Source organism: Pedobacter cryophilus, assembly GCF_005116455.1.
GTDB lineage: Bacteria > Bacteroidota > Bacteroidia > Sphingobacteriales > Sphingobacteriaceae > Pseudopedobacter > Pseudopedobacter cryophilum.
Window position 1 is genome coordinate 173,015 of sequence record NZ_SWBP01000006.1, and the last position, 44,520, is coordinate 217,534.

Consider the following 44,520-nt stretch of genomic DNA (forward strand, 5'->3'; position numbering starts at 1 on the left):
TAGAACCTGGATATTTCCAAATACTTTTGACAACCTCGACATTAAAATTGCACCTAAAATAGCTACCAACTGAATAATAAGAATGGTTGCAATAAGTTTTGATGTCCCTAAATGCAATATTTTTTCTCCAAAATTAGCGGCAACCAACATAATAGTTTGCACTCCCATAGCATAGAAAAAATATGCCGTTAAATACTTTTTAAGAACCGGCATTTGCTTTACCTGCACCCATACTTTTTTTAATTCTTGCAAACCACTATGTACTTTAGATTTATCTAATTTATTGTAATTAGGGCTTCCTTTTGGTAAAACCGAAAATGGAATTTGAGAAAAGCCTATCCACCATAATCCTACTAAAAGAAAGGATAATCTGGCTGGTAAAGAAGCATCTGTGATTCCAAAAAATTCTGGTTTTAGAACAAATACAAAACAAATGATTTGAAGAATTACACTTCCTACATATCCATAAGAAAAACCTTTTGCACTCACTTTATCTTGCTCTTCTTTTGTGGCAATTTCTGGTAAATAAGAATTACTAAATACAATTCCACCGTTATAACCAATAGCGGCTACAGCAAATAAAATGATGCTAAATTCTAAGGTATTTATTTTAAAGAAAAACAAACCAGCGCAGGCTATAGCTCCAATCCAGGTAAATACTTTCATAAATACCTTTTTATTACCATGATAATCTGCTGTTGCTGTTAAAAATGGAGTGATGATGGCAATAATTAAGTAAGCTACAGCTAAAGCGTAATTAGATAACGCTGTGTTTACAAATTTCATCCCAAAGAAAAACACTTTATCCCCATTTTCACTTGTAGTAGTAATTGCGGTATAATAAGCTGGAAAAATAGTAGAAGTGATCACCAAGTTATAAGCAGAGTTTGACCAGTCAAACATGGCCCATGCTCTGATGGTCTTTTTATTATTTTTGATAGACAGCATTATATTACGATTGAGGTTTTACATTTGCGAGTTTAAAAATCATGTCTTTAATTTTGAGATTTACTAGCGAAATAAAAGTATATAAAAACAAGTAACCACAAGAATAAATTTTAATTGAGCGTAAAAAGAGAAATCAAATGTTTGCATTGTAAAGAATGGACTTTGTGGCGTGGAGAAATTTACGACCGATGTTTGTATTGTGGTGAGTTTTTACAGAATGAAGATTTTATCAAAAAAGTAGAAACTGATATCAGAACTCAGGTTAAGGAAGAAAATGACCTTTTTCATATTAAACCTACTGATAAAGAATTCACTAAGAAAAGCAAAAAATTTTTAAGAAGATTTAGAAAGGTTTTTGTGGTAGCACAAGCCGCTTTAATTGCTTTTATGAGCTTACTTTTGTGGCTTATTGGATTGATGAGTACTTAATAATGGCAACATTAACTAATAAATGGTTTTTAGTTTTCAGCCTAATTTGGCTCATTATTTTTACTTGTACTAAGTTTGGAATTTACTTTTACTGGCCTATTCAATTTTACCTGATTGATTTAATTGCAGTTCCAATTATTGGGAATTTAAGCTTGGCTTTTTACCGTTTTATATTAAAAAATCAGTTAGCTAGGCTCTCTTTTTGGCATATTGCTTTTATAGTTTTAAGCTTAATTGTAGTTTTTGAATGGTATATGCCTAAATCTAACAGTCGTTACTCTGCAGATATTTTTGATGTGGTGATGTATATTTTGGGTGGTTTATTTTTTGGATTGGTGATGAATTGCAAAAAGTCTAAAGTCCGCTGAAAGCAGTTGTAGGTTATCAGTTCTAAGTTTTCTGTGGAGGCTATCGGTTAGTTTAATTTCACTATCAAGTTTCTATTACTTTTTTTGCGTTAGGGACTGAAACGGCAGCTTTTTTGGCTTTTTTGGGCCAAAAAACTACAGTGTAAGGCCCGCCCGAACGCCCAAATAAAAACCTTTTTAAAACAAAAAAGCCCCAATAAATTGAGGCTTTCTGTAAAATATGTTGCTAATTAATTATTGTAAACCTTTACTACAAAAATAAAATCTTGCATCTTTTTTATACGTTGTGTTCTGCTTAATCCTGCCAATGTATTTTTCTTATTGATAGTGATTTTCTCTTTTAAAGAATCTTGAGGAATATTGTCTATCGCTTTTAACAAAAAGTTAGATTTTATAGCAAATGTTGCTCCATCTGCCTGAGTTTGCTTGCCACTCACAATACCAATAATGTTTCCTTTGCTATCTAATAAAGGCCCACCAGAATTACCTGGATTAACCGGAATAGAAACTTGATAAGCAATAGAATCGCCACCAAAACCATTAGCCGAACTTAAGTAACCTTCTCCGTAAACTACATCATCTTTTGGGAAACCAAAAGTGTAAACGTCTTCTCCTAAATCAGAAGCTTTTCTTTTAAAGGTATAAGGTAAGGCCGAAAGATTTTTGAATGTTGGATCTATAATTTGTAATACAGCAATATCAGAAGCCGGATCTATGTAAATGGTTTCCACTTTAAAAGACTCGCCTTTATTATTTTGAACATAAATAGAATCGGCACCTTCTACCACATGGTAATTGGTCACCAAATATCCGTTAGATGTTAATGCAAATCCTGTTCCGCCAAACTGACTTGGTGTAGCATCTTGATTTTTACTGTTAATATTTCTGATTAAAGCATTTTGAGAACGCTTTATATTTTCCATATCTCTTTTTAAAGCGCTGTAACTTGGGTTGGTTTCCTTTTTAAACTGACCTGTTGATAAAAGCGTAACCAAAGTAACCAAAATAGCTACAGAAGCTGCCACCGCTAAATTTTTCTTATGCTTTCTCCAAATAGAAACAATTTTAGTTGGCTTCTCTAGGTATTGTTCTTTTAAAGCTTCCACATCTAATTCTGCATGAATTTCATTCATTGCATTTCTAAGATTTCTTTCTTCTCCAAAACTTTTTAAAGTTTTTAGAAAATCTAAATGTGCAATTACCTTATGATCTAAAGCTGAATTTGCTTTTCTTTCTAAATCAAAAGCAGCCAATTCCTCAGCGCTCATCTCATTAAAAAGATAAGATTCAATTTTTTTAATCAAATCAATTTCACTTTTCATATTTCTTATTTTTGACTAAAAAACAATTTCTTTAGCCTTTGAAGACACTTATATTTTTGAGTCTTGGCATTATCTGCATTGGTATAACCAAATTTCTCGCAAATGTCTTGCATAGAACTATTATGAATGTAAAAATCTTCAATAATAGTTTTGCAAGGTTCACCTAACTCTTGTAAAGCACTATTCATTAATAAAAACTGCTGATCTTTTTCTTCACGCTGCTCTACATCTTGCTCTACCTGAAAATGATCTTCGTAATCTTTAATATCTCCACCACTAAATCTACTTTTATGATTTAGCTTCTTTAACCACAACCTTCTACATACCGAGTATAAAAATGTTTTAAGCTTACTACTTAATTCAAAATCTCCACTTTTTATTTTATCATGAAGAACTAAAACTCCTTCCTGAAAAACATCTTTAGCATCATCTTCATTTCCGTTGTTATTAATGATCAATTGTAAGACCATTGGAAAATAAGTTTTATAAAGATATTTAAGTGTAGCAGATGAATTATTCAGGATGCCTAAAATGATTTCCTTATCTGTTGGCTTAGAATCGTTTATCTTGTTACTCACTTCTTAATACTATTTCCGCTAAATTGTAACCCTTTCTCCGTAAAAAAAAATTTAAACTGCATTATTATCTAAATAATTTCAAATTATTATCCAAAATTCAATCCAAAAAATAAAATTTCACCTTTTTTAAAAAAAATTCAAGTATTGAGGGTTACCTTTTTAAATTTTAGGTATTAACCAGTAATTAATCACAAAATAAAAAAGAAATTAACATGAAAAATTTATTAAAATTCGGATTTTTTGCTTTAGCTATCTCATTATCAGTAGTTGCTTGTAACTCTAACAAACCAGCTGAAGAAACTGCTGATTCAGCTGCTATGGATTCTATAACAGTTGATACTTCTGCAATTGATTCAGTTGCTCCAGATTCAGTTGCTGTTGATACTACTGCTGCAATGTAATTTTAAATCCCAAAAAGATTTAAGGCCACTATCTTTTGATAGTGGTTTTTTTTTGATCTATATTTTTTTTTTAGAAAAGCAAATTCCTTCATTCAAAACAACAACAGTCCCACTGTTTGTTCATACTGCACAAAGCCTTAGCCACAAAAGGCCGGTATCCACTTCCATCAGGTTTAGATAACCAAACCTTTGCTGCTATTAACGTTTCCAACCTATAAAATTTCGCAAAAGAGGCATCTAAATTCTTTCTGCTTTAAGCAAAAATCCTTACTTTAAGCGCTCTATTGTTGATGTATAAATGCAGCTAGATAAGCTTGAAATAAAAGGTTTTAAAAGTTTTGGAGACAAAATCACCATCAATTTTAATGAGGGTGTTACCGCTATTGTAGGTCCAAATGGCTGCGGGAAATCAAATGTGGTTGATGCCATACGCTGGGTGCTTGGCGAGCAAAGTACTAGGATGTTACGGTCAGAGAAAATGGAAAACATCATTTTTAATGGTACAAAAACTAGAAAACCAGCCAACCTTGCCGAAGTCTCCCTTACTTTTGACAATACCAAAAACATTTTACCTACTGCATTTTCTAGCGTTACGGTTACTCGTAAACTGTACAGAACCGGGGAATCTGAATACAGATTAAACGATGTATTGTGCCGTTTAAAAGACATTACAGATTTATTTTTAGATACCGGAATTGGTGCCGACTCCTACTCTATCATTGAATTAAAAATGATAGATGAAATTATTGCAAATAAAGAAGGCTCCAGAAGAAACTTATTTGAAGAAGCATCGGGTATTTCTAAATATAAACTCCGCAAAAAACAAACTTTTAGCAAACTAAAAGACACCGAAACAGATTTAAGTCGGGTAGAAGATTTATTGTTTGAAATTGAGAAAAACCTTAAAACACTAGAAAATCAAGCAAAAAAAGCAGAAAAATATTACCGGTTAAAAGAGCAATACAAAATATTGAGTTTGGTGTTGGCATCATTCAAAATATCAAATTTTAGAACCGCTTTAAATAGTTTAGAAAAGCAAGAAGTAGCACAAAATACCGCTAGGCACACCGTGAGTGTGAAGTTAGATGGCTTAGATGCCGAAATTCAAAAACACAAATTCAATAGTTTAACCAAAGAAAAAAATCTATCTAATCAGCAAAAAGCCACCAATGATTTTGTTTCTAAAATTAGGGCTTATGAAAGTGAGAAAAAGATTAAAAATGAGCAATTACGATTTTTACAGGATAAAGAAAACAGATTAAGCGAAGAATTAGAAAAAGATAAAAATCAATTGCAGCATGTTCATTACAACATTAAAAGGTTAAATGAAGATCATTTACAAGAAGAGCAATTGCTGCACAGGCTTAACTTAAGTTTACAAGATTTAAAAGAAGAAGTTGATGAACTTCGTTTGCAGCAACAATCGGTGAAAGCCAATTTAGATGCTCAACAAAAACAAAACACGCTATTACAAACTCAATTATATCAATCTGAAAAGGAAATTGACATCCTCTCTATCCAAAAAGAAGCCCTCACACAAGAAAGTCGCCGAAATATTGAAGATACCGTAAACAGGGAAACCGAATTAAATGAATTTAACATTGCTGTTATTAAATTAGAAACTCAAATAGAAACTAAAAAACACGTTTTAACACATTTACAAAGCCAGGAAGAAGATTTAAAACAGCAAATAATAGATACCGAAGAAACGCTTGCCGCAAACAAAGATGAATTAAATCAATCTATAAGAAAAGTTGATGCTAAGCAAAATGAATTTAACTTAACCAAAAGTTTAGTAGATAATTTGGAAGGTTTCCCCGAGTCGATCCGTTTTTTAAAGAAAAATGCACAATGGAATAAAAATGCTCCACTCCTTTCTGATATTCTTTTTTGCAAGGAAGATTTTAGAATAGCTATAGAGAATTTTTTAGAGCCTTTAATGAATCATTATGTGGTAGAAACCTATCAAGACGCTATTGATGCCATTAAATTATTAAGCAATGCATCAAGAGGGAAAGCCAATTTCTTTATTTTAGATAGAATTAACACAGAAACATTTACCGAACCTTTAAAAATAGATTACGGCATTCCTGCTTTAGAGGTGGTAGAAACCGAAAAGAAATATCAGTTATTAAGCAGACATCTTTTACAAAATGTTTTTTTAGTGAATGATGAACAAGAAAAAAACTTAAATACAGAAGATTTACCTAATGGTTTGGTTTTAATAGGTAATTCGGGTAAGTTTTATAAAACTAATTATACTTTATCTGGTGGTTCGGTAGGTTTATTTGAAGGAAAGCGTATTGGAAGAGCTAAAAACTTAGATAATCTCACAAAATCTATAAAAACGCTTGAAACAGGAATTAAAAGTTTAAAAGCTCAAATTGAAGAGCAAACCATTAAAGTTGCATCCTTAAAAGCAGCTTCAAAAAATCAGGAGATACAGCTTTTGGAGAAAGACACCACACTTTTACAAAACGAATTTATATCGGTTAAAACTAAACAAGAGCAATATTTGGCTTTTATACAAAACAGTCAGAATCGTAAACAAGATATTGAAAACAAACTCAACAGCATTAGTAATTCATTAATTGACCTTACGCCTAAAATAATGGAGTTGAAGCTTCAAAAACAAAATTTAGATGTTCAATTATTAAATCAACAGCAATCTTATACCGAATTAAGTGAGTTTTTAACTGTTAAATCATCCGCTTACAATACCGAAAATCTAAAATTTCATCAGCAACAAAACAAAGTCAGCGGTATAGATAAAGATTTAGAATACAGAGAAAGTCAGCAAGAAAGTCTGGAAATTAGGGTACTAAAAAATCAGTCGGAATTAGAGAAAACTAAAGCTGATATTTTAGGAATTGTGCAACATGTAGATCATAATGATGATGATTTATTAGCCATGTATGCTCAAAAAGAAGAAATGGAAAAGGCAGTTCTGGAAGCTGAAAAAGACTATTATGAAAGCAAAAATATCATTAACGATTTAGAAAGCAGCTTAAGTGAACTTAGAAAAGCCAGAGAACTTTTTGATTTACAGAGCACCGAATTAAAAGACAAAAAGAATCAGCTTAAATTAGAATTGAGCTCCTTAAAAGAGCGACTTTCTGTAGAATTCAGTATCAATATTGAAGATTTGTTAGATGACGAGCCTTCTGAAGAAGATAACGAAGAAGAGGTAAAAGAAAAAATAGAGAAAATTAAACGAAATCTGGATGATTTTGGAGCGATTAACCCCATGGCAATGGAGGCTTACAAAGAAATGGAAGATCGTTACACTTTTATTCAAAATCAAAAGAAAGACCTTACCGAGGCCAAGCTTTCGCTGATGCAAACCATTAAAGAAATAGACGATACTGCTAAAGAAAAGTTTATGACTGCTTTTGTGATGGTGAGAGAAAATTTCATGAAAGTTTTTCGTTCCTTATTTAATGATGAAGACAGCTGCGATTTAATATTAACCAATCCTAATGAACCATTAGAATCTGATATTGATATTATTGCCCGTCCAAAAGGAAAAAGACCTTTGTCTATCAATCAGTTATCTGGAGGTGAAAAAACCTTAACAGCTACGGCTTTGCTTTTCTCCCTTTATCTTTTAAAACCTGCACCATTCTGTATTTTTGATGAGGTTGATGCACCTTTAGATGACACCAATATTGATAAGTTTAATAATATTATCAGAACTTTTTCTGGTCAATCTCAATTCATTGTGGTTTCTCATAATAAAAAAACTATAGCCAGCACAGATATTATTTATGGCGTAACCATGGTAGAACAAGGCGTTTCTAGAGTGGTAGCTGTAGATTTAAGAGAAGTTGCTTAAGAAATAGCGCATCATATTAAAGATTTAAATGTAATATCGTTAACAATAAATAGTTTATAAGAAATACTCATCTCTAAATTTAAAAACATGTTTAAAAAACTCATTCCATATTTAATAGCAGTTTTATTTATCTCCAGTTGTTCTCAAAAAATAAATCAAACTAATGTGTTAAATGATTTAAAAGAACTTTCTGACGATAAGTACGAAGGCAGAAAAACAGGGACAAAAGGTGCTGACATGGCAGCTGAAATGATTATTAAAAGATTTAAGGAATTGGGTTTAAAATCATATCATCCAAATTACAAGCAGGTTTTCTCTGTAACCAATAGAAATAAAGAAACACTTGTTGGGAATAATATTGTAGGCTATATTGAAGGTAAAACAAATAAAGTTATGGTGATTTCTGCTCATTATGACCATTTAGGAATTATTAACGGGAAAATTTATAATGGTGCTGATGATGATGCTTCTGGAGTGTGTGCTGTTTTGGCTTACGCCGAATATTTCTCAAAACATCAACCAAATCATACGCTTATTTTTGTAGCTTTTGATTCGGAAGAAATGGGTTTGCAAGGTTCTAAACATTTTGTTGCCAACCCTCCAGTTGATTTAAAAAACATAGAAATTAACATCAATATGGACATGATTGCACATAATGATAAAAATGAATTGTATGCCGCTGGAACTTTTCATTTTCCCGAACTTAAAAAATACATTTTTACCAAAACCAGCCAACCAAAAATATTGCTTGGCCATGATGACCCCAAATTAGGAAATGATGATTGGACTTATCAAAGCGATCAAGGGTCATTTTTTGCTAAAAAAATCCCTTTTATTTATTTTGGTGTAGAAGATCATTCAGATTATCACAAAGAAACAGACGAATTCAAGAATATTAACCAAGAATTTTATGTGGGTGCCGTAAAATCTATTCTAGAAATTATTAAAAATATAGACGCTAATTATTCTCTGCAAAAAATAATGAGGGATAACCAGATTATGAATTAGTAGAAATTATTTTAGCAACAAAAAAGGAGAGCAATTGCTCTCCTTTTTTGTTAACACTCTCTTAAAAAACAAAATCTATCTTGATCTTCTTGGAGAGTGAATCATCCCTTTAAAACTGTAAGGATTATAAATTTCTTTAATTGTTAAGGCTGTTGGCGAAGTGCTTTTTCCATTAATACTCATGGTTTGAGAAGTAGAACTTGAAGTAAACATACCTGTGTTAATGTAAGATAAAGCTGCTGAAAGACTAATTTCGGCAGGATTACCAAAATCTCTGGTGATATCATCAGCTTTTGCTGAATTAGGTGTGAAGCCTGCAAAATAATCTCCTTGCCCTAAAGAATTTGTGGTAGAAAACATAGACATGTAAACATCATACTTATCAATTCTAATTGGGAAAAACCCAACTGGTTTACCATAAGTAGTAGAGCCTACAATTTTCACATCAACATAAGGCTTTAAACTATTGATTACCAATTCACTGGCTGATGCTGTTCTGTCTGTAGTGATAAAAACAACTTTACTCACGTTGGTTAAACTTCCTTTTTTTGCAAAATTGAATGTATTACTGGCAATGGTATAAGATTCATCTGCATAAGTTGCTATTCTTCCATTAAAATACACGTAATCTCCATTTTGATCTCTTATGGGCTGATTTTTAAGAATGCCTGTTTTTCCTGCTTGTAAAGAAGAATTAAAAGCCTCTGAAAACATCACTTTTCCGTTTACACTTGATGGTGCAATTAAATTAATCAAATGTTCTGCAGTACTTACATAACCGCCACCGTTGTATCTTAAATCTATCACTAAATCACTAACTCCTGCTGTGGCAAATTTAGAAAACACGTTATTTAAAGCTGCTTCAGAATTGTCTGAATCAGAAAATCTGGCGTAAGCCAAATAACCAACTTTCTTATTACCTACCGTTAAAATTGCATCTTTATATATAGGACTACTGGTATATTTTGTTTGATTTAAAGTTACGCTATACCTTGATCCGTTGGTTTTTAAACCCGCAATTGAAATTGTATTTGCGTTAATAGCGTTATTGATAAAAGTTTGATCTGCAGAGAAATTAGTTCCAATTTTTCTACCGTTAATTTCATCAATATCATCTCCTCTGCCTAAGCCCGCCAAAGCAGATGGAGAACCTGGAGAGGTATATTCAAAATAAATTTTGTAGCTGGCGTTAGTTCCAACTAAATCTAATGAATAGCCAAAATCATCACCTTCCCCGTCTAAACCAACCGAACTTTCGCTACTGTTATTGTAAATTAATTTACCACTAGCAACTAAATCTTCTATGTAAGAGTATTTTGGAGAAGTTGGATCATCAAATGAATATTCGTATGGTTTATTTGTTACCGGATTAATTTTTATCTGCGAAATGGCAAATAATTCGGCGTTAAAATTAGCTAGATTAGAAGATAAAGAATTAAACTTTCTTGGATTAAATGCTTCATAAGTTGGTAAAGCATCATTCCATAAATAAACGTCTTTAGCGTATACAAATATGGAGTCTTTGGTGAGATCGCTTCTGCTGCCTGATGCTATTACAGGTGTTGCTATTTTATCTTTTTTACAAGAAGAAAATATAATGGAAGATAAAGAAAGAGCTATGGTTAATTTTAATAATATATTCTTCATAAAGTGCTTTTAAACAGTAACGTAAAACGGTAAATTGGAGTTTTTATTTCAGCTATTTCTTTAACTTACGGCTATATAATCTATTCCGTAACGAAGCGCCATAACCCTATCATTTTCTGTTTTAGAAACAATTAAAACATCCTCTTTGTTTAAATTGTTTTCCTTCAAAATATATTCCAGACTTTCTATTGATGGTTTAGGATTAAATTCATCGGCAAAATAAACTTTAAGATATTTCTCTAAGCCATTCCACTCGGTTTGAGTAATTTTATTGAGTTGCTGTTTAGGATTTCCGGCTGTAAGTATAAAAATTTGTTTCCTTTCTACTACCAATTCCTGTAATAACAATAAAGCTTCTTTAAATAATAACAGCTTTAAAGGCAATTTGGCATTGCTAAAAAGAAGTTCTAAATTTTCTTGATATTTTTGATCAATTCCAAAGGTTACAGCAACCTCTTTAAACATGTTTTCATTACCGTAAACTTCATATCGTTTACTCATAAAATCAATTACATCTTTACTCTCAGGAAAAGCTTCTAGGTATTCTATAAAATTTGCAAATAAATAATAAACCTGTAAATCATAATCTTTTTGAGGAATGAGAACATTGTCTAATTCAAAAATAATTGCCTTTTTATGAGATGGGATATTGGTAATTGATAACATTTTAGTGAGCAACGTTTTTAATTCTTAAAATTTTATCTCCTGATAAGTAAACTTGATAGAAGCCATTTGCTTCATGATGAAGTTTGGTTTTAACTGTTTCCATAATTTTAGAAGGTAATGATGCTGTGAAACGTAGCTGACTATTTAAAATCAGAACATTTATAAGTTGTAGATTTTCTTGTAGGGTATAAATACTTAAAATCTCAAAATTAGGCTGATTAAACAATTTACCTAATTGAGTAAAAGAAAGCTCATTCAATTTACTCCAAACCCAATTAAAATCTTTTTGCTCATCATTTATAACTATTAAATCTCCATTAAAATTAGTTTGCCCTATGGCTAACTTCTGATTTGGATATCCTGAAGCCAATAATTTAGAAGAAAAGTTAGCATAGCTTTCGCTTTGTGCGTCAGCATCATCATAAATAAAATTAGAACCTATAATTTCTATTCCAAACTCAGCAAAAAGAATTTTTGCTTCTAATAAAGATTTTAATTCTCCTGCTCTAACAGCATAAACTTGCTCAATTTCAAAATCAAGACAAAAACTCAATAACTCATGAGCCAATGATGGGCTGTTTACAGATGGGAATTTAGGCGAAGGATAATGGTTTTCACCAAATAAAATTTCTTCGTCTTTTAATAGGTAAGCTAGCTCAAAGCTACAAGCTTGTTTTGCGGAAGTAATTAAAACTTTCAAAATCTAGGATTAAAATATTAAACCATCTTTCATTGTAATTTTCCTATCAGCCATATCTGCTAACTCTTCATTATGAGTCACAATTACAAAAGTATGGTTAAACCTTACTCTTAAATCAAAAAATAATTGATGCAATTCTCTGGCATGGTAAGAATCTAAATTTCCTGATGGTTCATCAGCTAAAATCAAATCTGGTTGATTAATTAATGCTCTGGCAACAGCCACTCTTTGCTGCTCGCCACCAGAAAGTGCCGATGGCTTATGGTGGGCTCTATCTTTTAATCCTAAAATATCTAATAATTCTAATGCTTTATACTCTGCTTCACTTTTACTTTTTTTAGCGATATAAGCTGGAATACAAATGTTTTCTAAAGCGGTAAACTCGGGTAATAAATGATGAAATTGGAATATAAAACCAATATGTTTGTTTCTAAAAGCACTTAAACTTTTAGAACTTAATGCTGTAACATCGATATCGTTAATAAATACTTTTCCTTCGTTTGGTTGATCTAAAGTACCTATGATGTGTAATAAAGTGCTTTTTCCAGCCCCAGATGCTCCTACAATACTCACTACTTCGCCCCTTTTAACTTCTAAATCAACTCCTTTAAGGATTTGTAAGTCGCCATAATTTTTTTTGATGTTTTTTGCTGTTAGCATGTCCCAAAAATAAGAAAAGAATTAGCTTAAGTTTATAGCTTATGAGCCCAAATCATCATCATCACAAAAAATGAATAAATTATTTAGCAATAAGGTTTCATTTATAGTTGTGTATTTGTAATTTCACGACAAATTTTTACGACATGAACATTCACGAATATCAAGGTAAACAAATTCTAAAAAGTTTTGGTGTACGCATACAGGAAGGTATTGTAGCCGATACCCCAGAACAAGCTGTAGAAGCGGCAAAAAAACTTAAAGAAGATTATAATTCTGACTGGGTTGTGATTAAAGCACAAATTCATGCTGGTGGAAGAGGAAAAGGTGGTGGTGTTAAATTGGCTAAAAACTTAGATGAAGTAAAACAAAGAGCAACTGATATTATTGGTATGCAATTGATTACTCCACAAACCGGTCCCGAAGGTAAAAAAGTGAGTAAAGTTTTAGTAGCTCAGGATGTATATTATCCAGGTGCTTCAGAAACTAAAGAATTTTATGTTTCTGTGTTGTTAAACCGTTCTTCGGGTAAAAATATCATTATGTACTCTACCGAAGGTGGAATGGATATTGAAGAAGTTGCAGAACACACACCTCATTTAATTTTTAAAGAAGAAATTGATCCTAAAGTAGGTTTACAAGGTTTTCAAACCCGTAAAATTGCTTTCAATTTAGGTTTATCTGGTAATGCTTTTAAAGACATGACTAAATTTATAGCTGCGCTTTATAAAGCTTATGAAGCTACAGATTCTGCCATGTTTGAGATCAATCCTGTTTTAAAAACATCTGATGATAAAATTTTAGCTGTTGATGCCAAAGTAAGTCTAGATGATAACGCATTGTTCCGTCATCCTGATTATGCTGCTATGAGAGACACCAACGAAGAAGACCCAACTGAAGTTGAAGCTTCTGCATCTAACCTTAACTACGTTAAGCTTGATGGTAACGTTGGCTGTATGGTTAACGGAGCTGGCTTAGCAATGGCAACTATGGATATCATTAAAATTGCTGGTGGTGAGCCTGCAAACTTTTTAGATGTTGGTGGTACTGCAAATGCAACAACTGTTAAAGCGGCTTTTAACATCATCTTAAAAGATCCAAATGTTAAAGCTATTTTAATTAATATTTTTGGTGGAATTGTACGTTGCGACAGAGTTGCACAAGGTGTAATTGATGCTTACAAAGAAATTGGAGACATTAGAGTACCAATTATTGTTCGTTTACAAGGAACAAATGCTGAAGAAGCTAAAAAATTAATTGACGAATCTGGATTAAAAGTATTCTCGGCAATTTTATTGAAAGAAGCTGCTGATTTAGTTTCAGAAGTTTTAGCTTAAGATTTTTATTTAAATCGAAATATCAAACCTAAGTCTTAACGGCTTAGGTTTTTTTGTGACCTTTTTTTGCCACGAATGCACAAATTTTCACGAATGACTAGAGGAAGGTTTTTGTAGGGATAATCCTCGGATTATCCGATTTGAAATTAATTTATTGCCACTAACGCACCAATTTTTGCGAATTAAAAATTGATAAATAAATAAATCTCCTTCAATTTTATTAGTATTCATTCGTGAATTCGTAGCTGAAAACCTCACAAAACAAAAAAATCGTTCAGTTTTCACTGAACGATTTAAAAGGGCGGACGATGGGGCTCGAACCCACGACCCCCGGCACCACAAACCAGTGCTCTAACCAACTGAGCTACGACCGCCATTTGTTATTGTGGATTGCAAAATTAATTTAATTAGCTGATTTATCAAATATTTTAAAAAAATACTCGCAATACTTTTGTAGTACCCTGATTCTATGCGCAATAAAATTTTATACTTTCCCTAATAATCTAAATTTATATCTTCGCAAATGATCCAAATCTTCACTGATGGTGCTTGTAGCGGAAATCCAGGTCCTGGTGGCTATGCTGTAATTTTAAAATCAGGAAATCATTATAAAGAATTATCAGCAGGTTTTAGACTAACTACCAACAATAGAATGGAACTGATGGCGGTTTGTGTGGGCTTAGAAAGCTTAAAGAATATTAACCAGGCCGTCACCATTTTTTCCGATTCTAAATATGTAATAGATTCTATTGAAAAAAAATGGGTTTTTGGTTGGGTAAAAAAAGGTTTTGCCGGAAAAAAGAATAAAGATTTATGGCTTCGCTTTTTACAAGCTTATAAATTACATCAGGTTAAATTTGTTTGGGTAAAAGGTCATGCTGGTCACCCTGAGAATGAAAGATGTGATGAAATGGCTGTAATGGCCGCCAAAAGCAAAACGTTAGAAATAGACAGTGTGTTTGAAGTAGAAAACAAAAAAGGCCAGAATTTATTGTAATTCTGGCCTTGATAATTAATCAATAATAAAAAAAAGATCTTAACTCACCTTTAAAATTTCTTTAGGAGAGTATTGCGCCATATATTCTTCGGCCAATAAAACCATTTTGGTAGAGCCAATAAAAATAGATTCTCTTTGGTGTATTTCGGTTACGTCAATATCTAAAATTCTTTCATAACCGTTAGTTGCTCTACCGCCAGCTTGTTCAATAATAAAGGCTAGTGGATTACACTCATAAACTAATCTTAATTTCCCCTTTGGTGCACTAGCTGTACTTGGATAAATATAAATCCCACCTTTAATTAAATTACGATGTAAATCTGCAACCATAGAACCAATGTATCTTGAAGTATAAGGTCTTTGTGTAGCATCATCTTCTACCTGGCAATATTTAATATATTTTTTTACCCCTTCTGGAAAATGAACATAATTTCCCTCATTAATGCTGTAGATAGTTCCGGTTTCAGGAATTTTTATATCCGCATGAGAAAGACAAAACTCACCAATTGAAGGATCTAAGGTAAACCCGTTTACGCCCTTACCCGTAGTATAAACCAACATAGTTGATGAACCATAAATTACATAACCAGCTGCAACTTGCTCCGTACCTTTTTGCAAAATGTCTTCTAAAACACCATTACCATCAGTAGATTTTCTTCGGTAAATAGAAAATGTAGTGCCAACGGCAACATTTACATCAATATTTGAAGAACCATCTAAAGGATCTATAGCTACAACGTATTTAGCGTTTTTAGAAACATCAGTATTTAATAAAACAACCTCTTCATTTTCTTCTGATGCTACTAAACAGCATTCTCCTCCACTACTTAAAGCAGAAATAAATTGCTCATTAGCATAAACGTCTAATTTCTTTTGGGTTTCTCCCTGTACATTAACCACTCCAGAGTCACCTAAAATATCAGCTAAACCTGCTTTATTAATCTCTCGGTTAACAATTTTAGCTGCAATCCCAATATCTCTTAACAGCCTAGATAACTCGCCTTTTGCGTATGGAAAGTCTGATTGTTTTTTAATTATAAATTGTCCTAATGTAATCACGCTTTGTTTAAATTTACTTAGTGTATTTTTTACGCTATCTATCCCCTAACTCTATGACATCTAAAGTATGAATTATATTTTCAGAAATACAAAATTTGATTAAAGTTCTTTTTTGATGCCAGCCATATTTTCCTGCTGCACCAGGATTTATATGCAGACAATTAATTTTTTTATCAAAAACAACTTTTAAAATATGAGAATGCCCCGTAATAAAAAGATTTGGCGGCTTAGTGTAAATTTCTGGCTTCACATTACTTGAATATTTATCCGGATAGCCTCCTATGTGAGTCATCCAAACGTTAACCTCTTCACATTTAAATTTTAAATGCTCTGGATATGTGGCTCTTACATCCTTTCCATCAATATTACCGTAAACGCCCCTTAAAGGTTTAAAGGCTGCCAATTGATCTGCTAGTTCTATATTCCCAAAATCGCCAGCATGCCAAATCTCATCGCTGTCTTCAAAATATTTAAATACTGCATCGTCTAAATAACTATGTGTATCTGATAATAAGCCAATTTTAATCATTAAAATATGATGAAAAAGTCTTTTAAAACAGTTTTATAGGCTAAAGAATGAACTCCTTGCCCTTCATAGATACAAAAATCATGAAAACAAACTTCAGGTAATTCTTGCTTGCTAAAACTAATAATGTGCCTTATAGTAGCTTTATCTTCGTAAGATCTAATTTTAATACATTTTTTCACATGTAATTTAAAATCAGATGCTAAGTTTTGTAACATTAGAGAAATATCAACTGGCACAATCAATTCTAAAGTACCATTGTCTGATAAATGATACTGGGCTATCCGTAAAAGATCTAAAAAAAACTGTTCATCTGTATGCCTAGAAATATTTTTTTCGGCCTTTGGTGATTGTAATGAATGTAAAAAATAAGGCGGATTAGAGACAATTAAATCATACTTTTTAAGTGGGTTTAAATCAAAATACTCTTTAAATCCTGTATGAAGAGCAGTTAATCGCTCGTGAAATAATGAATTTCTAAAATTAAATTCGGCCTTTACAAATGCATTAAAATCAATATCTAATGCATTTATTGTTGCTTCTAAATTTCTTTGTGCCAACATTAAAGCTATTATCCCGGTGCCTGTGCCTATGTCTAAAATTTCTTTTGCATGAAGCACATCTGCCATTGCGCCTAGCAAAACACCATCCGTATTTATCTTCATCGGACAATTTTCCTGATCGATCTCAAACTCTTTAAAACGGAAAACAGACATATTCAAATTTACCAATAAAAACCTAGCTATTAAACAATTTCATTTTTTTGAAAGCAAGAACAACACTAAAATCTTCTGACTGCCCCGCTTTTGGTACTCGTTTTTTATTTGCGAAAAGCCATTAAAAAGAATTCGAACAAAACCTCAATCGCGTTTAGCTTAACAAAACATTGAAAAAATAAAACGCAATTATCTCTTAGAAATGATAGATTCCAAATAAAAAAAATCAATAATATCATTTAAAACCATTCTAATATTTAACCACAAAACCTGCTTATATGAGTAATGAAGTTGATTTAACTGAAATAAAATACTTAAAAATGCCTTTAAGAATAGATTATTAATTATTTTTACTAAAAACTAAATTAGTGCAAAAAGCTACCCCTAAAAAAACCGTTACAAAAAAATCTAAATCTGCAAAAACAAACACCCTCTCCCATTTAAGCAATAATCTATTTATTGTTGGAATTGGAGCGTCTGCAGGTGGGTTAGAAGCGTTAAAACTTTTTTTCAATCAAATACCACCTAAAAATGGGATGGCATTTATTGTTGTACAGCATTTAGATCCAACCCATAAAAGTTTGTTATCAGAACTTTTAGCGAAACATACAAAAATGCCTGTGGTAGAAATAAGTGATCAAATAAAAGTAACCCAAGACCATGTATATGTAATCCCTCCTAATAAAGATTTAAGAATAATTAACAAAACACTATTGCTAATTGAACCTTCAGAAGAAAGGCCAAAAAGAAGGCCTATTGATTCTTTTTTTCATTCTTTAGCGGTTGATCAACAAGATAAAGCTATTGGTATTGTTTTATCGGGCACAGGTACTGAAGGGGCTTTGGGTTTAAAAGAAATAAAAGCTGAAGGCGGAATTACCATTGTTCAGGATCCAAAAACGGCACAATTCTCTGGAATGCCTAACAACGCCATTAGTGCAAATGCAGCCGATTTTATCCTCTCGCCTGAAGATATGGCTAAAAAACTGGTTAACTACATCAAAAAAAATAGTTCTACCATCACAACTACCGATAAAGGATTAGGTGATCAACTTCAAAATCAATTAAATAAAATCTTTTTTATTATAAAGAATCAAACTGGATATGATTTTTCTAATTATAAATCAAACACCATTATTAGAAGAATTAATAAAAGAATGTTACTTGATCAAATTGATACTATAGATGATTATATCAGTTTTATACAGATAAACCCTGATGAAGTGACTATACTTTACAAAGACTTTTTAATTGGAGTGACTTCTTTTTTTAGAGATAAAGAGGTGTTTAAAATTTTAGCAGAAAAAACCATTCCATATTTATTAAAAAACTGCGCTCCTAAGCAAGAACTTAGAGTTTGGATTTGCGGCTGTTCTACCGGTGAGGAAGCTTATTCTTTAGCTATATTATTTAAAGAAGCCTTAAAAAAAAATAACCAATACATAAAAGTGATATTATTTGCATCAGATATTGATAAAGATGCGGTAAACTTTGCTCGTAACGGAATTTACGCTGATTACATAAAAGCAGATATTGATGACGAGCTTTTATCACAATACTTTTTAAAGCAAGAACATGGCTATCAGGTAAAAAAGGAAATACGTGAAATGGTGATTTTTGCACATCATAACTTAATTAAAGATCCTCCTTTTTCTAAATTAGATATGATTAGCTGTAGAAATCTATTGATTTATATTAACAGCGATTTACAGAAAAAAATTATCCCTGTATTTCACTACAGTTTAAATACTGATGGTATTTTACTTTTAGGCACTTCGGAAAGCATTGGCGAATACGGCGATTTATTTGATGTTTTTGATAAAAATGTAAAGATTTTTAAGAGAAAAGATATACCAACTCGCAAACCAGGATTGATTAATGAACTTCAATTTACTGAAAACAAAGCCTTTTTAGCAGAACCTTTTACTGTGGGGACAAGAAAAAAAACAAACATTTCTGGCATAACAGATAAAATTTTGATAGAACAATATGCACCACCTTCAGTAATTATAGATAAAAACAACGATGCCCTTTATTTTTCTGGCAATACTGGTTTATACCTTGAACCACCCAGCGGTATTGCAAGATTTAATATTTTAGAAATGGCCAAAAAAGGTTTAAGATCTTCTTTAGAAAACGCCATTGCAAAATCAAGAACTAACGATATTGAAATTAAACAAGACGGAATTGAAGTTATAGTTGGCGATTTTTTTAAAACAATTAACTTAAAGGTGAAGCCATTGTATAGCAAACTATATGATAAAGGCACTTTGATGATCATATTTGAATCTGTAGAAAAACCAATAACCAAACAAGTAGCCTCAAAAACCGGTAAAAGAAAACTTGTTGCCAGTGAACTAGAAAAAGAATTAAAAATTACAAGAGAACATTTACAAATTGCTATAGATGAGTTAGAATCTTCTAATGAAGATTTAAAAAATGCCAATGAAGATTTTCAATCCTCAAATGAAGAATTGCAAAGCACTAATGAAGAATTAGAAACATCAAGAGAGGAGTTACAATCTGTAAATGAAGAATTAACCACCGTAAATACAGAGTTAACTGATAAAATAGATCAATTATCACAATCTAATAATGATTTAAACAACTTATTAAGAAGTATAGAAGTTGCTACCATTTATTTAGACATAGATTTAAAAATTAAAAGGTTTACCCCTGCCGCAACAAAAATATTTAACCTTATTCCTTCAGATATTGATAGGCCGGTAACGCAACTGGCCTCTAATCTTTACTATAAATCTTTGGCTGAAGATGTAAAAGAAGCACTTAAAACACTCGCTGTAAAATCAATAGAGGTAAACGCTATTGATGGCGCTTGGTATTACATGCGTATTATACCTTACCGTACTGCTGATAATATTATTGAGGGAGTACTGGTTACTTTAGTAGAAATTACTGAACAGAAAAAAGTTGAACAGCAACTGAAGAAAAGTAATGAGCATTTGACTTTGATCATGGAAAATTTACCAGCCGTTCCTTACACTTGTATTAACGACCCACATCTTAAAATTGATTTTGTAGGAAACAGTGCTGAAAAAGTTACCGGCTTTTTACCAGAGCAATTTACGGGAGACATATCATTTTGGTTAAACAGAATTCATCCTAGCGATAAAAAGAAAATATTAGATACATTTAATGATATAAAAAAAATAGCTAGTTATGATCTCGAATTTAGATGGAAATGTGCAGATGGCAAATACAAATCTTTTATTAATTACATGAGATATGTTGAAATTGAAAATAGAAAACCTGCTTATATTGTTGGTGTATGGCAAGAGTTAATTGTATCTAAATCAATAAAATAAAATATAAAGAGTACTCATTTTTTACCTTGTACTAGAAAATGGAACAAACAGATAAAAAATATCTTTCAGGTTTAAGAAAAAAAGCTGAAAATAAAGTAAAGCTGAAAAATAAAGTTTCAGATGAAAATCAAATTTCAGAGCTCGAACATGAATTAAACGTTCATGAGATTGAGCTTTCTATGCAAAATGAAGAACTTCTTAAAACTCAATCTAAACTCAAAAATGCGCTCAAAGAATTTGAAGAGTTATTTGAGTTATCCCCTGTTGGGTATTTTATTTTAGATAAAGATGGTATCATTAAAAATGTAAATAAAAGAGGTTGTGAAAAATTAGCGAACGTTAAATCTGAAATAGTTGGTGAGTATTTCTCTAATTTTATTAGTGGCGAAGCCAATCAAGATGATTTTTATAGGCATAGAAATTTGGTGATGAAAACCGAAAGTCTACAGAAAGTAGGTTGTGAAATAAAAAAAGGAGATAAAAACACTTTTTCTGCCCAAATTACCAGTACAGTAATTAAAGATGAGAATTTAAAATTCAAACATTTACTTTCTATGGTAAGTGATATATCTGAAATAAAAAAGCATGAACACCAAGTAGAATTAGCCTTGGCTAAAGCCGAAGAACTAAATGAAATGAAATCAAAGTTTATTACTATGGCTTCTCATGAATTTAGAACACCTTTAACTATTATGCTTTCTAGTATTTCTATAATAGAACAATTTAAAGAATTATTGCCTCAAGAAAACAGAATAGAAAAGCATTTAAATAGAATAAAATCATCAATTAACGACCTCACCATTATACTTGATGAGTTTCTATCGCTTGAAAAAATTGAAACCGGAATAATAGAAATTAAAAAAGAAAATTTCAATTTGCCTGAATCTTGTGAAGATTTTTTAGACGGATTTAGGTTATTAATTAAAAAAAATCAAACCATAAATTATATACACATTGGAAACAAAGTGATTAACCATGATTTTAAAATTATCCAATTTATACTTTTAAATCTGCTATCAAACGCTAGTAAATATTCTATTGAGGGAACAGAAATTGATATGTTTACAGAAGTTAGTAAAAATAAAGTTTTAATAAAAGTTAAGGATAATGGCATTGGTATATCTAAAAGTGAACAAAAGAATTTATTTACCAGATTTTTTAGAGCTCAAAACGCCTTGCATATTCCTGGTACAGGATTAGGACTAATAATTGTTAAACGATATTTAGATTTAATAGGTGGAACTATTGAAATAAACAGCAATATAAACAAGGGAACAACAGTTACAATCCAATTCCCAATAAATAATAACACACTATGAAAACTATTTTATTGCTAGAGGATAATCCGTTGGTGAGAGATAATATTGCCGAAATATTAACTATAAATGGCTTTGAAGTAATAGAGACCAACAATGGAAAAGAAGGGCTTAACGCTTTAAAAGAAAGACTGCCAGATTTAATTCTGTGTGATATTATGATGCCTGTAATTAATGGTCATGAATTTCTTATTGAAATTAAAAAGAATGAGTTGACGGCTAAAATCCCTTTTATTTTTATTTCGGCCATAAGTGAGAAAAAGGAAATAAAATATTCATTAGGCTTAGGGGCAAATGATTACGTTACTAAACCTTTTGAGCAGGATGAATTGATTGAAAAAATAAATAAATGGCTGCCAAAATAAATATTCGCTTGTTCTTTTAAGTTAAAAAGCAATAACCTAAGTAAAATAAACCTGATTGGCAGCGGTAGCTCCCCATTTTTTTTGGGGACTAAAGCAGAAAGCAGGACTATCTGCTCAAAAGAACGAATAACCCTGCTTTTCTAAAAATGGTATTAAAGTAAAAATCTTATTCTCCTAATATGCCGTGAAGTACATTATCATAAACATTTTTTGATTCTTCTACTTGTCCAAAAATTTCCTCATCTATTATTAAACCTTTGGCATTTACAGTTCCTAACAAACTAAAATCTGTTTCGGTAGTAGCCATTAGTTCCACAAAAGTTTCTTGCAATTCTGGACTCACAGAAACCACTACTCTACCTTGTGCTTCTCCAAAAAGGAAAGCATCTTTTCTAAACTCGCTATCCGTTTCTATTTCAAAACCTAATTGCCTTGGCATAGCTGCTTCTAATAATGCGATGTATAAGCCACCATCAGCCACATCATGAGCAGATTGAATTAATTTATTTTGAATCAGTAGTTTAATTACTTGATGCATATCATATTCCTTATCTAAATTAAAATAAGGCGCTGGAGATTGAGTGATTTTATGAAAAGAAGCTAAATATTGTGAAGATGCAATATCATTTTGGCTTTCGCCGATTAGATAAATCAAATCTCCCTCGTTTTTAAAATCTAAAGTCATCATGTTTTTAATGTCATCCATTACCCCTAACATTCCAATAGTTGGCGTAGGAAAAACCGGTCCTTCATCTGATGATTGGTTATAAAAAGAAACATTACCACCAGTAACCGGGGTTTCAAATTTGGTACATGCAGCAGACATTCCTTTAATTGCACCCACAAATTGCCAATAAACTTCGGGTACATAAGGATTTCCGAAATTTAAACAATTGGTGATGGCAACAGGCTCTCCGCCGGCACAAGTAATGTTACGAGCAGCTTCTGCAACTGCAATTGCACAACCTATTTCTGGATTGGCATTTACATATCTAGCATTACAATCTACCGTTAAAACAATAGCCTTTTCGGTATCCTTTATGGCTACAACTGCTGCATCACTAGGTTTATTGGTAACCATATTGGCTGTACCCACCATAGAATCATACTGGGTAGTTACCCATCTTTTTGAAGCTATATTTGGATGAGATGTTAAATGATAAGCTACTGCTTTTAAATCTTCGGGCTCTTTAACGGCATTAATATTGAACTTTTGGAACTCTTTAAAATATGCTGGTTCTTTATATTCGCGTTGATAAACTGGTGCTCCACCTCCTAAAACTAAATCATCAGCAGGCACATCTGCAACCAATTCGCCATTCATATAGTATTCTAAACGCTGCGTATCAGTTACTTCTCCAATTATAGCACAGTTTAAATCCCATTTATCAAAAACGGCTTCAACCAATGCTTCTTTACCTTTTTCTACCACAATTAGCATACGCTCTTGTGATTCTGACAATAAAATCTCGAAAGGCAACATGTTTTTTTGGCGAGTTGGAACTTTATCTAAATCAATACGCATACCGTGTTCACCCTTTGCGCTCATTTCTGAGTTAGAGCAAATGATTCCGGCTGCTCCCATATCTTGCATACCAATAACGGCACCTGTTTTAATGACTTCTAAAGAAGCTTCTAGCAACAATTTTTCTTGAAAAGGATCTCCAACTTGTACAGCCGGTAAATCATTAATAGAATCTTCGGTAATATTTTTTGAGGCAAATGCAGCACCATGAATTCCGTCTTTACCGGTAGCAGAGCCTACGATATAAACTGGGTTTCCTACTCCGTAAGAGGTTGCAGAAACAGTTTCTCCTACTTTTACAATACCCGCCGACATGGCGTTTACTAAAGGATTAACATGATAACATTCATCAAAAAACACTTCGCCACCAACGGTTGGAATTCCAAATGCGTTGCCATAATCGCCAATACCTTTTACCACACCTTTAATTAACCATTGTGTTTTTGGATGATTAGGATCACCAAAACGTAGCGAATTTAATTGCGCAATTGGCCTCGCTCCCATGGTAAAAATATCTCTATTAATGCCTCCTACTCCGGTTGCGGCACCTTGGTAAGGCTCTAAAGCAGATGGGTGATTATGAGATTCTATCTTAAAAACACAAGCTATCCCGTCGCCTAAATCAACCATTCCGGCGTTTTCTTCACCAGCTTTAGCCAGCATACGTGGTCCGTCTTTAGGTAAAGTTTTTAACCAAGTGATAGAATTTTTGTAGGAACAATGTTCGCTCCACATCACAGAAAAGATAGAAAGTTCAGTAAAATTAGGTGTTCTACCTAAAATTTCTTTAATTCGATCATATTCTTCTGGTCTTAAACCTAATTCAGTTGCAGTTTCTAGGGTGGTAAGTTGATTAGTTTCCAATGCTATTATTATATTTGAATTTAAATTCAAAGTTATAAATTCAAATCAGTTAGCGAAAACCATTTAACATCTATTATAATAAATGATAAGATTAATAAGTATATTTTTTCTTCTTCTGATTCTCTCTACAAAATCATTTTCCCAAACTTATGGCAATGAATGGATTAACTTTTCTCAGAAATATTCCAAAATTACTATCTCAGAAGAAGGTTTATTCAAAATAAGCTTTGATGCTATTTCTGCCAAAGGATTTGTAAACGGAAATTTGAATCCGGCTAATTTTCAACTATTTAATAAGGGGATAGAAATACCTTTATTAATTACAGGTTCTCAAGACGGAGTGTTTAACCAAGGTGATGTCATTTATTTTTACGGAAATAAGAATGATGCGAGTTTAGACAGGGTTCTATATAATAACCAAAATGATTTACCAAATGAAGATGTAAGTTTATTTACTGATGATAATTATTATTTTCTCACTTATAATTTATCAAAAAATGGTTTGAGATATAATGAGAGAAATCAAAGTACAACGGGTTTAAGTCCAGAATCATATCTCATTACAAAAAGTAGAATCAACTTTACATCAAATTATTATCCTGGTGAATATATTTTAGATGCAATGAGTCTTTCTGAATACAACGAAGGTGAAGGATACTTAGGACCAACAATATCTAAAGGTCAAAGCGATAATTATCAGTTGAATACATCTGAATTTACGATGATATCATCCTACCAACCTCAATTATCTGTATATATTGCTGGAAGATCTAATTCCGCCTCAAGTAATAGTTTAGGATATAACCATCATTTTAGAATAAGTTTAGGTACTTCTATATTATTTGACTCTTTATATAGAGGATATTCAACAATTAGAAAAACAATTCCTATTAACATTAATAATAATAATTCCAGCATTATGATTTCATCAGTTGATGATTTAGGTGCAATTACAGATTTTCAAGCTTTAGGATATTTAGAAGTAAGCTACAGTAGAAATTTTAATATAAATGGATTAAAGAATTTAAGTTTCGGCTTAGATAAGACCAAGACTTCAGCTTTATTAAATTTCATAAACGCTGGTATTACAACTCCTGTACTTTTAGAAAAGAATGGATTAAATCTCTATACCCCATCAGTCTCTAACGGACTTCAATTTGTTATAAATAATACATCAACAACAACAAATTATTATTTAGTTGATCAAACCTTAGCAAAAGATATTGTCTTAAATGACTTCGCCTTCAAAAACATTAACTCGTCAACTTCCAATAATTACTTAATTATTAGTAATAGTGCATTAAATACTGGAGCAACAGCATATCAACAATATAACCAGTCTATTGGGATGCCAACATCAATAGTTTTAACTGACGATTTATACAATGAATTTTACTATGGTTTTCATCACCCGATGGCATTAAGAAATTATTGCAAATTTATGATTGAAAATGGGAATGTTAAACCTGAATATCTTTTACTACTTGGAAAAGGATTTGAACTTGCTAAACAAAATATTACAATGGATTTGGTTCCAACTTTTGGCTTTCCAGCAAGTGACAATATGATTACTTCTGGATTAAATGGGAGTAATTTAGAACCTGGTTTAGCTACAGGAAGAATTCCTGCTAAAAATAACGAAGAAGTTGAAAATTACTTGAATAAATTAAAAACTTATAGGAATCTAAATGGAGAGATTTGGAGAAAAAAATTACTTCAATCTACTGGTGGGAAAACAATTTCTGAAGTGACCAGTTTTGTAAATTATCAAAATAGATTTCATCAAAACTCTAATCTTGAATCCTTTGGAGCTTTCAGATCACAAATCTATAAAAACGTATCTACACCAATTACAGAAAACCTAACCGAAAGAATTATAAATGAAACAAGAGATGGAATTGCCCTTTTATCTTATTTTGGACATGGCTCTGCCACAGGTACGGAAATTTCATTTGGAAAATTAACCGACCAGCAGAACAAAGAAAAACCTACCATTTATTTAGTAAATGGATGCAGCACAGGAGCTTGTTTTACCAATACTAAATCTTTAGGGGAAGAATTTATAATTGGAAAAAACTTAGGGGCTGTTGGATGGATAGGAACCACAAGTCAAGGAGTTGCTTCATATTTAGGCAATGCATCAGCCAGCTATCATGATAATTGGTTTAAGAGATTTTATGGGTCATCCATAGCCACAGGTATAAAAGAAGGATTGAAGACCTTTCAAAATCAAAATGACAAGTTAAACAGAGCACATACTAGCCAATATATCTTTTTAGGAGATCCAACCCTGAAATTTTATGCTCCAGAAAAACCCGATTTTAACATTGAAGCTTCCAGTTTATATCTTAAACAAGCTAACCAAAATGCTACTGCTCAAACTTTAGAACTCAATTTAAAAATTGAAAATCTAGGTAAGACTATTAATGATAGCTTGAGTATTAAAATTAATAGAATTTTACCAGATAACTCAACTGTATCCATACCTGTTTTTAAGATTAAACCAGTTTTTAATACCGATACAATTTCTATTAGTCTATCTAACATAGGTGTTAATGTTGCTGGAATAAATAAAATTAGCGTTAAAATAGATGACGATAATAAATTTTTAGAGTTAAATGAACAAAACAATCAAGTTACTTTGGAGACATTTTTACCCGGAAATGGCGTTAAAAATATTTTCCCTATAAACAATGGCATTTTTTCACAAAACAGGCTCGTTCTTAAAGCTCAACCAGATAATTTATTTACAAAAAGTGCTGAATATTTGTTTGAAATAGATACTACGGCAGATTTTAATAGTGGACTTAAAAAAACATCAAATATAATTGTAGCAAATATATTTCCGGAGTGGACGCCTAATATTAATCTTGAGAATGGCAAGGTTTATTTTTGGAGAGCTAAATTAAATTTACCTATGGATAAAGGGGGTAATTGGACGCTTTCTTCATTTACTTATTTACCAGCTGTTGCTGATGGATTTAGCCAATCCCATCAATCGCAATTAAAAAATGTAACATTAGATAATATAGTTTTTGATAACCAAACTGGAAATTTTGATTTCACAAAAACTTATTATCCAACATCAATATATACTGAAGGTGATGATGGGCTTTCGCCAAATGAAAAAAGATTTAGAACAACTCAATCCATTTCTTTTAGTAATTCTGCTTTTGAAGGATTTACTCTTGCAGCAATGAGTAATTTTATTCCTGGAATTTTTTTCAGCTATCCCAGTCCTTTTAATTCTACTAACGGACCTGTTTTAGTTAATGGCTATACAGGGCAATACTTTTGGAATATCAATGATCCGGTGCAGGTAGATTCATTAATTAGATTTATTAATCAAATTCCAGATAACTATCATGTAATAGGTTTTAACGGCACTAATGCCACTATCAACGCCCTACCATTAGCCGCAAAAAATGCATTGAAATTATTTGGCTTAAGCAAATTTGAATTAATAAATAAAGGGGAACCTTATATGTTTTGGGGAACAAAAAATAGTCCATCAGGAAGTGCCTTAGAATTTACTGCTGATTACACCTCTCAAATTCCCGCAAGGTCACAATCCCTACAACATTTTTTAGATCTACCTTTTCCACTTGGGTACGGAAGCATTAAATCAGAATTGATAGGACCAGCTAAAGAGTGGGAAAATGTATCTATAAATTTTAACAAAAGCACTTCTGATATAATTAACTACGACTTAATTGGAGTTAATAAACAAGGTTTAGAAAACATATTGATTAGTAATATAGTTGATGATGAATTTAGTATCACTAACATAAATGCTAAAGAATATCCATTTATTAAGCTAAAATCAAACATTTACAATAAAGTAAATTACAAATTTCCAAAACTTAAATATTGGAATATTGCTTATAAACCTTTTTCAGAAATTAGTGTAAACCCTGATCATTTATTTAATTTTCATTCAGAAAAGATTGCAGAAGGTGACAGTTTAAAATTCACAGTTTCATTATCAAACATATACATTTACCCTACAGATTCTGTTAAAGCCTCTATAGAACTTACTGGCCCTAACAGACAAACTAGTATTAAAAACTTCAATTTAGCACCTATTATTGTTGGAGAAAACACCAGTATATACTTTAAAGAAAGCACCAGAAATTTAGTTGGGAAAAATAGTCTAAAACTTCAATTAAACTCTTCTAATGAAGATTTATATACTTTTAATAATACATTACAAAAAGAATTTGAAGTTATTAAAGACAGTAAAGAATCATTAATAAATGTGCTGTTTGATGGAAAATCTATTATTAATGGTGAAATAATATCTCCTAAACCAGTAATTGCCATTACAAATATCGATGATAATAAATTCCTCTTATTAAATGACACTACCAATTTGGATATTTACCTAAAAAAAGAATCTGAAAATGATTATAAAAGGATAGCTTATTCTAGCAGTTTATTAAGTTTCACCCCATCTGCAACTGCAGAAAACAATTCATCAAAAGTAGAATTTAGACCCGATTTACTACCAGATGGAATTCATAGTTTAAAAGTTAAAGGGAAAGATGTAACAGGTAACTTTAATCAGAATGATTATGTTATAGACTTTGAAGTTGTTAATAACTCTAGCATTTCGAATTTCTACCCCTATCCTAACCCTGTAGTTAATTCCATGAAATTTGTCTTTACCCTAACGGGATTAAAAATTCCGGATAAAATAAAGATTATGATTTACAACGCTAGCGGCAAAATAATTAGGGTAATATCCAAAGAAGAACTGGGTTCAATTAAAATAGGTAATAATATTTCAGATTTTACTTGGGATGGTACAGATGAATTTGGAGATAGTTTAGCTAATGGCGTATATTTTTACAGAGTAGATATTTCAAATGCTACTGAAATCAAACACAGAAACACTTCTGGAGACACATTATTTAAAAATAATATGGGTAAAATTTACCTTATGAAATAACACTTTTAGAGTCAATACTTTTTATTTTCCTTAATGTAGAAATAAATTAAAATATAAGTTGAAATTAAAAAGGAAAAGCTTGTGCTGATAATTACTCCGTTTATTGCATAATATTTTACTAAAAAAAAACCTAAAAAAGTAGGTACAATGCCTCCAAAAGAAGAGATCAAATTAATCCTTACTTTACCGATATTACTAAAATAATAAGCCAATACTTTAGCTATTGAAAAAATTAGGATACCAGGAGAAAATGTTACTAAATAAAATTTAATTCGACTAAAATCATTATTTAAAAGGTAAATGTAAAACGAAGAGGGTAAAATAAAGGCCGCAAATAAGAAAATCAATGATACGCCAACAGAAATTTTCAAGTATCGATTAATCAATTTCAAACCTTTATCTGTGCTGGTTGCTACTTTACTTATTTCATCACCAATTAAAGTTCCTGCAGTAATTGCAAAAAGCCAAATTACATTCGCTATTGAAAGAATGATACTAAATATACCAACAGCGTTAAGGCCACTCCATTTTTCCAGAAAAAAAAATGAAAGTCTGTAATTAAACAACTGCGTTAAATTTGACAATTGATTTATCCCTCCTATCTTAAAAGCTGATCTCGTTAATTTAATTAATTCTGAAAAATTTATTTTTACAAAAATCTCATCCCTTAAAACCAAAATAGAAATTAAGATTACTAATAAATATGATAGATTTTGAAAATACAGAAAATCTAAAGCGGTAAAATTGTTTAAGCCAGAATAGCTTAAACATGCTAAAATAACAAGTGGCTGTAGCACAATTAAAATATTATACCAATTTAGATTGGACTTGTTGATAAGTCCTCTTAGGTTTAAAGAAAAAATTGAAAGTAAAAAGCAATTTAAGAAAAAGATAAGTGTAACCTGTTGATTTATTAAACCTATTGTATTTAATAAGAAAGTACTAAAAATTGAAATTACTAGGCTCCAAAGAAAAGATAGTAAGAACAATTCACTAAACTTATGTACCCTCATTAAAAAAGCTAAAGTTCCAGGCCCTAAAATGCCCGTTATTAACTGAATAAAAGCAATATAAGTAGCAATAATACTTAGATATCCCCTACCATAAGCCCCTAAAAATTTAGCGGTTAATAACGTTAAAACCAAGGCAAGAACAGCTACAATGAAATTAGACTGAAAAGAGAATATAATTTTCTTAAACATATTTCAACTGTTCATTCCTAACTTATATAGCGTTTTAAAACCCTCTTCTAGGCTATTTAAATCAAATTTTAGCTTAATATCTGATGAAATATTTTCTGCTGGCCAAAAATCACAAGTTTTATTAATACAATTTTCCATTTTTAAGTATAAATCTGATTCGTCTTTTGTCGCAACCTGAATACTATTATATTGATGTAAGTATTCATCTAAAGCAGGTAATTGAGTTGCAATTACTGGTAAACCACACATTAAAGCTTCTACCACTACCACAGCTTGTGTCTCATAATTGCTAAACATTACAAAATAATCTGCATTATGGTAATAAGGTACAATATCTTCACCGTATTTAATACCATGAAAAAAAACAGCTTCAGTACACTTTAATGCTTTACTAAAAAGCTCCGCATCTGACACCATATCCAAAAACCCACCTACAATATGTAATTCAATCTGCTGATATTTATGATATAATAACTCAAAAACCCTTAATATCCCAATTACATTTTTAGCTTGTTCATCTAATCTAGATACATGTAGGAATTTAATTTTGGTATCTTTATTTAAAGGCTTTAAAGAAAAGATATTTGGGTTAATCACATTGGGAATAATCTTAAAATTTTGATGCTTAAGCCCCTTGTTCTCCATAGCAAACTTTAGGGACTCTGAAACGGCACTTAAACCTTTACTATTGTTCGCAAACTTTATCTTTAACCAACTTTCTACATAATTATTAGATTTTCTTAAATAAGCAGTAGAATGCTCAGAAATAAAATAGGGTACATTTTTAAATAAATAGTATAAATATGGTATTACAGCCGATTTAGGCAAAACATGAATATGAAAAAAATCCACCTTTTCTATTAATAATTCAGCTTGTTTTATAGCCTTATAATCTGCTAAAAAATAATTGATAAAGTTTATGTATTTACCTATTAAAGGTAGTTTTGATAATCTAAAATAACATATCACACTTGTAAAAACATTCTTTTCTATTACCAAGTTATAATTTTTATCCTCACCTACTGTTCCAACTGCAAAAGCAACCACCACATTATTAGTTTTGGCAATAACTTCTATATGCTTTTTAGTAAAAATAGCACTTAGCAAATTTTCTTTATTGGGAAACCATTCTGGGGATACAATAATGTTATACAATTATTTATTAATTGGAGTATAATTTTAAAAATATGCTTTTTAATTCTGGTCTTTTCAAAAAAATATATTAAAAAAAAAAAATGAATCACTACTAGTTTAGTTTTATCCTTTTTAAAAAAAAAATAATAGCATTTAGTCTGTTTTTTAAGCTTTTTCTGTGATAAGAAACAACAAAAAAACTATCTAATTCAGGATTAAATCTACTTTTAAAATCTGCTATTCTCAAATTATTGGCCCCAAGATAATCAAAACTTAAAAATCCATTTTCTTTTAACCATCTGTGTAACTCTACATACAAAAAAGCATTTACCTGTGATTGAAGCTCTCCTTTAGGAACATAGCTTAGCAAAAAACCGGCTGATTTTGAGTAACTATCCAGAATTATTATACCAGATCCTAAAAATACATGCTCAGCATTGGTGATAGAAAAAACTTTAATTAATTGAACTCTTTCTAAAGCTATTATCCAATTTTTCAATCTAGATAGCTTACTCAGACTAAATCCTACACTTTTTAATTGTTCCTGATGATAAAACCAATCATCTTCAGATAATGAGGTTGGTTGGAAAATTAAATTAGATTCTTTATTAGCCTTACTATAATTCTTAAAAACGTTTCTTTGAAAATCTTCAGTTAAGGTTGATTTAACATAAGTGTATTTAATTTTAAGCTTATAATCGTTCCATAAAAAACACCTTACATCTTTAATTTCTCTAGGTAAATTAAATGTTATAGAATCGTATTTTTTATTTAAGAATTTCAAAGATTCGTTTAATGCTTTCTGATGGCTGATATTTTGCATGTTTTTTATCCATATTCCAGAATAATAAGGATAATGATTAGCTACCTCTATACAATTATCTTTTTCGAATAATGCAAGTGCAACTATTGGGTGATAATCATTAGTATATATGTAATAAACAGGTTTAGCTTTCATTATTTTAGAAGTAATATTCATAAATAACGGACTCAAACCTAAACTAATTGGAATCAACCTCTGAAAATCAGCTTCTGTTACCTTATTTAACATCTAATCCTGTTTAATTTTTTCAATCTCAAAAATCAACTCCCTTTCTTTATTTCCAAAACTAAAACGCCTTCTATCATGCAAACTAAAATTTAAAGAATAATCAATTTGTTTAACACTTACTTTTGAACGTTTCAATCGCTCTATAAAATCTGTTCCGTGAAGCCTCAATAAGTCCTTTTCTCCAAACAATTTTAATCTTTGCTCATCAGATATAGCACTTGAATCTTCTAAAGTTTCATAAACATTTAAATTAATTACTGTTAGAATATAAGCTTTAGCCCCTATCTTTAACACTCTATAGAGCTCATCAATTGCTTTTTTTTCATCAGGAATATGACCCAGCACACAAGAACAGATTATATAATCATAGGCGCAATCTTCAAAAGTTAGATTTTGTATATCTTCAATTTTATCGGCATAACCCTTCTGAATATCTACAGACAAATATTTATTTGATGATTTTTTTAAGCTTTTTGAGAGCATAGATTCTGGAGCAAAATGCAAAATAGATTTATTGTCAAAAAAAATATCTGTCTCATTAATCAAATAATAATTTAATAACCTTGTCCTCTCTAAAGAACCACAACTAGGGCATTGTGCATCTTCTCTCTTTTCATTCCCAAATGATAAAAATTTATTAAAAGATTGGTTGCAACAAATACAATAAAACTTATTCCCCTTATGTAATAGACCTTTAAGCTCAAAGATATTACGCCTTATTTTTATTCTAAACTCGGTTTTAATTACCTTTTTTAGTATCTCTTTAATCATCTATTAATTTTATTATTTCTTAAAATTTTTCTGATAATTAGTTTTAAATATTGCATTTTAATAATCTCTTCAGCACCATAATTACCTACTTCAAGAGGAATTCTTTGTATACTAAAGCCATATTTATCTTCTCTAAAACCTCCAGTACCAAAATTGATACTCGGTTGTAAATCATAGTGATTGAAATATTCTGACCCTACCCCGCTATCTGAAAAAGGAAATGCAAAATAATTTCTGTTGACATTAAAATTATCTTTTAAGTATTGCAAACTGCAATTAGTTTGTTGAATTTGTTCTTCTAAACTAATATCTACATATCTAGGATGATTTTCACTGTGAGCACCTATACTAAATCCTTTTTCTTTTAACCATAAAACATCATCGGTATCCAAATACGGTTCTCTTTTCAAATATTCATTAAAATCTAAATTAACTATTTGAGCAATTTCATCCAAAAGATGCCTTTCATTCCAAGTAAATGACAGTAGTTTAGATTCGAAATTAAGAAACTCAGATTTTAGTATTTTACCAACTTCAATTTCAATACCCTTAGAATCTCCTTTATTCAACTGATTGATAATTAAAGATACTTTAAATCGGTAAAACAGTTCTTTGTTATCTAAAAATGAAGGATTTATAAAAAAAGTCGCATGTATACCTTTCTCTAATAAAATAGGAGCCACTACAGTTCTTATCTCTTTTAAGCCATCATCAAAAGATAAATGGAAAAAGGCTTCTTTACATCTTTTTTTATTATCGTTAAGACTAACAGCATCTTCTATTGGGATACTTTTAAAAGATTTACAAATATAATCCAGTTCTCTTTTAAAAATTAGGGTGCTTTTTACTTGATATAAGTTTTGGATATGGGGTAAATCAAAATCACTTACAGTGTGGTAAAAAGGCAATAAAAGCTTTTGATTTGACAAATTAATGAATGTCTTTAAATCAAAATAATTAGAAATATTTATTAAAAATTTTAACGTTACTGATTTCAAATGTTTTTTTTGAAAATAAAAAAAAACGCATTTCAAATTTGAAAAACGGTTCGTAAATATATCAATTTATTCAATTCTAATTCATCCTAAAAACTATAGGTATCACATAACTCACCCTAACAGCTTTACCATTTTGTAACCCTGGTTTCCAAAGTGGCGATTTTTTAATTACTCTTAATGCTTCCTCATCGCAACCTGCTCCTATTCCTTGTAATATCTTTAAATTTGAAATCTCTCCATTTTTTTCCACTACGAATGAAACAATTACTCGCCCTGTTATGTCATTCTGTTGAGCTAAAGTTGGATAACTTAAGTTTCTATTTAAAAATTTAGACCAAGCTTGCATTCCTCCAGGAAATTCGGGCATTTGATCTACAGATGCAACATTCAATAATTCATTGTTTTCCTCTCCAAAACCATTTCCATCTCCCGTTTGGTTTGTGCCCGGAAGAACATTTGCATCTATGCTTGTTGTTCCCTCAGTTGTAGATGGACCTATAATAGTATTCATTAATTTTTCTGTAGTTGGCGGATCTGTTTTTACAAAAGCATCATTCACAACTCTTGGTGGTAAAGATTGAGTTTGCTTTACTTTTGGTGCTGATTTTGAAACCGCTAAAGGCGGCTGCTCCTTTTTATTAAAACTTACTTCTGTTAATTTTAGAATGGGATCTGAAATATGCTCTTTAGAATTAATTTTCCCCATTAAGCTATCCTTTAACCAAAAAGAAGAGAATAAAACCAGCAACATACCGATAAAAAAAACAGACGATATGATTAATGCCTTCATTAAATAATTACCAGATTCCTTTCTTAAAACATAAGCTCCATAAGATTGATTTCTGTTTTCGAAAACAAGATCGAGCCACTCGACTTTGTTTATACTAAATTTTGAGTACAGCATATGGATATTTTTTATCTTAAAACGATATTAATTTATCCTTATTATTCGTTTGTAATAAATAATTTACAATACTTAACCAATACACAAAAAAGGCCCATTCCTAAAAGAAATGAGCCTTAACCTAACCTAAAATTTTAATTATTTAGAAAGCATAAACAGCTGCTAAAGAAAATTGAGAAGCAGATTTTGTTGCAGATCCGTTATCTTTTAAAAATTGAGTTGCAGAACCATTGTCTAACCTCAATTCAGGTATAAAAGTTAATCCTCCTGCTTTTAAATTAGCAGACAAAGTAAATGAAGTAACTGATTCATCAGGTGCTACGCCAGATAACGTTAAACCATTTGCTCCACTTTTAGATTTGAAATATTCGCCTCTTAAGCCTAATCCAAAACCACTTGTAATTGAGTTTTGTAAATAGATTGCTCCACCACTGTAACCACCATCAGCATCTTCAGATTTACTAAAATCAGCTAAGTTTAAACCTAACTTAAATTTCTCAGTAATTTGGTAACCAGTTGTTAAATCTAATACAGTACCATAACCACCATAAGCATCTTCACCTGTTAATAAATTAATATATGCCGACCAACCTTCAACTGGGGCTAACATTAATTGAGCTCCAAAATTTGAAACTCCTTTGGTAGCTGTATAAGCATTCCATCCGTTAAATAAACCAACCATTAAACTTGCTTTGCTTGAAAAAGCATAAGAAGCTTTAACACCTGCATTTTGGAATGGCCCGTTAGTAAATAAATAAGAAGTAGAGTAATTGTAGTTTCCAACCGGCGAAATCACTTCATAACCTACAAAAGTTCCCATGTAACCTGCTGTCATGCTAAATTTATCAGAAAAAGCATAGGTTGCATATAAGTTTTGAATATGAAATGAATTGCCATCACCAGAGTTTGGAATAGATTGACTTTGACCACGTGGGCCAAAAGATACCTCGCCAACAAAAGAAGCTTTACCTGTTGATTTCTTTAAGGCAACATCAATCATACCTAAAGATAAAGAGTTTTGATCTGATGCAAAACTGGTTCCAATATTAGCTGTTTTAGCAAAATCATATTTCCAATAAGTGTCTACAGAACCAGAAATTTGTAAAGGAGTTGAAGTACTGTCTTGAGCTTTAGAAGAAATAGTTACCAATATGGCAGCTGTTAATGTTAATAATACTTTTTTCATTGTTTTAATTGTTTAGGATTGTTTTTTATTTAAAAATAGGTCGGTTGTGGTTGAAGCAACCGACCTAAAGCTTTTATAAGTGTTTAGTAAATTGTTGATTTAAAAATTTTATAACTCTTCATCATGTTGAGAAACATCTAATCCACTTATTTCTTCTTCAGCAGATACTCTTAATGGAATAATCATATCAGTAACTTTTAATAGAATCATTGAACCAACAAAGGCAAATACAGAAACAGCAACCATAGCTACTAAGTGAATTACAAATAATTTAGTTTCTCCATAGAATAAACCATTACCTGTAGTATTAGCTGCGTTAACGCTTTGGGTTGCAAATACTCCAGTTAAAAGCATACCTACCATTCCACCTACACCATGGCAAGGGAAAACATCTAAAGTATCGTCTAAACTAGTTTTAGATCTCCAAATCACCACCAAGTTGCTTACTATAGCTGCAACAAAACCAATAATTAATGCACTTGTAATGGTAACATAACCTGCTGCCGGAGTAATAGCTACTAAACCAACAACTGCACCTATACATGCGCCAACTGCTGTTGGTTTTTTACCTCTTAAAATATCAAAGAAAATCCAAGTGATTGCTGCTGCCGCAGATGCAGTAGTAGTAGTAGCTAAAGCAGTAGCTGCTAAAACACCAGCACCACCCGCAGAACCTGCATTAAAACCAAACCAACCAAACCAAAGTAATCCAGTTCCTAAAATCACGTAGCTAATTCTAGCTGGGGTGTGATCTGGGGCATTTCTTTTCTTTAAGTAAATAGCAGCCGCCAAAGCTGCCCAACCTGCAGACATGTGTACAACTGTTCCACCGGCAAAATCTAATACACCATATCCAAATAAAATTCCGTTTGGATGCCAAGTAGCATGAGCTAATGGAGCATAAATTAACAATACAAATAGGGTGATGAAGATTAAATAAGAGTTAAAACGAATACGCTCTGCAAATGCTCCTGTAATTAATGCAGGGGTAATTACCGCAAACTTTAATTGGAACATTGCAAATAATATCAAAGGTACAGTTGGCATTAAAGACCAAGAAGCCAAGCCTAAAGTATCCTTCATCATAAAGAAGGTTCTAGGATCGCCAATAATTCCACCAATATCTTCACCAAAAGCCAAGCTGAATCCAACTACTACCCATAAAACAGTAATTAAACCCATACAAACAAAACTTTGTAACATGGTAGAAATCACGTTCTTTTTTCTAACCATACCGCCATAAAAGAAAGCTAAACCTGGTGTCATCAATAATACTAAGGCGGTAGAAACTAAAAGCCAAGCTGTATCACCTGTATCAATGGTTGTACCTTCTACATTAAGAATTGTTGTGTTTGGAAACACAAAACATAAGATTGCTACTATTAGCAATGTGAGAAATGGAATTGCTTTTTTCATTTGTTAATTTGTTTAGGGTTTAGTTTGAATTAATTTATGAATTATATGTTGTTTAAAAATTTATATTTTGTAATAAAAGTTAAATTAAAAACAGCCATTTTTAATAGGACTAAAATCAATAATTTGTTAAAAACAACAAAATAATTTAAGTTTTTAACCATATTTTTGATAAAAAAACAAAATAATACTAAAATTATAAAGCTAATTTTCTAAATTTTTAATAAAATATCAATAAAAATGAATTATCTCTAAAAGAAATAAAAAAAATAATAGAGTGATTTTTAGATATTGAAAGCAAATTCAACAAAATCAAACCACAATTCGGCTTACAATTGCAATATTTCTTGAAAAATATCTCATAAACTGATAGAATTTTTAAAAAAATGAAAGTTAATTTGACTTTTTTTAAAAAAATTTAGGAAAATTCAATAAAATGATACTATTTTTATCCATTATATTAATTAATGATTATTAACAACCTAATAAACACCTAAACAATGTCAACAATTAGATTTCAAGCACTTCAATCAGTTTTAGGAAGAACAATTCCTGAAGTTAAAGCGCCGTCTTCAAAAATTTCAGATTTTTATGGTGCCAACGTTTTCGACAAAGTCAAAATGAAGGACTATATGTCTAAAGAAGCTTTTCAGGCAATTTTAAGTGCAGGAGTAAGCGGAACACCTATTGAGAGAGAAATTGCAGAACATATTGCTTCTGCAATGAAATCATGGGCAATGAGTAAAGGCGTTACGCACTATACTCACTGGTTTCAACCTTTAACAGGTACTACGGCAGAGAAACATGATTCTTTTTTCGAACCTGATTCTAATGGAGTTGCGGTTGAAAAATTCTCTGGCGATGCTTTAGTTCAACAAGAACCAGACGCTTCAAGTTTCCCAAATGGTGGAATCAGAAGTACATTTGAAGCCAGAGGCTACACCGCTTGGGATCCTTCTTCGCCAGCTTTCATTTTTGGTAAAACATTATGTATTCCTACAGTTTTTGTTTCTTATACAGGTGAAGCTTTAGATTATAAGGCTCCGTTATTAAAAGCACTATCTGTTTTAGATAAAGCCGCTGTTGATGTTTGTCATTATTTTGATAAAGGTATTTCAAAGGTAAATGCATCTTTAGGTATAGAACAAGAATATTTTTTAGTTGATCTTGCCTTATTTAATGCAAGACCAGACATGCTTTTAACCGGCAGAGCATTATTTGGACACTCTTCAGCAAAAAACCAACAATTAGAAGATCATTATTTTGGTTCAATTCCAGAAAGAGTGGTTGCCTACATGCAAGATTTTGAAACTGAAGCCTTATTATTAGGTATTCCTTTAAAAACTCGTCATAATGAAGTTGCTCCATCTCAATTTGAGTGCGCTCCTATATATGAAGAAATCAATTTAGCTATAGATCACAATCAGTTATTGATGGATTTAATGGATAAAATTGCTAAAAGACATCATTTCAAAGTATTATTACATGAGAAGCCTTATGCAGGTGTAAATGGATCTGGTAAACACAATAACTGGTCTTTAATTACTGATACAGGTAAAAACTTACTAGCACCAGGCAAAACACCAAAGAACAATTTGATGTTCTTAACCTTCTTTGTAAATACTGTAAAAGCGGTTCATGAGCATGCAGATTTATTAAGAGCATCTATTGCATCAGTAAATAACGATCACCGTTTAGGTGCTAATGAAGCCCCTCCTGCAATTATCTCTATTTTCTTAGGTAGCCAATTAAATGATGTTTTAGACGAAATTGAAACTTCAAGAATTAGCAAAAAAGCCAAGGAAGAAAATACCATGTGGCATAGCATTCCTAAGATTCCTTCAATCTTATTGGATAACACAGACAGAAACCGTACTTCTCCTTTTGCTTTTACAGGTAATAAATTTGAATTAAGAGCGGTTGGTTCTTCTTCTAACTCTTCTAACCCAATGACTGTTTTAAACATGATTATGGCAGATCAGTTAATTAAATTTAAAGCTGATGTAGATAAATTGATCAAAAAAGGAGATAAAAAGGATGTTGCTCTTTTAACAGTAATTAAAAAATACATTAAAGAATCTAAAAACATTCGTTTTGAAGGAAATGGATATAGTGATGAGTGGGCTGAAGAAGCAGAAAAACGCGGATTAGCAAACATCAAAACAACTCCTAAAGCTTTAGATGCTTTAATTACAGATAAATCGGTTAAATTATTTCAAGATACAGGCGTATTTAGTGTAAGAGAAGCGCATGCTCGTCATGAAATTTTATTAGAAGATTATTACAAAAAACTTCAAATTGAAGCTCGTGTAATTGGAGAATTGGTAACTAATGTAGTAATACCTGCTGCTATTAAATATCAAACTTCTATGATCGAAAACGTGAAAGGATTAAAAGATATAGGTTTAGGAGAGGATGCTTACGATGCTCAAATGATGATTATTAAGCAAATATCTGAACATGTAAACTTTATCAAAAAGAACGTTGTTGCCATGGTCGACGAACGTAAACTGGCTAATGTTTTAGAAGATAGTCGTGAAAAAGCAATTACTTATGACGAAAAAGTTAAATCTTACTTTGAGCCAATTCGTTATCATGTAGATAAATTAGAATTATTAGTTGACGATAACATTTGGCCTTTACCAAAGTTCAGAGAATTGTTATTTATCAAATAAGGCTAAAAGCGTAAAGCAAAAGGCTAAAAGCTTAAAAACCGTTTCTGTAAAAAGGAACGGTTTTTTTATTTGGGCGTTTTAACAGGCTGTACATTCATACTGCTTCTGGCCTTAAGCACACAAGCCGTTATCCCTGCCCGTTCCGATCAGGCGGGCATTTCCATCCTTAACGCAACAAAACAAAATCATAAATTCAACCATCAATTTCACCTTTTTACTTTCAGCTTTAAGCTTTTTAATATCTTTACACCAACATGAGTGATAATAGATACAACCAACGTGGCGTTTCGGCCGGCAAAGAAGATGTTCATCAAGCCATAAAAAATATAGACAAAGGAATTTTTCCTCAGGCTTTTTGCAAAATTATTCCAGATATTTTGGGTAATGATCCCAACTATTGCAACATTATGCATGCAGATGGAGCGGGAACAAAATCTTCTTTAGCCTATATATATTGGAAAGAAACCGGCGATTTGTCTGTTTGGAAAGGCATTGCCCAAGATGCCATCATCATGAATTTAGATGATTTACTTTGTGTGGGCGCTACAGATCATATTTTATTATCATCAACCATTGGCAGAAACAAAAACTTAATCCCCGGAGAAGTAATTGCCGAAATTATTAACGGAACAGAAGAAATTTTAGCCGAATTGAGAGAAATGGGTATCAATATTTATTCTACAGGTGGAGAAACCGCTGATGTAGGCGATATTGTAAGAACCATTATTGTAGATTCTACAGTAACTTGCCGAATGAAAAGAGAAGATATTATCTCTAATCATACCTTACAAGCTGGCGATGTAATAGTTGGGCTTTCCTCATCTGGCCAGGCCACCTACGAAAAAGAATACAATGGCGGAATGGGTTCTAATGGCTTAACATCTGCCCGTCATGACGTTTTCAACAAAACCGTTGCTCAAAAATTTCCCGAAAGCTATGATCCTTCAGTTCCATTTGATTTGGTATTCTCTGGTAATAAAGCTTTAACAGATCTGATAAAAATTAACGACGATTTGGAAATTACAGCTGGTAAGCTGGTGCTATCTCCTACCCGCACCTACGCCCCAGTAATTAAATCTATTTTAGACCAACACCGTTCTAAAATTCATGGAATGGTTCATTGCAGTGGCGGTGCTCAAACCAAAGTACTCCATTTTATAGAAAACCTTCATATCATAAAAGATAATTTATTTCCAATTCCGCCTTTATTTAAATTGATACAAGAACAATCTGGTACCGACTGGAAAGAAATGTATAAAGTATTTAACATGGGCCACCGTATGGAAATTTACATCGCTCCAGAATTTGCTAAGGATATTATAAAAATTTCAAAATCTTTTGGAATTGATGCCCAAATTGTAGGTAGAGTAGAAAGTGCCGCACAAAAACAAGTGAGCATCTCTAGTGAATATGGAGAGTTTGTTTATCACTAAGCTTTTGCCACATATTTGTTATATTGAGCAGTAAGGGTGAAAATTAATTAGAGAAGCCTTATAATTGTGGTTATGCCAAAGATTTCAAACAAAGGAATACACATGCCAGCCTCTCCTATCAGGAAGCTTGCACCATTTGCAGATCAAGCAAAAAAAGAAGGTAAAAAAGTTTATCATCTTAATATTGGGCAGCCAGATATTGAGACTCCCGAAGGAATGTTGAATGCGATTAAAAACATAGATTTTAAAGTTTGGGCTTATACATCCTCTGAAGGAACTTTAAGCTATCGTACCAAACTTGCTTCCTACTACAACAAACTTAATTACGGTATTAAACCCGAAGAAATTATAGTAACTACTGGAGGGTCTGAAGCCATCACTATTGCAATGATGACTTGCTTAGACCCTGGTGACGAAGTGATTATTCCCGAACCTTTTTATGCCAATTATAATGGTTTTGCTTGCCAAAATGATGTAGTGGTAAAACCTATTATGTCTTTCATTGAAAACGGCTTTGCTTTACCTTCCATTGCTGATTTTGAGAAACTGATTACCCCAAAAACAAAGGCTATTATTATTTGTAACCCAAATAACCCAACAGGTTATTTATATAGCCGCAAAGAATTAGAAGATTTAAAATTGCTAGCTCTTAAATACGATTTATATATATTTTCTGATGAAGCTTATCGTGAGTTTTGTTATGATGGAGAAAGCTTTATCTCGCCTATGCACTTAGCTGGTTTAGAAGAGCATGTGATAGTGATGGATACAGTTTCTAAAAGATATAGTGCTTGCGGAGCAAGATTAGGCTGTTTAATTACCAAAAATAAAAAAGTTTTAAGTACCGCTTTAAAATTTGCACAAGCCCGTTTAAGTGCTGGTTTGGTAGAGCAAATTGCTGGTGAAGCTGCTATAGACACACCCGATGAATACTTTGAAAAAGTAAATAAAGAATATACCCACCGCAGAAATATTTTAGTAAGCGCCTTAAACAAAATGGAAGGCGTTTTTTGCCCCAATCCAGGTGGTGCATTTTATGTGGTAGCCAGCTTACCCATAGATAATGCCGATAAATTTTGCCAGTGGATGTTAGAAGATTTCTCTTTTGAAAATCAAACCGTAATGATGGCTCCTGCAACGGGTTTTTATGCCACTAAAGGCGCTGGTTATAATCAAGTAAGAATGGCTTATGTATTAAATGCCGATGATTTACAAAAAGCGATGATTTGTTTAGAAAATGCATTAGCAATTTATCCGGGCAGAGTCATTAATACAACAGCAGCACAAGAAAATTAATTTTGGTAAAAATATTTTGGTAATTTTGGTATTCAGTTATCAGTTGAAAGTTAAAGGTTAAGAATTAAAAATTTTAAACTTTATAAATTCATCAATTTAAATCAAAAACGGGCTCGACCGGAATAGACAGGATGGATGATAAGTGGGTAAGCATGCAGCGCAATGAGGGTTCAGCGCTTAAATATTGATTCTCAAAACACAAAAGGCGAAAATAACTACGCTCTTGCTGCTTAATCTTAACCGAGTTAAGATGGCCTTTGTTACACTTTAGAAGTGTAAGCGAGATGTTTCCCGGAAGCCAAGTCTGGCGGCAGCCGATCAGGAAGCACAGAAATGCTGGAATAAGGGTAAGGAAGTTTTGGACTTGCCTCGAAAACTAAAAAAACTAAGGAACAATCAGGCTGTTTGTGGCCAAATTGCTCACTAAAACCAACCACAAAATATGCATGTAGAAAGCACATCTGGTCCCATGTTTGGACGAGGGTTCGAATCCCTCCGGGTCCACTTTTTAAAATAAAAAAGCCTGTAAATTAATAATTTACAGGCTTTTTTATTATCAGGGGACTAGAAAATTTACTTTTTCCTACTCTTTTTTAACTTTACATCTCTTTTCTTTTGGGATCAAGCGTAAAAGTTGGGGAGGAATATTTTTTAATTATTTTTGTAGAAAGACAATATTTTGGACTCTACATTACTATCAATAATACTTCCTGAGGGGCTTAGCGACTACTTTGAACTGGATAAAGTAGAGACGATAACAGATTCTTATTATATCTATCTGAAAGAAAAGAATATTGCACCAATAGAGTTTAGTGGTCAAAAACTGAGATCAAAAGGTTTTTTCGATGAGATTTCGGTGAGAGACTTTCCTTTACGTGGCAAGCCATGCTTTTTAAAGCTTAAAAGGCGTAGATGG

34 protein-coding genes, 1 tRNA gene and 1 other RNA gene (1 of these 36 running past the window's edge) are annotated in these 44,520 nt (G+C 31.7%); 16 read left to right on the plus strand and 20 right to left on the minus strand.

Annotated features, from left to right (window positions below):
- Positions 1-948 carry the 5' portion of an MFS transporter gene (locus tag FA046_RS15355; protein ID WP_136827416.1) on the minus strand. It extends 360 nt beyond the left edge of the window, so 948 of the gene's 1,308 nt are visible here — the first part of the coding sequence; it begins with the start codon at positions 946-948; the stop codon falls past the left edge of the window.
- A gap of 114 nt (positions 949-1,062) precedes the next feature.
- Here FA046_RS15355 and FA046_RS15360 point away from each other — a divergent pair, with 114 nt between their 5' ends.
- Together FA046_RS15360 and FA046_RS15365 are read left to right on the plus strand one after the other, a co-directional pair.
- A complete protein-coding gene (locus FA046_RS15360) occupies positions 1,063-1,377 on the plus strand; it encodes a hypothetical protein (RefSeq protein WP_136827417.1) in 315 nt (104 codons plus the stop codon).
- A 2-nt stretch (positions 1,378-1,379) separates the two neighbouring features.
- Positions 1,380-1,745 carry a hypothetical protein gene (locus FA046_RS15365; RefSeq protein ID WP_136827418.1) on the plus strand — a complete coding sequence of 122 codons (366 nt, stop codon included), beginning with the start codon at positions 1,380-1,382 and terminating at the stop codon, positions 1,743-1,745.
- Between the two features lie 230 nt (positions 1,746-1,975).
- Here FA046_RS15365 and FA046_RS15370 read toward each other — a convergent pair whose 3' ends face one another.
- A complete protein-coding gene (locus tag FA046_RS15370; protein WP_136827419.1) occupies positions 1,976-3,067 on the minus strand; it encodes a trypsin-like peptidase domain-containing protein in 1,092 nt (363 codons plus the stop codon).
- 5 nt (positions 3,068-3,072) lie between these two features.
- Positions 3,073-3,645 (minus strand): RNA polymerase sigma factor, encoded by a 573-nt coding sequence (locus tag FA046_RS15375; protein WP_136827420.1) that lies wholly within the window; start codon positions 3,643-3,645, stop codon positions 3,073-3,075.
- A 212-nt stretch (positions 3,646-3,857) separates the two neighbouring features.
- On the opposite strand from FA046_RS15375, the gene FA046_RS15380 reads away from it, so the two are divergent.
- From FA046_RS15380 to FA046_RS15390, 3 genes are all read left to right on the plus strand, one after another.
- The gene (locus FA046_RS15380) at positions 3,858-4,046 is read left to right on the plus strand and encodes a hypothetical protein (protein WP_136827421.1); all 189 of its coding nucleotides are present in this window, start codon (positions 3,858-3,860) and stop codon (positions 4,044-4,046) included.
- Positions 4,047-4,344: 298 nt separating this feature from the next.
- Positions 4,345-7,881 (plus strand): chromosome segregation protein SMC, encoded by a 3,537-nt coding sequence (gene smc, locus FA046_RS15385; protein WP_136827422.1) that lies wholly within the window; start codon positions 4,345-4,347, stop codon positions 7,879-7,881.
- Between the two features lie 87 nt (positions 7,882-7,968).
- A complete protein-coding gene (locus tag FA046_RS15390; protein WP_136827423.1) occupies positions 7,969-8,889 on the plus strand; it encodes a M20/M25/M40 family metallo-hydrolase in 921 nt (306 codons plus the stop codon).
- A gap of 75 nt (positions 8,890-8,964) precedes the next feature.
- Here the strand turns inward: FA046_RS15390 and FA046_RS15395 are convergent, their stop codons facing one another.
- Genes FA046_RS15395 through FA046_RS15410 form a run of 4 tightly spaced genes read right to left on the minus strand, consistent with a single transcriptional unit; the run spans position 8,965 to position 12,562 of the window.
- A complete protein-coding gene (locus tag FA046_RS15395; protein ID WP_136827424.1) occupies positions 8,965-10,536 on the minus strand; it encodes a S41 family peptidase in 1,572 nt (523 codons plus the stop codon).
- A 60-nt stretch (positions 10,537-10,596) separates the two neighbouring features.
- Positions 10,597-11,202, minus strand: coding sequence for an HAD hydrolase-like protein (locus FA046_RS15400; RefSeq protein ID WP_136827425.1), 606 nt, complete (start codon positions 11,200-11,202; stop codon positions 10,597-10,599).
- A gap of 1 nt (position 11,203) precedes the next feature.
- Positions 11,204-11,902, minus strand: a complete 699-nt coding sequence (locus FA046_RS15405; protein WP_136827426.1) for a hypothetical protein — start codon at positions 11,900-11,902, stop codon at positions 11,204-11,206.
- Positions 11,903-11,911: 9 nt separating this feature from the next.
- Positions 11,912-12,562 (minus strand): ABC transporter ATP-binding protein, encoded by a 651-nt coding sequence (locus tag FA046_RS15410; protein WP_136827427.1) that lies wholly within the window; start codon positions 12,560-12,562, stop codon positions 11,912-11,914.
- Positions 12,563-12,705: 143 nt separating this feature from the next.
- On the opposite strand from FA046_RS15410, the gene sucC reads away from it, so the two are divergent.
- Positions 12,706-13,896 carry an ADP-forming succinate--CoA ligase subunit beta gene (gene sucC, locus FA046_RS15415; protein ID WP_136827428.1) on the plus strand — a complete coding sequence of 397 codons (1,191 nt, stop codon included), beginning with the start codon at positions 12,706-12,708 and terminating at the stop codon, positions 13,894-13,896.
- 300 nt (positions 13,897-14,196) lie between these two features.
- On the opposite strand, the gene FA046_RS15420 is transcribed toward sucC, so the two are convergent.
- A tRNA-His gene (locus FA046_RS15420) sits at positions 14,197-14,270 on the minus strand.
- Positions 14,271-14,419: 149 nt separating this feature from the next.
- On the opposite strand from FA046_RS15420, the gene rnhA reads away from it, so the two are divergent.
- Complete coding sequence (rnhA, locus tag FA046_RS15425; RefSeq protein WP_136827429.1) at positions 14,420-14,893, plus strand: ribonuclease HI; 474 nt, start codon at positions 14,420-14,422, stop codon at positions 14,891-14,893.
- Positions 14,894-14,932: 39 nt separating this feature from the next.
- On the opposite strand, the gene fbp is transcribed toward rnhA, so the two are convergent.
- The 3 genes from fbp to FA046_RS15440 are packed head-to-tail and all read right to left on the minus strand — an operon-like array spanning position 14,933 to position 17,194.
- A complete protein-coding gene (gene fbp / locus FA046_RS15430; RefSeq protein WP_136827430.1) occupies positions 14,933-15,952 on the minus strand; it encodes a class 1 fructose-bisphosphatase in 1,020 nt (339 codons plus the stop codon).
- Between the two features lie 34 nt (positions 15,953-15,986).
- Complete coding sequence (locus FA046_RS15435; RefSeq protein WP_136827431.1) at positions 15,987-16,481, minus strand: metallophosphoesterase family protein; 495 nt, start codon at positions 16,479-16,481, stop codon at positions 15,987-15,989.
- The gene (locus FA046_RS15440) at positions 16,481-17,194 is read right to left on the minus strand and encodes a tRNA1(Val) (adenine(37)-N6)-methyltransferase (RefSeq protein ID WP_136827432.1); all 714 of its coding nucleotides are present in this window, start codon (positions 17,192-17,194) and stop codon (positions 16,481-16,483) included. The genes FA046_RS15435 and FA046_RS15440 overlap by 1 nt, the downstream gene beginning before the upstream one ends.
- A 368-nt stretch (positions 17,195-17,562) precedes the next feature.
- Between FA046_RS15440 and FA046_RS15445 the strand changes: the two genes are divergently transcribed.
- The 3 genes from FA046_RS15445 to FA046_RS15455 are packed head-to-tail and all read left to right on the plus strand — an operon-like array spanning position 17,563 to position 22,201.
- A complete protein-coding gene (locus tag FA046_RS15445) occupies positions 17,563-20,520 on the plus strand; it encodes a chemotaxis protein CheB (protein ID WP_136827433.1) in 2,958 nt (985 codons plus the stop codon).
- Positions 20,521-20,558: 38 nt separating this feature from the next.
- Positions 20,559-21,839, plus strand: a complete 1,281-nt coding sequence (locus tag FA046_RS15450) for a PAS domain-containing sensor histidine kinase (RefSeq protein ID WP_136827434.1) — start codon at positions 20,559-20,561, stop codon at positions 21,837-21,839.
- Complete coding sequence (locus FA046_RS15455; RefSeq protein ID WP_136827435.1) at positions 21,836-22,201, plus strand: response regulator; 366 nt, start codon at positions 21,836-21,838, stop codon at positions 22,199-22,201. Before FA046_RS15450 ends, FA046_RS15455 begins: the two co-directional genes overlap by 4 nt.
- Before the next feature lie 166 nt (positions 22,202-22,367).
- Here FA046_RS15455 and purL read toward each other — a convergent pair whose 3' ends face one another.
- Complete coding sequence (gene purL / locus FA046_RS15460) at positions 22,368-24,590, minus strand: phosphoribosylformylglycinamidine synthase subunit PurL (RefSeq protein WP_136827436.1); 2,223 nt, start codon at positions 24,588-24,590, stop codon at positions 22,368-22,370.
- A gap of 82 nt (positions 24,591-24,672) precedes the next feature.
- Between purL and porU2 the strand changes: the two genes are divergently transcribed.
- Positions 24,673-29,541 (plus strand): putative type IX secretion system sortase PorU2, encoded by a 4,869-nt coding sequence (gene porU2 / locus FA046_RS15465; protein WP_136827437.1) that lies wholly within the window; start codon positions 24,673-24,675, stop codon positions 29,539-29,541.
- 11 nt (positions 29,542-29,552) lie between these two features.
- On the opposite strand, the gene FA046_RS15470 is transcribed toward porU2, so the two are convergent.
- The 8 genes from FA046_RS15470 to FA046_RS15505 form a co-directional block, all read right to left on the minus strand.
- On the minus strand, positions 29,553-30,743 hold the full coding sequence (locus FA046_RS15470; protein ID WP_136827438.1) for an MATE family efflux transporter: 1,191 nt from the start codon (positions 30,741-30,743) through the stop codon (positions 29,553-29,555).
- A gap of 3 nt (positions 30,744-30,746) precedes the next feature.
- Positions 30,747-31,898 (minus strand): glycosyltransferase family 4 protein, encoded by a 1,152-nt coding sequence (locus FA046_RS15475; RefSeq protein ID WP_136827439.1) that lies wholly within the window; start codon positions 31,896-31,898, stop codon positions 30,747-30,749.
- Between the two features lie 91 nt (positions 31,899-31,989).
- Positions 31,990-32,928, minus strand: coding sequence for a hypothetical protein (locus FA046_RS15480; protein ID WP_136827440.1), 939 nt, complete (start codon positions 32,926-32,928; stop codon positions 31,990-31,992).
- On the minus strand, positions 32,929-33,699 hold the full coding sequence (locus FA046_RS15485) for a class I SAM-dependent methyltransferase (protein ID WP_136827441.1): 771 nt from the start codon (positions 33,697-33,699) through the stop codon (positions 32,929-32,931).
- Positions 33,696-34,628 (minus strand): polysaccharide deacetylase family protein, encoded by a 933-nt coding sequence (locus FA046_RS15490; RefSeq protein ID WP_169303388.1) that lies wholly within the window; start codon positions 34,626-34,628, stop codon positions 33,696-33,698. Before FA046_RS15490 ends, FA046_RS15485 begins: the two co-directional genes overlap by 4 nt.
- Positions 34,629-34,773: 145 nt before the next feature.
- Positions 34,774-35,601 carry an energy transducer TonB gene (locus FA046_RS15495; RefSeq protein WP_136827443.1) on the minus strand — a complete coding sequence of 276 codons (828 nt, stop codon included), beginning with the start codon at positions 35,599-35,601 and terminating at the stop codon, positions 34,774-34,776.
- A gap of 142 nt (positions 35,602-35,743) precedes the next feature.
- Positions 35,744-36,787, minus strand: a complete 1,044-nt coding sequence (locus FA046_RS15500; protein ID WP_136827444.1) for a porin — start codon at positions 36,785-36,787, stop codon at positions 35,744-35,746.
- A gap of 108 nt (positions 36,788-36,895) precedes the next feature.
- The gene (locus FA046_RS15505) at positions 36,896-38,203 is read right to left on the minus strand and encodes an ammonium transporter (protein WP_136827445.1); all 1,308 of its coding nucleotides are present in this window, start codon (positions 38,201-38,203) and stop codon (positions 36,896-36,898) included.
- 497 nt (positions 38,204-38,700) lie between these two features.
- On the opposite strand from FA046_RS15505, the gene FA046_RS15510 reads away from it, so the two are divergent.
- The 5 genes from FA046_RS15510 to FA046_RS17405 form a co-directional block, all read left to right on the plus strand.
- Complete coding sequence (locus tag FA046_RS15510; RefSeq protein WP_136827446.1) at positions 38,701-40,875, plus strand: glutamine synthetase III family protein; 2,175 nt, start codon at positions 38,701-38,703, stop codon at positions 40,873-40,875.
- Positions 40,876-41,129: 254 nt separating this feature from the next.
- A complete protein-coding gene (locus FA046_RS15515; RefSeq protein ID WP_136827447.1) occupies positions 41,130-42,308 on the plus strand; it encodes an AIR synthase related protein in 1,179 nt (392 codons plus the stop codon).
- A 72-nt stretch (positions 42,309-42,380) separates the two neighbouring features.
- Entirely contained in the window at positions 42,381-43,604 is a 1,224-nt protein-coding gene (locus FA046_RS15520; protein WP_136827448.1) for a pyridoxal phosphate-dependent aminotransferase, read from the plus strand.
- A 109-nt stretch (positions 43,605-43,713) separates the two neighbouring features.
- Positions 43,714-44,111: a transfer-messenger RNA gene (ssrA, locus tag FA046_RS15525) on the plus strand.
- Between the two features lie 172 nt (positions 44,112-44,283).
- Positions 44,284-44,520 (plus strand): ISAon1 family transposase N-terminal region protein (locus tag FA046_RS17405; RefSeq protein WP_205943678.1); only part of this gene is annotated, 237 nt, incomplete at its 3' end.

Bases quoted from the DNA above. Each gene is read 5' to 3' on its own strand.
- FA046_RS15480 (WP_136827440.1), bottom strand. From the start codon at position 32,928: ATGTTAAATAAGGTAACAGAAGCTGATTTTCAGAGGTTGATTCCAATT.
- smc (WP_136827422.1), top strand. From the start codon at position 4,345: ATGCAGCTAGATAAGCTTGAAATAAAAGGTTTTAAAAGTTTTGGAGAC.
- FA046_RS15365 (WP_136827418.1), top strand. From the start codon at position 1,380: ATGGCAACATTAACTAATAAATGGTTTTTAGTTTTCAGCCTAATTTGG.
- FA046_RS15485 (WP_136827441.1), bottom strand. From the start codon at position 33,699: ATGATTAAAGAGATACTAAAAAAGGTAATTAAAACCGAGTTTAGAATA.
- FA046_RS15515 (WP_136827447.1), top strand. From the start codon at position 41,130: ATGAGTGATAATAGATACAACCAACGTGGCGTTTCGGCCGGCAAAGAA.
- FA046_RS15455 (WP_136827435.1), top strand. From the start codon at position 21,836: ATGAAAACTATTTTATTGCTAGAGGATAATCCGTTGGTGAGAGATAAT.
- porU2 (WP_136827437.1), top strand. From the start codon at position 24,673: ATGATAAGATTAATAAGTATATTTTTTCTTCTTCTGATTCTCTCTACA.
- FA046_RS15450 (WP_136827434.1), top strand. From the start codon at position 20,559: ATGGAACAAACAGATAAAAAATATCTTTCAGGTTTAAGAAAAAAAGCT.
- FA046_RS15510 (WP_136827446.1), top strand. From the start codon at position 38,701: ATGTCAACAATTAGATTTCAAGCACTTCAATCAGTTTTAGGAAGAACA.
- rnhA (WP_136827429.1), top strand. From the start codon at position 14,420: ATGATCCAAATCTTCACTGATGGTGCTTGTAGCGGAAATCCAGGTCCT.
- FA046_RS15440 (WP_136827432.1), bottom strand. From the start codon at position 17,194: ATGTCTGTTTTCCGTTTTAAAGAGTTTGAGATCGATCAGGAAAATTGT.
- FA046_RS15470 (WP_136827438.1), bottom strand. From the start codon at position 30,743: ATGTTTAAGAAAATTATATTCTCTTTTCAGTCTAATTTCATTGTAGCT.
- FA046_RS15495 (WP_136827443.1), bottom strand. From the start codon at position 35,601: ATGCTGTACTCAAAATTTAGTATAAACAAAGTCGAGTGGCTCGATCTT.
- FA046_RS15520 (WP_136827448.1), top strand. From the start codon at position 42,381: ATGCCAAAGATTTCAAACAAAGGAATACACATGCCAGCCTCTCCTATC.
- FA046_RS15390 (WP_136827423.1), top strand. From the start codon at position 7,969: ATGTTTAAAAAACTCATTCCATATTTAATAGCAGTTTTATTTATCTCC.
- FA046_RS15395 (WP_136827424.1), bottom strand. From the start codon at position 10,536: ATGAAGAATATATTATTAAAATTAACCATAGCTCTTTCTTTATCTTCC.
- sucC (WP_136827428.1), top strand. From the start codon at position 12,706: ATGAACATTCACGAATATCAAGGTAAACAAATTCTAAAAAGTTTTGGT.
- FA046_RS15410 (WP_136827427.1), bottom strand. From the start codon at position 12,562: ATGCTAACAGCAAAAAACATCAAAAAAAATTATGGCGACTTACAAATC.
- FA046_RS15380 (WP_136827421.1), top strand. From the start codon at position 3,858: ATGAAAAATTTATTAAAATTCGGATTTTTTGCTTTAGCTATCTCATTA.
- FA046_RS15500 (WP_136827444.1), bottom strand. From the start codon at position 36,787: ATGAAAAAAGTATTATTAACATTAACAGCTGCCATATTGGTAACTATT.
- FA046_RS15370 (WP_136827419.1), bottom strand. From the start codon at position 3,067: ATGAAAAGTGAAATTGATTTGATTAAAAAAATTGAATCTTATCTTTTT.
- FA046_RS15400 (WP_136827425.1), bottom strand. From the start codon at position 11,202: ATGTTATCAATTACCAATATCCCATCTCATAAAAAGGCAATTATTTTT.
- FA046_RS15505 (WP_136827445.1), bottom strand. From the start codon at position 38,203: ATGAAAAAAGCAATTCCATTTCTCACATTGCTAATAGTAGCAATCTTA.
- FA046_RS15435 (WP_136827431.1), bottom strand. From the start codon at position 16,481: ATGATTAAAATTGGCTTATTATCAGATACACATAGTTATTTAGACGAT.